The 56,142-nt window shown below is 69.3% G+C and carries 54 protein-coding genes, 3 tRNA genes and 1 riboswitch (2 of these 58 only partly in view); of the genes, 20 read left to right on the top strand and 37 right to left on the bottom strand.

Annotated elements, in window-relative coordinates:
* The 3 genes from EVU97_RS10810 to EVU97_RS10800 form a co-directional block, all read right to left on the bottom strand.
* Positions 1-1,274 carry the beginning of a glycogen/starch/alpha-glucan phosphorylase gene (locus tag EVU97_RS10810; RefSeq protein WP_129665734.1) on the bottom strand. 1,285 nt of this gene lie to the left of the window's left edge, so only the first 1,274 of its 2,559 coding nucleotides appear in the window; it begins with the start codon at positions 1,272-1,274; its stop codon lies beyond the left edge, outside the window.
* Positions 1,275-1,495: 221 nt separating this feature from the next.
* Entirely contained in the window at positions 1,496-1,861 is a 366-nt protein-coding gene (locus EVU97_RS10805; RefSeq protein WP_047312250.1) for a GntR family transcriptional regulator, read from the bottom strand.
* A complete protein-coding gene (locus EVU97_RS10800; RefSeq protein ID WP_129665732.1) occupies positions 1,858-2,712 on the bottom strand; it encodes a hypothetical protein in 855 nt (284 codons plus the stop codon). Before EVU97_RS10800 ends, EVU97_RS10805 begins: the two co-directional genes overlap by 4 nt.
* Positions 2,713-2,902: 190 nt before the next feature.
* Between EVU97_RS10800 and EVU97_RS10795 the strand changes: the two genes are divergently transcribed.
* Complete coding sequence (locus EVU97_RS10795; RefSeq protein ID WP_129665730.1) at positions 2,903-3,160, top strand: hypothetical protein; 258 nt, start codon at positions 2,903-2,905, stop codon at positions 3,158-3,160.
* Positions 3,161-3,375: 215 nt separating this feature from the next.
* On the opposite strand, the gene EVU97_RS10790 is transcribed toward EVU97_RS10795, so the two are convergent.
* Positions 3,376-3,454: transfer RNA gene (locus EVU97_RS10790), tRNA-Gln, on the bottom strand.
* Positions 3,455-3,567: 113 nt separating this feature from the next.
* Between EVU97_RS10790 and EVU97_RS10785 the strand changes: the two genes are divergently transcribed.
* The 3 genes from EVU97_RS10785 to EVU97_RS10775 all read left to right on the top strand — a co-directional run bounded on the left by EVU97_RS10785 (position 3,568) and on the right by EVU97_RS10775 (position 5,289).
* The gene (locus tag EVU97_RS10785; RefSeq protein WP_129665728.1) at positions 3,568-4,284 is read left to right on the top strand and encodes a TetR/AcrR family transcriptional regulator; all 717 of its coding nucleotides are present in this window, start codon (positions 3,568-3,570) and stop codon (positions 4,282-4,284) included.
* 76 nt (positions 4,285-4,360) lie between these two features.
* Positions 4,361-4,882, top strand: a complete 522-nt coding sequence (locus EVU97_RS10780) for a MarR family winged helix-turn-helix transcriptional regulator (RefSeq protein ID WP_047312254.1) — start codon at positions 4,361-4,363, stop codon at positions 4,880-4,882.
* A 2-nt stretch (positions 4,883-4,884) separates the two neighbouring features.
* Complete coding sequence (locus EVU97_RS10775) at positions 4,885-5,289, top strand: MmcQ/YjbR family DNA-binding protein (protein ID WP_129665726.1); 405 nt, start codon at positions 4,885-4,887, stop codon at positions 5,287-5,289.
* Between the two features lie 10 nt (positions 5,290-5,299).
* Here the strand turns inward: EVU97_RS10775 and EVU97_RS10770 are convergent, their stop codons facing one another.
* The 8 genes from EVU97_RS10770 to metG form a co-directional block, all read right to left on the bottom strand.
* Positions 5,300-6,229 carry a TIGR01777 family oxidoreductase gene (locus tag EVU97_RS10770; protein ID WP_129665724.1) on the bottom strand — a complete coding sequence of 310 codons (930 nt, stop codon included), beginning with the start codon at positions 6,227-6,229 and terminating at the stop codon, positions 5,300-5,302.
* Entirely contained in the window at positions 6,226-6,891 is a 666-nt protein-coding gene (locus EVU97_RS10765; protein WP_129665722.1) for a TetR/AcrR family transcriptional regulator, read from the bottom strand. The genes EVU97_RS10770 and EVU97_RS10765 overlap by 4 nt, the downstream gene beginning before the upstream one ends.
* Before the next feature lie 109 nt (positions 6,892-7,000).
* A complete protein-coding gene (locus EVU97_RS10760; RefSeq protein WP_129665720.1) occupies positions 7,001-8,824 on the bottom strand; it encodes an ABC-F family ATP-binding cassette domain-containing protein in 1,824 nt (607 codons plus the stop codon).
* Positions 8,825-8,875: 51 nt separating this feature from the next.
* Positions 8,876-9,802 carry a 4-(cytidine 5'-diphospho)-2-C-methyl-D-erythritol kinase gene (locus tag EVU97_RS10755; RefSeq protein ID WP_129665718.1) on the bottom strand — a complete coding sequence of 309 codons (927 nt, stop codon included), beginning with the start codon at positions 9,800-9,802 and terminating at the stop codon, positions 8,876-8,878.
* A 9-nt stretch (positions 9,803-9,811) separates the two neighbouring features.
* The gene (gene rsmA, locus EVU97_RS10750) at positions 9,812-10,720 is read right to left on the bottom strand and encodes a 16S rRNA (adenine(1518)-N(6)/adenine(1519)-N(6))-dimethyltransferase RsmA (protein WP_129665716.1); all 909 of its coding nucleotides are present in this window, start codon (positions 10,718-10,720) and stop codon (positions 9,812-9,814) included.
* Between the two features lie 77 nt (positions 10,721-10,797).
* Positions 10,798-11,688 (bottom strand): resuscitation-promoting factor, encoded by an 891-nt coding sequence (locus EVU97_RS15390; protein WP_129665714.1) that lies wholly within the window; start codon positions 11,686-11,688, stop codon positions 10,798-10,800.
* Between the two features lie 325 nt (positions 11,689-12,013).
* Complete coding sequence (locus EVU97_RS10740; RefSeq protein ID WP_129665712.1) at positions 12,014-12,865, bottom strand: TatD family hydrolase; 852 nt, start codon at positions 12,863-12,865, stop codon at positions 12,014-12,016.
* A 31-nt stretch (positions 12,866-12,896) separates the two neighbouring features.
* Entirely contained in the window at positions 12,897-14,822 is a 1,926-nt protein-coding gene (gene metG, locus EVU97_RS10735; RefSeq protein WP_129665710.1) for a methionine--tRNA ligase, read from the bottom strand.
* A gap of 171 nt (positions 14,823-14,993) precedes the next feature.
* Between metG and EVU97_RS10730 the strand changes: the two genes are divergently transcribed.
* On the top strand, positions 14,994-15,602 hold the full coding sequence (locus EVU97_RS10730) for a DUF4126 domain-containing protein (protein WP_129665708.1): 609 nt from the start codon (positions 14,994-14,996) through the stop codon (positions 15,600-15,602).
* Between the two features lie 2 nt (positions 15,603-15,604).
* Complete coding sequence (locus tag EVU97_RS10725; RefSeq protein ID WP_129665706.1) at positions 15,605-16,009, top strand: hypothetical protein; 405 nt, start codon at positions 15,605-15,607, stop codon at positions 16,007-16,009.
* Here EVU97_RS10725 and rsmI read toward each other — a convergent pair whose 3' ends face one another.
* Positions 16,010-16,846 carry a 16S rRNA (cytidine(1402)-2'-O)-methyltransferase gene (rsmI, locus tag EVU97_RS10720; RefSeq protein ID WP_129665774.1) on the bottom strand — a complete coding sequence of 279 codons (837 nt, stop codon included), beginning with the start codon at positions 16,844-16,846 and terminating at the stop codon, positions 16,010-16,012.
* A 121-nt stretch (positions 16,847-16,967) separates the two neighbouring features.
* Between rsmI and EVU97_RS10715 the strand changes: the two genes are divergently transcribed.
* The 3 genes from EVU97_RS10715 (at position 16,968) to EVU97_RS10705 (ending at position 20,437) form a co-directional block, all read left to right on the top strand.
* On the top strand, positions 16,968-18,659 hold the full coding sequence (locus EVU97_RS10715; protein WP_129665704.1) for a dolichyl-phosphate-mannose--protein mannosyltransferase: 1,692 nt from the start codon (positions 16,968-16,970) through the stop codon (positions 18,657-18,659).
* Positions 18,660-18,771: 112 nt separating this feature from the next.
* Positions 18,772-20,229, top strand: coding sequence for an amino acid permease (locus tag EVU97_RS10710; RefSeq protein ID WP_129665702.1), 1,458 nt, complete (start codon positions 18,772-18,774; stop codon positions 20,227-20,229).
* 135 nt (positions 20,230-20,364) lie between these two features.
* Positions 20,365-20,437, top strand: a tRNA-Ala gene (locus EVU97_RS10705).
* A 388-nt stretch (positions 20,438-20,825) separates the two neighbouring features.
* On the opposite strand, the gene EVU97_RS10700 is transcribed toward EVU97_RS10705, so the two are convergent.
* The 7 genes from EVU97_RS10700 to galU form a co-directional block, all read right to left on the bottom strand.
* The gene (locus EVU97_RS10700; RefSeq protein WP_129665701.1) at positions 20,826-21,302 is read right to left on the bottom strand and encodes a hypothetical protein; all 477 of its coding nucleotides are present in this window, start codon (positions 21,300-21,302) and stop codon (positions 20,826-20,828) included.
* A 233-nt stretch (positions 21,303-21,535) separates the two neighbouring features.
* The gene (locus EVU97_RS10695) at positions 21,536-22,486 is read right to left on the bottom strand and encodes a hypothetical protein (protein ID WP_129665699.1); all 951 of its coding nucleotides are present in this window, start codon (positions 22,484-22,486) and stop codon (positions 21,536-21,538) included.
* An 84-nt stretch (positions 22,487-22,570) separates the two neighbouring features.
* Positions 22,571-23,152, bottom strand: a complete 582-nt coding sequence (locus EVU97_RS10690) for a GNAT family N-acetyltransferase (RefSeq protein WP_240730207.1) — start codon at positions 23,150-23,152, stop codon at positions 22,571-22,573.
* A 17-nt stretch (positions 23,153-23,169) separates the two neighbouring features.
* Positions 23,170-23,664: a molybdenum cofactor biosynthesis protein B gene (locus tag EVU97_RS10685; RefSeq protein WP_129665695.1), complete on the bottom strand. Its 495-nt coding sequence runs from the start codon at positions 23,662-23,664 to the stop codon at positions 23,170-23,172.
* Positions 23,657-24,124 (bottom strand): cyclic pyranopterin monophosphate synthase MoaC, encoded by a 468-nt coding sequence (gene moaC / locus EVU97_RS10680; RefSeq protein WP_129665692.1) that lies wholly within the window; start codon positions 24,122-24,124, stop codon positions 23,657-23,659. Before moaC ends, EVU97_RS10685 begins: the two co-directional genes overlap by 8 nt.
* A gap of 1 nt (position 24,125) precedes the next feature.
* Positions 24,126-25,334 (bottom strand): gephyrin-like molybdotransferase Glp, encoded by a 1,209-nt coding sequence (gene glp, locus EVU97_RS10675; RefSeq protein ID WP_129665690.1) that lies wholly within the window; start codon positions 25,332-25,334, stop codon positions 24,126-24,128.
* A 103-nt stretch (positions 25,335-25,437) separates the two neighbouring features.
* Positions 25,438-26,385: a UTP--glucose-1-phosphate uridylyltransferase GalU gene (gene galU / locus EVU97_RS10670; RefSeq protein WP_129665688.1), complete on the bottom strand. Its 948-nt coding sequence runs from the start codon at positions 26,383-26,385 to the stop codon at positions 25,438-25,440.
* A 19-nt stretch (positions 26,386-26,404) separates the two neighbouring features.
* On the opposite strand from galU, the gene EVU97_RS10665 reads away from it, so the two are divergent.
* From EVU97_RS10665 to EVU97_RS10650, 4 genes are all read left to right on the top strand, one after another.
* Positions 26,405-26,992, top strand: coding sequence for a 5-formyltetrahydrofolate cyclo-ligase (locus EVU97_RS10665; protein ID WP_165357942.1), 588 nt, complete (start codon positions 26,405-26,407; stop codon positions 26,990-26,992).
* A 44-nt stretch (positions 26,993-27,036) separates the two neighbouring features.
* Positions 27,037-28,596 (top strand): potassium/proton antiporter, encoded by a 1,560-nt coding sequence (locus EVU97_RS10660; RefSeq protein ID WP_129665684.1) that lies wholly within the window; start codon positions 27,037-27,039, stop codon positions 28,594-28,596.
* 92 nt (positions 28,597-28,688) lie between these two features.
* A complete protein-coding gene (locus tag EVU97_RS10655) occupies positions 28,689-28,907 on the top strand; it encodes an FmdB family zinc ribbon protein (protein WP_129665682.1) in 219 nt (72 codons plus the stop codon).
* Between the two features lie 712 nt (positions 28,908-29,619).
* Positions 29,620-29,979, top strand: coding sequence for an MscL family protein (locus tag EVU97_RS10650; protein WP_047312278.1), 360 nt, complete (start codon positions 29,620-29,622; stop codon positions 29,977-29,979).
* Positions 29,980-30,109: 130 nt separating this feature from the next.
* Here the strand turns inward: EVU97_RS10650 and EVU97_RS10645 are convergent, their stop codons facing one another.
* The 11 genes from EVU97_RS10645 to EVU97_RS10595 form a co-directional block, all read right to left on the bottom strand.
* The gene (locus tag EVU97_RS10645; protein WP_118914367.1) at positions 30,110-30,298 is read right to left on the bottom strand and encodes a hypothetical protein; all 189 of its coding nucleotides are present in this window, start codon (positions 30,296-30,298) and stop codon (positions 30,110-30,112) included.
* 122 nt (positions 30,299-30,420) lie between these two features.
* Positions 30,421-34,347: an AAA domain-containing protein gene (locus EVU97_RS10640; RefSeq protein ID WP_129665680.1), complete on the bottom strand. Its 3,927-nt coding sequence runs from the start codon at positions 34,345-34,347 to the stop codon at positions 30,421-30,423.
* Between the two features lie 62 nt (positions 34,348-34,409).
* Positions 34,410-35,441 (bottom strand): glycosyltransferase family 4 protein, encoded by a 1,032-nt coding sequence (locus EVU97_RS10635; protein ID WP_165357941.1) that lies wholly within the window; start codon positions 35,439-35,441, stop codon positions 34,410-34,412.
* Positions 35,438-36,217, bottom strand: coding sequence for a polysaccharide deacetylase family protein (locus EVU97_RS10630; RefSeq protein WP_129665677.1), 780 nt, complete (start codon positions 36,215-36,217; stop codon positions 35,438-35,440). The genes EVU97_RS10635 and EVU97_RS10630 overlap by 4 nt, the downstream gene beginning before the upstream one ends.
* Positions 36,214-36,846 carry a hypothetical protein gene (locus EVU97_RS10625; RefSeq protein WP_129665675.1) on the bottom strand — a complete coding sequence of 211 codons (633 nt, stop codon included), beginning with the start codon at positions 36,844-36,846 and terminating at the stop codon, positions 36,214-36,216. Before EVU97_RS10625 ends, EVU97_RS10630 begins: the two co-directional genes overlap by 4 nt.
* On the bottom strand, positions 36,843-38,108 hold the full coding sequence (locus EVU97_RS10620; RefSeq protein ID WP_129665673.1) for an O-antigen ligase: 1,266 nt from the start codon (positions 38,106-38,108) through the stop codon (positions 36,843-36,845). The genes EVU97_RS10625 and EVU97_RS10620 overlap by 4 nt, the downstream gene beginning before the upstream one ends.
* The gene (locus EVU97_RS10615) at positions 38,105-39,550 is read right to left on the bottom strand and encodes an oligosaccharide flippase family protein (protein ID WP_129665671.1); all 1,446 of its coding nucleotides are present in this window, start codon (positions 39,548-39,550) and stop codon (positions 38,105-38,107) included. Before EVU97_RS10615 ends, EVU97_RS10620 begins: the two co-directional genes overlap by 4 nt.
* Positions 39,547-41,673, bottom strand: coding sequence for a glycosyltransferase (locus EVU97_RS10610; RefSeq protein ID WP_129665669.1), 2,127 nt, complete (start codon positions 41,671-41,673; stop codon positions 39,547-39,549). The genes EVU97_RS10615 and EVU97_RS10610 overlap by 4 nt, the downstream gene beginning before the upstream one ends.
* The gene (locus EVU97_RS10605) at positions 41,648-43,051 is read right to left on the bottom strand and encodes a sugar transferase (protein ID WP_165357940.1); all 1,404 of its coding nucleotides are present in this window, start codon (positions 43,049-43,051) and stop codon (positions 41,648-41,650) included. The genes EVU97_RS10610 and EVU97_RS10605 overlap by 26 nt, the downstream gene beginning before the upstream one ends.
* A 248-nt stretch (positions 43,052-43,299) precedes the next feature.
* Positions 43,300-44,478, bottom strand: coding sequence for a GNAT family N-acetyltransferase (locus EVU97_RS10600; protein ID WP_129665665.1), 1,179 nt, complete (start codon positions 44,476-44,478; stop codon positions 43,300-43,302).
* Entirely contained in the window at positions 44,475-45,446 is a 972-nt protein-coding gene (locus EVU97_RS10595) for a hypothetical protein (RefSeq protein WP_129665663.1), read from the bottom strand. The genes EVU97_RS10600 and EVU97_RS10595 overlap by 4 nt, the downstream gene beginning before the upstream one ends.
* A gap of 503 nt (positions 45,447-45,949) precedes the next feature.
* On the opposite strand from EVU97_RS10595, the gene EVU97_RS10590 reads away from it, so the two are divergent.
* Positions 45,950-46,585 (top strand): hypothetical protein, encoded by a 636-nt coding sequence (locus tag EVU97_RS10590; protein ID WP_129665661.1) that lies wholly within the window; start codon positions 45,950-45,952, stop codon positions 46,583-46,585.
* Between the two features lie 15 nt (positions 46,586-46,600).
* Here the strand turns inward: EVU97_RS10590 and EVU97_RS10585 are convergent, their stop codons facing one another.
* Positions 46,601-47,236 (bottom strand): endonuclease, encoded by a 636-nt coding sequence (locus EVU97_RS10585; RefSeq protein WP_129665659.1) that lies wholly within the window; start codon positions 47,234-47,236, stop codon positions 46,601-46,603.
* 102 nt (positions 47,237-47,338) lie between these two features.
* Between EVU97_RS10585 and EVU97_RS10580 the strand changes: the two genes are divergently transcribed.
* Entirely contained in the window at positions 47,339-47,905 is a 567-nt protein-coding gene (locus tag EVU97_RS10580) for a sugar O-acetyltransferase (RefSeq protein ID WP_129665657.1), read from the top strand.
* A gap of 22 nt (positions 47,906-47,927) precedes the next feature.
* Here EVU97_RS10580 and EVU97_RS10575 read toward each other — a convergent pair whose 3' ends face one another.
* Together EVU97_RS10575 and EVU97_RS10570 are read right to left on the bottom strand one after the other, a co-directional pair.
* Complete coding sequence (locus EVU97_RS10575; protein ID WP_129665655.1) at positions 47,928-48,905, bottom strand: zinc-binding dehydrogenase; 978 nt, start codon at positions 48,903-48,905, stop codon at positions 47,928-47,930.
* A gap of 93 nt (positions 48,906-48,998) precedes the next feature.
* Positions 48,999-49,071: transfer RNA gene (locus EVU97_RS10570), tRNA-Arg, on the bottom strand.
* Between the two features lie 257 nt (positions 49,072-49,328).
* On the opposite strand from EVU97_RS10570, the gene EVU97_RS10565 reads away from it, so the two are divergent.
* Complete coding sequence (locus EVU97_RS10565; RefSeq protein WP_129665653.1) at positions 49,329-49,838, top strand: FBP domain-containing protein; 510 nt, start codon at positions 49,329-49,331, stop codon at positions 49,836-49,838.
* A gap of 271 nt (positions 49,839-50,109) precedes the next feature.
* Entirely contained in the window at positions 50,110-51,315 is a 1,206-nt protein-coding gene (locus tag EVU97_RS10560; RefSeq protein WP_129665651.1) for an MFS transporter, read from the top strand.
* Here EVU97_RS10560 and EVU97_RS10555 read toward each other — a convergent pair.
* Complete coding sequence (locus EVU97_RS10555) at positions 51,299-51,874, bottom strand: hypothetical protein (protein ID WP_129665649.1); 576 nt, start codon at positions 51,872-51,874, stop codon at positions 51,299-51,301. The two genes, EVU97_RS10560 and EVU97_RS10555, sit on opposite strands and share 17 nt — an antisense overlap.
* A 309-nt stretch (positions 51,875-52,183) precedes the next feature.
* On the opposite strand from EVU97_RS10555, the gene EVU97_RS10550 reads away from it, so the two are divergent.
* Complete coding sequence (locus EVU97_RS10550) at positions 52,184-52,948, top strand: hypothetical protein (RefSeq protein ID WP_129665647.1); 765 nt, start codon at positions 52,184-52,186, stop codon at positions 52,946-52,948.
* Positions 52,949-53,022: 74 nt separating this feature from the next.
* On the opposite strand, the gene EVU97_RS15235 is transcribed toward EVU97_RS10550, so the two are convergent.
* Positions 53,023-54,036 (bottom strand): C40 family peptidase, encoded by a 1,014-nt coding sequence (locus EVU97_RS15235; protein ID WP_129665645.1) that lies wholly within the window; start codon positions 54,034-54,036, stop codon positions 53,023-53,025.
* Between the two features lie 3 nt (positions 54,037-54,039).
* Positions 54,040-54,211, bottom strand: a riboswitch (cyclic di-AMP (ydaO/yuaA leader).
* 216 nt (positions 54,212-54,427) lie between these two features.
* Positions 54,428-55,129, bottom strand: a complete 702-nt coding sequence (locus EVU97_RS10540) for a metal-dependent transcriptional regulator (RefSeq protein WP_129665643.1) — start codon at positions 55,127-55,129, stop codon at positions 54,428-54,430.
* 107 nt (positions 55,130-55,236) lie between these two features.
* On the opposite strand from EVU97_RS10540, the gene EVU97_RS10535 reads away from it, so the two are divergent.
* Positions 55,237-55,890 carry a DUF3105 domain-containing protein gene (locus tag EVU97_RS10535; RefSeq protein WP_047312294.1) on the top strand — a complete coding sequence of 218 codons (654 nt, stop codon included), beginning with the start codon at positions 55,237-55,239 and terminating at the stop codon, positions 55,888-55,890.
* Positions 55,891-55,904: 14 nt separating this feature from the next.
* Positions 55,905-56,142, top strand: the beginning of a protein-coding gene (locus tag EVU97_RS10530; RefSeq protein ID WP_129665641.1) for a DUF305 domain-containing protein. It continues 521 nt past the right edge of the window; the window shows 238 of its 759 coding nt (coding positions 1-238); it begins with the start codon at positions 55,905-55,907; the stop codon falls past the right edge of the window.

Here is a 56,142-nt window from a genome sequence, read left to right as displayed (position 1 = left end):
TAGATGATCTCCATGTGACGCGGCAGCAGGCGCGTCATGAGCTCCACGGGCCACACCTCGAGGGCCTCGGGCAGCAGGGTGTGGCAGGTGTAGGCGAAGCACTTGCTCGTGACCTCCCACGCTGCGGCCCACTCCATGTCGTGCTCGTCCATGAGCAGACGCATCATCTCCGGAATGGCGATGACGGGGTGGGTGTCGTTGAGCTGGAAGATGATGCGCTCGTCGAGCCTCGCGAGGTCGAAGTCCTCCTCGAGCGTGCGGTCGATGAAGTCCTTGAGCGAGCACGCGACGAAGAAGTACTGCTGCTGCAGGCGCAGTTCGCGACCCTGCGGCGTCGAGTCCTCCGGGTAGAGCACCTTCGAGATGTTCTCGGCGAAGGTCTGGGCGCGCACGGCCTCGGCGTAGTCGCCGGAGTTGAAGATCTTGAGGTCGAACTCCTGCGTGGCGCGGGCGCTCCACAGACGCAGTGTATTGACGACGCCGTTCTGGTAGCCGGGAACCATGTAGTGGTACGGGATGCCCTGCACGTTCCAGGCCGGCAGCCAGCGGCGGCGGGTGCGGCCATCGCCGTCGATGTACTGCTCGGTGGTGCCGCCGAAGTTGACCTGGACGGCGCGGTCGGGGTGCGGGAACTCCCAGGGGGCGCCGAGGGAGAGCCACGCGTCGGGCACCTCGACCTGGCGCCCCTCTTCGAAGGTCTGACGGAAGATGCCGTACTCGTAGCGGATGCCGTAGCCGATGCTCGGCACGTCCATCGACGCGAGCGAGTCGATGAAGCAGGCGGCGAGGCGGCCGAGACCACCGTTGCCGAGGCCGGGCTCGATCTCCTGGGCACGCAGGAGGTTGAAGTCGAGGCCGAGCGAGGTCATGGCCTGCTCGGCGATGTCTCCGAGGTCGGTGGCGAGCAGCGAGTTACCCATCTGGCGGCCCAGCAGGTACTCGGCCGAGAGGTAGCCGACCATCTTCGTCGGGTTCTGACGACGACGCTCCGCGGTGCGCAGCCAGTCGGCCATGAGGTAGCCGCGGATGGTGCGGGCCAGCGCGAGGTACTGGTCGGTGGTCGTCGAGCGCTTGAGCGCGACGCCGGCCTCGAAGTTGAGTTCGTCGAGGAACGTCTTGGCAAAGCCGTCGACCGTGCGCTCGGGGCCGACAACGGGCTCGGTGGCCCGGGGGCTCGTGGGCTCGAACGCCGAGCCCTTGACGGAGCTGTCGAGGCGCGGGGTCTCGTCGGCGAGCCAGCCTGCGCTGGGACGATCGGACGGGTCGTGGGACATGAACTCTCCGGGGGAAATCGAGGTCGGTCGGGCCCGCTCGTGCGGCACTTCCGATCCTAGGTCGTGGCTGCTGGGTGCCCGATCCACGCGTGACGGTGGCCGTGATGTCTCGCCGAAATCGATTCTCCGGCAGCACTCCCCCCGCGGACAGCTACTCGTCCATATCGCGGGCGGACAGCAGCAGCCGCGGCATCGCCGCAACCGGGACGCCGGCCAGGCGATCAACTTCTCCTCAGAGCCCTCTCGAGGGAAGCGCGCACGTCGTCGGAGTCGGCGCCCAGCGTCCTCGCGCGAGCGACGAAGCCTTCGGCGAGGGAGTCGAGTTCGCTCGTGTCACTCGGACGTTGTCGAGCCTTCACTCGAGTTCCTGCGGCGCGGCGTGTTTCGACGTAGCCCGCGGCCTCGAGTTCCTTGAACGCCCGCGAGACCGTGCCGGGGGCCACCTGCAGATCGCCCGCGAGTTGTCGCACTGTCGGCAGCCTCTCGCCCTGCCCGAGTTCGCCCGTGTCGATGAGGAGGGCCAGCTGCCGCCGGATCTGTTCGTAGGGCGGGGTGGGGTCGGCAGCGTCGACGCGCAGTGCAGTCATCGCGTGGCCGCCCGAGCGAGCTGGGTGCGCACGCCCACGAGGCAGGCGACGAGCGCGATCAGGAGCCCTGCGACGCCGCACCAGTGCGCCACGGGGACCCAGGTCGGCGCACCAGGCTGGGTCGTTCGGGTGCCGCCCGTCACGAGGAGCGCGACGCCGGCAAGGCTGGGACCGAGCGCCAGGAGGGCAATGCACTGGAGCGAGCGAGCACTGCGGTGACGCAGAGCGTTGTCGCTGACGGCTTCTGCGTGATCGGCGTTGAGTTGCGGACGCGCAGCGGCCGCGCGGAGTCCTACGAGCAGGCCGACGCACAGGACGAGCAGGCTGACTCCGAGCGGCACCCCGTAGTAAGCCCCCGGCCATGGGCTGCGGCCTTCGCCCCCGAGGGCCGTCGCCCATTCGACGGCGCGGCCATCGCGGCCCATGTCGTCCGCCGACGCGGTGAGGCCGGCGAGCACGAGCAGTCCGACCAGCGCACCGAGCGTGACGAGCATTGTTGTGGCTGCCGCACGCGAGACGAAGTCGGACGGGTTTCGGCGTGCCAGGGACGCCGAACGCTCGACCGCTCCTTCGCGCGGCGCGCTCATTTCGCCGACCGCCATGACGACGGTGGCCACCGCGCCCGCGAGGGCGGGAGCGACGACAAGGCCACGCCCCAGCGAACCGCCGAAGGTCACGCTCCCGGCGAAGGCCGCGACCCCGCAGACTAGAGCGACGAGGCGAGTGGCGCGAAGATGCCGCCCTGCGCTTCGTTCGATGGATGTGCCCGAGTCGTCACCGCGCCGCGCAGAAAGGGCGACAACCACAATGCCGACGACGAGCATGACCGCGCCGATGAACAGAATGGGCATCCCGGACTCCTTGTTTCAAGTGATTGATACAAGGAGTGTGCGACCCGGCAACCATTTGTGTCAATGGCTTGGAACAAGGGTGTGAGACAACGACCCGCCACCTGAAGCTCACGAGCCCTAGGGGCGTCGCACATGCGTCACCAGAACGAGGGAAACCCGCGGCTCCATCCGCGTCATGGGCCAAGCCAAGATGACAATCGCAGTCGGTATCGTCCTGGCCATCATCAACATGCGCATCATCCGCAGCCGCTACGGCTTCGGCCTGGCCGACACCGACATCCCCGAAGTGCCGGTCGCCGAACCCTCACGGCGTAAGGACACCGCCCGCTACAAGCGGCGCTCCAAACCACGCACGACGAACGCGCCACCTGCCAAGCGCGGCGACCACACAGCCCTACCGGCCTCGATGCAACCGCCGACCATCAGCAGGACAACCACACAGCAGTAACCAACAGCGCGAGACACCTCGCGCCCCCGGCCATGCCCCGCTCACACCAGAGCGGGGCATTTCGCATGCTCGGGGCCGGCCCGAACGCTTCGCAAGGTACTGATCCGGGCGTCAGCGAGGCCGATCGGGCGCAGATTCGGATCAAATGGGCTCTCGGAACGCCGAGCACCGAGTTTCACAAACTCGATGCAGGGTGTTGCACAAACAACCCCGGGCTCCCCGGGTTGGAATCGAACCAACGTCGCTAATCCTGATTCAAAGTCAGGCGGCCCCTGCCAGCAGAGCAACCGGGGAACGTCCGCGAACGGACCGCCCCAGAGTAGTTCACCGCCCGCACCTGCGGCACATCGGCGCACGGCCCGACCCGCGAGCGCCGAACTCGCCTGCGAGCAGGGCACAATGAGGGAATGACGACGTCACGGCCGAAGATCCGCATGACCGGCACCGAGCGTCGGGAGCAACTCATCGGCGTCGGGCGACGCGTCTTCGCCGAGCGCGGCGTCGCCGACGCCACCGTCGAGGAGATCGCGGCCGCGGCCGGCGTCACGAAGCCCGTCGTCTACGAGCACTTCGGCGGCAAGGAAGGCCTCTACGCCGTCGTCGTCGACCGCGAGACCCGCGCCCTGCTCGAAAGCATCGCCGACGCCATCACCGAGGACATGAGTCCGCGTGAGTTCTTCGAACGCGCCACCGTCGCCGAACTGCACTACATCAGCACGCGCCCCGACGGCTTCCGCGTGCTCATTCGCGACGCCCCGTCCTGGCACTCCACCGGCCCCCTGTCGAGCCTCATGTCCGACCTCGCCACGCAGATCGAGACCTACCTCGCGCGCGTCATGCGCCGCCGCGAGATCGACGAGCGCTTCGCCCCCATCTACGCGCAGATGTTCGTCGGCATGGTCGCCCTCACCGGCGACTGGTGGCTCGAACACGGCCACGAGTTCACCGCCGAAGAAATCGCCGCGCACATGGTCAACCTCGGCTGGAACGGCCTCACCGGCCTCGAAGCCTCCCCGCGCCTCGAGACCACGGCCATCGACGCCACTGCACCGCCGCGCGGCAACTCGTCGCTCGTCACGCGTCTCGACGACGCTGCGGACGGCGTCCCGCCGGCCGACGCCTGAACCGGCGCGAGCTCGGCCGGCACCGGGCCAAAGTCTCTCGACGTCAAGTTTCTTGATGCGTCGGTAGACTGCACGCATGACAGGCCACCGCGAACCCCAGCCCGAGACGCGCGGCGACGAGGTCGACGCGATCGTCACAGCCTGGAACACGGTGCGCCCCGATCTCGATGTCACCCCGCTCGACGTCCTCTCGCGCATCAGCCGCATCGCACGTCGCCTCGACCAGGCCCGCTCCTCGGTCTTCACCGAGCACAAGCTCGAAGGCTGGGAGTTCGACGTCATGTCCGCGCTGCGCCGCGCCGGTGAGCCCTTCCAGCTCTCCCCCGGCGCCCTCGTCCAGCAGACCCTCGTCACCTCGGGCACGATGACGAACCGCGTCGACCGCCTCGAGAAGCGCGGCTACGTCGCCCGCGAGCCCTCCCCCAGCGACCGCCGCGGCGTGCTCGTGCGCCTCACACCCGACGGCCTCACCGTCGTCGACGCCGCCTTCGACGCCCTACTCGCCCACGAGCGGCGCCTCCTGTCCGGCATGGACGAACGGGGCCGCGCCGACCTCGCCGACTCCCTGCGCGCCCTTCTCGCCGCCGTCGAGACCTGACGATGACCGCCGACTCCGCGCACCTCCTCGCCCGCGTCCGCGACATCTGCCTCTCGTTCCCCGGCGCCCAGGAGAAGACCTCCCACGGATCGCCCGTTTTCTACACGACGAAGACGTTCTGCTGGTGGGCCGGCCACGTCCACCGCGACGACCGCGCCCGCGGCGTCCCTGACGACGCCCTCGCGCAGGCCATCACGTTCCTGCCCAGCCCCGACGAGCGCGACGCCCTCCTCGCCGACGGCCGCTTCCTCGTCCCCGCCTACCTCGGCACCCGCGGCTGGCTGGCCTACGACCTCAGCGGTCGCCTCGGCGGCCCGGTCGACTGGAGCGAGGTGCACGAGCTGATCGATTCCTCCCACCGCGCGACGGCCGGCAAGCGGCTCATCGCCCAGCTCGACGCCCGCTGACGCGAAGACTTCACCCGAGCTGCACCCGCAACAGCCCCCTTGGCGTTTCCTTCGCGATGTCGGCGAGCGCCTCATCAAGGCCTGGGAACGCGAACTCGTACCCCGTCGCGGTGAGAACGCCGGGCTCCACCCACCGGCTCTTGAGCACGAGTTCGGGCTCCGTGCGGATGACGCGCCCGCCGAACTCGAGCGACCACCGCGGCAGCGGCACTCCACGATCGGGAAGTCGACCGGCGAAGTGACGACGCACGGCCGCCGTCAGCGTCCGGTTCCTCACCGGATGCGGCGAGGCCAGATTCACCGGCCCGGCGATCCGGTCGTCGGCCATGATGTGCCGTACCGCGCCATACACGTCGTCGAGATGGATCCAGCTGAACACCTGGTCGCCGTCACCCTGCGGACCGCTGAACCCGAGCCGCGCGAGGTTGATGAGCGGGCTGAGGGCACCGCCGTCCGCGCCGAGCACGATCGACGTTCGCAGCGCCACCTTGCGCACGGACGTCGGGGCGTCAAAGAGTTCACGCTCCCAGGCGCGGGCCACCGACACCGAGAATCCCGTGCCGAGCTCGCCGTCGACCTCGTCCTGCGGCCGGTCACGGGCGTCGCGGTAGATCGTGCCCGTGCTGGCGTTCAGCCAGACGCTCGGCGGGTTCGGGCAACGCGCCAGCGCCTCACCGAGGCTGCGCGTCGTCTCCGTGCGCGAGGAGAAGATCTCGTCGGCCGTCTTCTTCGTGTACCGGCAGCTGACGGAGCGACCGGCCAGGTTGAGCAGCGCGTCGGCGCCGTCGAGCACGGGCGCGAGGTCGTCGTCCCACTGCGCGTCGTTCTGCGCGCCGCGCCCGACCGTCCGGACCTCGAACCCGTCATGCCGGAACGCCTCCTGCAGCCGTCGGCCCATGAAGCCCGAGGCCCCCGCCATGACAATCACGCCTGAGTTCATTTCTGCTCCTTCGACAGCCGGGCGATGAGATCGGTGAGGTCGCCCGTCACGCCACGGGCGAAGGGCAAGCGCGCGAGTGACAGCAGCTTGCCCACGATGGGCGGCGCGCCCTCGACGAGGGTCTGCGTCCGCTGCAGACCGGGCGAGTCGTCGACGGCCCAATGGAGCACCACGCCGAGGTACGCCGTCCACAGCAGCACCGGCAACTGCTCGCCGAGCCGCCCCCTCGGCACCTCCGAGGAGATGGCGAGCACGTGGCGCACGAGGGCGATGGCCTCGTCACGCGGCGACGCGGACTCGGCCGAGAACGGACTGACGCCGGCGCCCGGACGCAACGCGACGTGCAGCATCGTCGAACCGAAGTCGTAGTACGGCGCGTTGACCTCGATGCCCGCCTCCCACAGCACCCGCAGGTTCTGCGCCAGCGGCGCCCCCTCGCGCAGGCGCGGCTCCGCGAGGCGGCGGTGCTCGACCTGGATGCGCCGGTACAACTCCTGGACGAAGGCGTCCTTGCCGTCGAAGTAGTAGTACGCGTTGCCCTGCGAGACACCCGCCTCGGTGGCGATGAGGCGCATTGTCGTCTTCTCGTAACCCCGTTCACGGAACAGGCGCAGCGCTGTTTCGACGAGCACCTCCCGTGTGGCTTCCGACTTCGTCGTCATGGGAGGAACACTACGCCTTTTTGAACGTGTTCAAAACTAGTGTGGCCAGATACGCGAACGCCCGGTCGGACCGTGGGGTCCGACCGGGCGTCGTCTTCGTGCGCCGTCGTCAGCTGAGGAGTTCGGCCGCCTCGAGCCACTCGAGCTCGAGGCCCTCCTTCTCGTCGAGCACGGCCTGCAACTTCACGTTGATCTCGGCGGCCCTGCCGTAGTCGCTCGCCGCGGCGGCGAGTTCGTCGTGCAGCTTCGCCTCGCGGTCGGCCACCTTCGCGAGCTGACGCTCGATGCGCGCCACCGTCTTGCGCGCCTCGCGCTCTTCGGCGGCCGAGACCTGGCGCGCCGGAGCGGCGTCGCCCTCAGCGAGCGATGTTGCGTCGACGCCCTTGGCCGCGGCGCCCTGACGCTCGAACGCCGCCTGCGCCTCGAGGTGGTGCTTGCGCAGTTCGAGGTACTGCTCGACGCCACCGACGAGGTCAAGAATCTTGCCGTCGCCGAGCAGCGCGACCTGACGGTCACACATGCGCTCGAGGAGGTACCGGTCGTGCGAGACGACGAGCAGGGTGCCCGCCCAGCCGTCGAGCACGTCCTCCATCGACGTCAGCGTCTCGATGTCGAGATCGTTCGTCGGCTCGTCGAGCAGCAGGACGTTCGGCTCGGCCATGAGCAGGCGCAGAAACTGCAGACGCCGACGCTCACCACCCGACAGCTCGGAGACGCGCGACTGCTGACGCCCGCCCGAAAACCCGAGCCGCTTCGCCAGCTGCGAGGCGGAGGTCTCCTTGCCGTCGAGCACGATGTAGCTCGCGACGTCGGTGATGGCCTCGATGACGCGCCAGCCCTCCACCGTGTCGAGTTCGCGCACCTCCTGCGTCAGGTACGCGATTTTGACGGTCTTGCCCTCCTTGCGCTTGCCCGCCGACAGCTCCTGCTGCCCGGCGATCGCGCGCAGCAGCGTCGACTTGCCCGCACCGTTCACCCCGACGATGCCCGTGCGCTCACCCGGAGCGAGGCGCCACGTCTGCTTGGCGAGCAGCTCCCGCCCGCCGACGGTGATCGACGCGTCGATGAGGTCGACGACGTCCTTGCCCAGGCGCGTCGTCGCGAAGCGCACGAGTTCGACGTCGTTGCGCGGGTCCGGCTCGTTCTTGATGAGCTCGTTCGCGGCGTCGATGCGGAACTTCGGCTTGCTCGTGCGCGCCGGCGCCCCGCGCTGCAGCCAGGCGAGCTCCTTGCGCAGGAGGTTCTGCCGACGCTCCTCCGTGACGGCGGCGATGCGCGCTCGCTCGGCCTTCGCCAGGACGAAGGCTGCGTACCCGCCCTCGTACTGCTCGACGCGGCCGTCGATGACTTCCCACGTGTTCGTGCTCGTCGCGTCGAGGAACCACCGGTCGTGGGTGATCGTGACGAGCGCCGTACCGGGCCGGTTGCGGCGCGTCGACAGGAACGTGGCGAGCCACTGGACGCCCTCGACGTCGAGGTGGTTGGTGGGCTCGTCGAGCAGAAGGAGGTCGGGGTCGTCGACGAGGAGGCGCGCGAGCGCGATGCGGCGGCGCTCACCACCCGACTTCGGGCCGACGACGTCGGAGAGCTCCATGCCCGGGATGAGCCCGTTGATGACGTCGCGGATGCGCGCGTCACCGGCCCACTCGTGCTCCGCGCGGTCGCCCACGACGGCGTCGAGGACGGTCGATTCCGGTGGAATCGTGTCGGTCTGCGTCAGCATGCCGAGCGTCAGGCCGTTCGTGCGGGTGAGGCGGCCGCCGTCGACGGCGTGCACGCCCGCGAGCACCTTGAGCAGCGTCGACTTGCCCCCACCGTTGCGGCCCACGATGCCGATGCGGTCGCCGCCGGAGATGCCCAGCGACACGTCGTCGAGCAACTGCTGGGTGCCGAGGGCGAGTGAGATCTTCTCAGCGGAGACGAGGTTGACCATGGCCGCGATTCTCCCCCACCGCGGCGGGCCGCCCAAACCTGAGGGCCTGCGTCAGTCGACGACGAGCACCTGGGCGCCGTGGGGCGTCGAACTGGCGTGGACGAAGTCGTCCGCCAGGCCACCGGCTTCCAGCACGCGCCGCAGGGCGACGGCGTCCTGCCGATCCTTGAGCAGGAACGCGACCGTGGGGCCCGAACCGGACACGAGCGCGCACAGCGCCCCCATCTCGAGGCCCATCTCCATGAGCGGGCGCAGTGACGGCATGAGCGACAGGGCGGCCGACTCGAGGTCGTTGTGCATGGCGAGCGCGACGCCGTGCACGTCACCCGAACGCAGGCTCGCGAGCAAACCGTCGGACGGCTGCGGCTCGGGCACGTCCTCACCCTCGCGCAGCCGGTCGCACTCGGCGTACACGGACGGGGTCGAGAGCCCCTCGTGCGTGAGCGCGAACAGCCACTCGAAGGTACCGGTGGCGAGCACCGGGACGATCTGCTCGCCGCGGCCCGTACCGAGCGCGGTGCCCCCGGTGAGGGCGAACGGCACGTCGGATCCGAGCTCGGCGGCGATCTCCTCGAGCTCGTGTCGGCGCAGGTCGAGCCCCCACAGGGTGTCGCACGCGACGAGGGTGGCGGCCGCGTCGGCCGAACCGCCGGCCATGCCGCCCGCCACCGGGATGGCCTTGACGATACGGATCGCGCACCGCTCCTCGACGTCGAAGCGCTCGGCGAGCAGCGCCGCCGCGCGGTAGGCGAGGTTGGTCTCGTCGGTGGGCACCTTGTCCTCACCCACGCCCGTGACGCTGACGGAGAACTCGGCGTCCGGCGTCACCGTCACCTCGTCGAAGATGTCGACGGCGTGGAACGTGGTGGCGAGGTCGTGGAAACCGTCGTCGCGCAACGGACCGACCCGCAGCTCGAGATTCACCTTGGCGGGAACCCGAACGACGACCCGGGTGGCACGTGCGATCTCAGCGGTCATGCCCCCACCCTATGCACGCGGCGTGTCGCCCATGGCCTCTCGCGCTGCGGCGATGGCCGCGAACTCCTCGATGCCGAGGCGTTCACCGCGGGTACGCGGGTCGATGCCGGCCGCGACGAGCGCTGCCTCGGCCTTGTCGGCACCGCCGGCCCACCCCGCCAGCGCCGCCCGCAGCGTCTTGCGACGCTGCGCGAATGCCGCGTCGATGCAGGCGAAGACGCTCTCGCGCGACGCGCTCGTCGTCGGCGGATCGCGGCGCGCCATCGCGACGAGACCGGAGTCGACGTTGGGAGCGGGCCAGAAGACGTTGCGTCCGACACGGTCGGCGAGGCGAACGTCGGCGTACCAAGCCGCCTTGACGCTCGGGACACCGTAGACCTTGCTGCCTGGCTCGGCCGCGAGGCGCTGCGCCACCTCCAGCTGCACCATGACGAGCACGCGCTCGAGGGAGGCGAAGAACTCGAGGAAGTTGAGAACCACCGGCACCGACACGTTGTACGGCAGGTTCGCGACGAGCGCCGTCGGCTCGTGGGGCAACGACGTGACCGTGAGCGCGTCGGCCTGGACGAGGGTGAGCTTGTCGGCATCGGCCGGCGCGATCGTCTCGACGGTGGCGGGTAGCTGCGCCGCGAGGTTCGGATCCACCTCGATGGCCGTGACGCCGGCGACCTGCGGCAGCAACGCGAGCGTCAAGGACCCGAGCCCCGGGCCGACCTCGACGACGTGGTCGCCCGGCCCCACCCCGGCGAGGCGCACGATCTTGCGCACCGTGTTCGGGTCGATGACGAAGTTCTGCCCCCACGTCTTCGTCGGGCGAACCCCGAGACGCTCGGCGAGCGCCCGAATGTCAGCGGCCGACAGCAACCCCCGCGTCTCGCCGGGCTCGGTACGTGCAGCCTGCGCGGCGTCGTCAACCATGCGCCCACCCTATCGGGCATGCGAGAAGCGGCCGCCTCCCGAAGGAGACGACCGCTTCGTCACGAACGACCTGTTGGTCAGCGCTTGTGGCAGACCGGCCAAGCGCCCGGGCCCTGCACGGCGAGGACCTTGTCGGCGATCGCCATCTGCTGCGCCGGGGTGGCGAGGTCGGCGCGCGGCGCGTACGCCGTACCGCCGAAGCCGGCCCACGTCTGCTGCGTGAACTGCAGACCACCGTAGAAGCCGTTACCGGTGTTGATGCTCCAGTTGTTGCCCGATTCGCACGAGGCGATGCGGTTCCAGTAGCCGGAGCGCGAGCTGCCGCCGGGAGCCGCGGACTGCTGCTTCTTCGGTGCGGACTGCTGCTTCTTCGGTGCGGACTGCTGCGTCACAGCCTGACGGGCCTGCGAGCGCGAGACCTGCTTCTGAGCCTGCGGCTGGGCGGTCTGGGCCTGACCCGTGCCGATCGTGATGACGCGGCGCACGGCGCTCTTGGTCACCTTGGAGTCGATCGACTTCGAGGAGACGACACGCTCGCCCTTCTTGGCGGAGCGGTACGTGACGGTGGCGGCGCCGTCGCGGCCGGCCTGCGTCACCTTGGACGTGCCCTTGGGCATGTCCTTGCTGTAGACGTAAACCGTCTTGTTCGGGACGGCCTCGACCTGGGTCCAGTTCACGTACGTGAGAGCCGGGGCGGCCTGGCGGGCCTGCGAGCGCGAAGCGCGCTTCGAGTCGTTCTTGGTGGCCTGCGTCTGCTTGGACGTGGCGCTCTCCGACGGCTTCGCCGAGGACGTGCTCGGGGACGGCGTGGAGGAGGAGGAGGAGCTCGACGAGCTCGAGCTGATCGTGGGAACGTCGGACGCCGTGTTCGAGTCGGACGTGCCGCAGGCAGCGAGCGTCGAGGCGGCCGCAACAGCAGCGACGGCGGCGAGCGAGCGGGACGTGGTGCGGCTGGTGAGGTTGGTCATCATGCTCCGATGTCGTAGGTCCCGGCACTGGGGGCACGCGCACGCTGCGGTAACAGCGGGAAGGCTGACGTTCCTGATGAGAACGTGGCCGAAGCCCCCTTCGAGGGGCGGCGCGTCCGGTGATCCAGACTCGGGCGAACCAGATACACCTTGCCGAAAGCACGGGCACGGATCAAACCAAGGTAACGAAAATGTAACGCGAGGCAGGCGGGGCTACCCTGAAACACGCGCTATCGCAGGCGAAAAGCCGTGCGTGTGGCGTTCGTCACATCATCGGCTCCTATCGGTGCCTCGAGCGACTCGGACCTGCCGGGGTACGAGGCGTTCACCACGGTCCGTAGACGCGCTCCGAGTTCTCGCTCAGGGCCGCGCAGAGCGTCGAGACGTCGACGTTCTTGACCTCGGCCAGGGCGCGCACCGTGAGGGGCACGAGCGCGGGGGCGTTCGTCGCGCCGCGGTGCGGCGACGGCGTCAGATACGGAGCGTCCGTCTCGACGAGCAGGTTCTCGAGCGGCACCTGGGCCAGGGCGTCGCGCAGATCACGCGCGTTCTTGAACGTGACGACGCCCGCCACCGAGACGTAGTACCCGCGCTCGACGCACTCGCGCGCCATCTCGACGTCACCGCTGAAGCAGTGCAGCACCGTGACGTCCGGCGCGCCGTCCTCGGCGAGGATGCGCATGACGTCGTCGTGCGCGTCACGGTCGTGGATCTGCAGTGCCTTGCCGAGCTTCTTCGCGAGGGCGATGTGCCAGCGGAAACCGCTCTGCTGCACGGCGATGCCGTCGGGGCCGGTGCGGAAGTAGTCGAGGCCCGTCTCCCCCACCGCGCGCACCCGGGAGTGCTGGGCGATGCGCTCGATCTCGAGGTACGCCGCGTCCAACTCGCTCGCCTCGGCGAGCTTCGGCACCTCGTTGGGGTGCAGCGCGACCGCGCCGAGAAGCTCGGGGTGCTCGTCGATGACGCGTTCGGTGAAGCGCGCTCCGTCGAGATCGCACCCGACCTGCACCATGCGGTCGACGCCGACCGCCACCGCTTCGTCGATCGTGCGGCGAACGTCGGGCGTCGGCGCCCCGTCACGGCTGATGTCGAGGTGCGTGTGGTTGTCGACGACGGCCAGCGGCAACGGTTGAGGCGCCTCCGGCTTGTCGCGGTACGTGCGGTTCTCGTCGTTCATCGCCCCTCCTCGCGGGGTGTTCGCCCTCGGCTCAGGCCGAGGCGTTCATCCGCTCGAGTTCCTCGTCGACGACCGACGGGTCGAACTTCTTGAACGCGGGCTTCGGCTTGGCGACCGGCGTGCCCGGCGTGATGTCGCGCGGCTGCCAGCACGGCGTGTTCGAGTACTCGCCCGTGATGATGCGGTACGGGCGGCCGTCGTCGAGGTCGGTGACCTCCTTCGCCACCGGCATCGGCATGAACTCGCCCTCGCCGCCCATGACCTCGTGCACGAGGTTGGCCGAGAACGGCACGAACGGCGCCATCATCGTGTTGAGGTCGACGACACACTGAGCCAGCGTGTGCAGCACCGTCGCGAGACGTTCGCGCTGATCGTCGCCCTTGAGCTTGAACGGCTCCGTCACGGTGACGTAGCGGTTGGCCTCACCGACGAGGCGCATCGTCTCCGTGAGCGCCGCCTTGAGTCGGTTGCGCTCGATGAGCGATCCGACGGTGGCGAAGCCGCCGCGCACCTGCTCGAGCACGGCGCGATCGACGTCCTCGAGCTCGCCCGGGGACGGGATCTCACCGAAGTTCTTGTGGATCATGTTCGCCGTGCGGTTGACGAGGTTGCCCCAGCCCGCGACGAGCTCGGAGTTGTTGCGCTGCACGAACTCTGCCCACGTGAAGTCGGCGTCCTGCGCCTCCGGCCCGGCCGCACAGATGAAGTAGCGCAGCGGATCCGGGCCGTAACGCTCCACGACGTCCTTGACGTAGATGACGTGCCCGCGGCTCGTGGAGAACTGCTTGCCCTCCATCGTCATGAACTCGGAACTCACGACCTCGCTGGGCAACTCCAGGCGACCGAACTCGCTCACCGAACCGCCCTTCGAGCCCTCACCGTTCGCACCGAGAAGCTCCGCGGGCCAGATCTGACTGTGGAAGGTGATGTTGTCCTTCCCCATGAAGTACTTCGAGATGATCGCTCCTTCGTCGCGATCATCGCGAAGTACTTCTGATGTCTTCTGGGCGCCGCTCCTCGCTGCGCTCGTCGCGTCACCGGTGCTCGCTTCGCTCGCGGCCGCGGTCTGGTCGACGAGCTGGCGCGCCACGTCGGCGTTCCACCACTCGCGCCACTTGTCGGGCTCGCCGAGGCGGCGCGCCCACTCGATGGACGCCGACAGGTAGCCGACGACGGCGTCGAACCACACGTAGAGGCGCTTCGTCGGCAGGTCGCGCCAGCCGTCGAGCGGCACCGGGATGCCCCAGTCGATGTCGCGCGTCATGGCGCGCGGACGGATCTCCTTGAGGATGTTCTGGCTGAACTTGATGACGTTCGGGCGCCACGAGCCCGCCGCCTCACGGCCGTCGAGCCACGCCGCGAGGGCGTCGGCGAGGGCCGGAAGGTCGAGGAAGAAGTGTTGCGTCTCGATGAACTCCGGCGTCTCGCCGTTGATCTTCGACTTCGGGTCGATGAGATCGGTGGGGTCGAGCTGGTTACCGCAGTTGTCGCACTGATCGCCGCGCGCCTCGGGGTACTTGCAGATCGGGCAGGTGCCCTCGATGTAGCGGTCGGGCAGCGTGCGGCCGGTCGACGGGCTGATGGCGCCGCTCGTCGTCTGCTCGACCATGTAGCCGTTCTCGTACAGGGCGAGGAACAGCTTCTGCACGACGTCGTAATGGTTGGCCGTCGTCGTGCGGGTGAACAGGTCGTACGACAGGCCGAGGCCGACGAGGTCGTCGACGATGATGCTCGCGTTCTCGTCCGCGAACTCCTGCGGGGTCTTGCCCGCCTTCTCCGCCATGATGACGATCGGGGTGCCGTGCTCGTCCGTACCCGACACCATGAGGACGTCGTGGCCGGCCATCCGCATGTAGCGGCTGTAGACATCGGAGGGCACACCGAAACCGGCGACGTGCCCGATGTGACGGGGGCCGTTGGCATACGGCCAGGCAACAGCGGAAAGCACCTTGGTCATGCGGGCCAGTCTAGGAGGCGCCGACAAATCAGCCCCGTGGCGTTCACGACAGGCCGATTCTGTAGTCGTTGCGCGTCATAGGTGACGCGCAACGACTACAGAATCGGGGAATAGGGGTGCGTGTGCCACAGTTGTCGCAATGTTTTGACGCTTTGACGACAAGGAACGCCCATGTTCGCTGCACTGACCGGTGCGGGACTCTCCGCTGCGGCAGGCCTCAACGCCTACATCCCGTTCCTCCTCGTGGCGCTCCTCGCGCGCTTCACGGACGTCGTCAACCTGCCGGCCGGGTTCGAGTGGGTCGAGAGCACGTGGGCCATCGTTATCGGGGCGGTCCTTCTCATCGGCGAGGTGGTCGTCGACAAGATCCCGGCCCTCGACTCCGTCAATGACGCCCTCGGCACCGTCGTGCGTCCCGCGTCCGGCGCGGTCGTGTTCGCCGCCACCGCCGCGGCCGCCGACCTCGACAGCTCCGCCTGGATGACCGATCACCCGTGGGTCGGCCTCATCGGCGGCGCCATCGTCGCCGGCATCTTCCACACCGGCAAGGCTGCGGCCCGACCCGTCGCGAACGCCGGAACGGCGGGCTTCGCCGCCCCTGTCCTGTCCACCGCCGAGGACGCCGCCGCCGTCACCCTGAGCCTCGCCGCCGTCTTCGCGCCGGTGCTGGCTCTCGTCCTGCTGCTCCTCGTCGCGTGGATGCTCTGGCGCGCGTGGCGCAGCGTCGTGCGCATGCGTGAGCGACGAGCCGATCGGCGCCGCGCCGCCGGGGTGGTCTGACGATGGCCTTCCCCCGACTCGACCGCGACCCGGACATCGAAGGTCGCATCCGACGCCGTCGGCGTATCCGCAACGTCCTCATCGGAGCCGTCCTGGCGGTCACCGTCATTGCCGGCGTGCAGACGTGGCGCAACGTCACCCACGAGAAGTCGACGGCGCACGTGGCGACGAAAACGGTCACCGTCATCTCCGCCGAGCGCAAGGGCGACGACGTTCACGTCCGCGCCCGCCTCGACGCGCCGTCACCTGCGGGCACCTCGCACGAACTCGAGGGCGTCGTGCCGGCGTCGACGTGGAACCTGACGAAGGTGCTATGGGCGTGCTACCCGCCGAGCGACCCCGACCGCGGTGAACTGCGCACTCCGCTCGACCCCGACTGCACGAACTTCGTCACAAACCTCGACTGATCAGCGAGCCGCGATGCTCGCGTCGTAGAGCGCCTTCTTCGACAGGCCCGTGGCCTCCGCGACCTGGGCACACGCGTCCTTGAGGCGCACGCCGCCACTCGCGAGGTCGAGCACGGTGGCGACGCCGTCCTCGAGCGAAACCTCCTTCACAGCACCGCCCTCGACGACGACGGTGATCTCACCCCGCGCCCCCTCGACGGCCCATTCGGCGAGTTCCGCGAGAGCGCCGCGGCGCACCTCCTCGTAGGTCTTCGTCAGCTCACGACAGACGGCGGCGCGACGCTCGCCGCCGAACGCCTCCGCCATCGCCTCTAGCGTCGCGGCCAACCGGTGCGGCGCCTCGAAGAAGACCATCGTGCGCTGCTCGTCCGCGAGGCCCGCCAGCATGCGCGAACGCTCCCCCGCCTTGCGCGGCGGGAACCCCTCGAAGCAGAACCGGTCGACGGGCAGGCCCGACACCGCGAGCGCCATGAGCACGGCCGACGGCCCGGGCACACACGTCACCGCGAGGTCGCGCTCGACACACGCCGCGACGAGGCGATACCCCGGGTCGGAGACGCTCGGCATACCGGCGTCCGTGACGAGCAGGACGCGCTCGCCCGCGGCGATGCGCTCGACGATCTCCGGCGTGCGGCGGGCCTCGTTGTGCTCGTGGTAACTCAGCATCGTGCCGCTCGGCGTGACGCCGAGGGCGTCGCACAGGCGCTTCGTGCGGCGCGTGTCCTCGGCCAGGACGACCGGCGCATCGGTGAGTTCCTGCGCGAGGCGCGGCGCGGCGTCTGCGGGGTCACCGATCGGGGTGGCGGCCAAGACGAGGGCGCCCTCGGACGACGAGATCTGCTTCACCGGCCCATCGTGTCACGGCTCGTGCACGCGCTCCGGTCGCACCGATTAGGCTCGGGGCGCAAGGTTCCACGCCCGGCGCACGCCGCCGGACGACCTCTGAGGACGGCCCACGGTGAATGCGAGCACGAGCGTCGAGCCCGACGACGAATCGGCGACTGCCGAGCCCGCCACCGACGTTTCGCGCGAAGAACTCGATCTGCGCCGCCGTCTGCTCGGCGAACCGCTCACCGCGAAGGCGAAGCTGTGGGGCTGGATCGGCCCCCTGATCGTCACCGTTCTGGCCGGGTTCCTACGCCTGTGGGATCTCGGGCGACCGCACCAGCTCGTGTTCGACGAGACGTATTACGTCAAGCAGGGCTGGTCCATGATGCTCTACGGGCACGAGCGCAAGGTGCCCGAGAACATGCCCGAGCCCGACGCGTTCTTCACGCACAACCAGGTCGCCACCGTCTACGGGCCGGAGCCGGACTTCATCGTCCACCCGCCGTTCGGCAAGTGGGTCATCGGCGCCGGTGAGCACCTGTTCGGCATCACATCGTCGTTCGGGTGGCGCATCTCCGTCGCGCTCGCCGGCACGCTTGCGGTGCTCCTCGTCGGGCGTGCCGCCTGGCACCTGTTCCGTTCCGCCACCCTCGCGACGATCGCCGCGATCCTCACCGCGTTCGAGGGCATGGAGTTCGTCATGTCGCGCACGTCGGTGCTCGACGGGCTCGTCAGCTTCTGGGCGCTCGCCGCGTTCGTCGCGATCCTCGCCGACCGCGACCGCACCCGTCGCCTTCTCGCCCACAAGGTCGCCACGCTCAAGAACGACGGCACGTGGGACGGCGACGACAAGATCGGCCAGCGGCTGCGCCTCGGCGGGCCGTCGCTCGGTCTGCGTCCGTGGCGTTGGGTCGCCGCCGTCTGCCTGGGCCTCGGCATGGCGACGAAGTGGTCGGACGGCTTCTACCTCGTCGCCCTCGGGCTCGTGAGCGTCTTCTGGGATCTGGGCGCCCGCCGCGCCATCGGGGCGCGCCGCTGGTTCTCGAGCACGATCGTCAAGGACGGCTTCACCGGCGCGCTCATCATGGTGCCCGTGGCCTGCCTGACGTACCTGGTCACCTGGGCCGGCTGGCTGCGCTCCACCGACGGTTGGGGTCGTCACTGGGCCGAACAGAACCCCGCGACGAAGGACACCGGCTTCTCGCCCGACTCGAGCCTCTTCGGGTGGATGCCGGACGCCCTGCGGAGCCTGTGGCAGTACCACATCCAGATGTACGACTCGGCGAAGAGCATCACCTCGCCGCACACCTACCAGTCGAACCCGTGGACCTGGATGGCGCAGACGCGCCCCACGTCGTTCTTCTACGAGAGCCCGGCCAGGGGCGTCGAGGGGTGCGGCGTCAACGAGTGCTCGAAGGCCATCACGTCGCTCGGCAACGTGAGCATCTGGTGGGCCGGTATCGGCGCCATCCTCGTGTGCCTGTTCATGTGGGCGTTGCGCCGCGACTGGCGCCCCGGCGTCCTGCTCGCCCTCATCGCGGCCGGCTGGCTGCCCTGGTTCGGCTACCAGGAGCGCACGATCTTCACGTTCTACGCCGTCGTTTTCGCGCCCTACGTCATCCTCGCGGTGACGTACTGTCTCGGCCTCATCCTCGGCCCGGCGCACGCCTCGCTCAAGCGTCGACGTATCGGCGCGGGGGTGGTCGGCGCGTACGTCGTGCTGGCCGTCGGCGTCTTCATCTTCTTATGGCCGATCTACACGGCCCAGGTCATCCCGCACAGTCACTGGAGCTGGCGGATGTGGCTACCGTCCTGGATCTGACGGGCCCTCGGCGTCGGGGCCCGAGCCCGTCAGGTCACGATCCCGGCACGATCGCCGAAACTTCGATTGTGCATATTGCCGTGGGGCAGGTGCCGGGTGCAGAGTGCGACGCATGAACGCACCCCAGCCTGACTCCGACGGCCCGTCGGCCCTGAGCAGCGGCCTCAAGCCGCGGCACGTCACGATGATCTCGATTGCGGGCGTCATCGGCGCCGGGCTCTTCGTCGGTTCGGCCGCAGCCATCAAGCTCGCCGGCCCGTCCGTTCTCATCTCCTACGCGCTCGCCGGGACGCTCGTCGTCCTCGTCATGCGCATGCTCGGCGAGATGGCGACGGCGAACCCCGACTCGGGTTCCTTCTCCGTCTACGCCGACCGCGCGCTGGGGCGCTGGGCCGGGTTCTCGATCGGCTGGCTGTACTGGTGGTTCTGGGTGCTCGTCATCCCGGTCGAGGCCACGGCCGGCGCGAAGATCCTCTCCGGCTGGATCGACTGGCCCCAGTGGGTGTTCGCGTTCATCATCACGGCGTTGCTCACGGTGACGAACCTGTTCTCCGTCGCGAACTACGGCGAGTTCGAGTTCTGGTTCGCGCTCGTCAAGGTGCTCGCCATCGTCGGGTTCATCGGCCTCGGTGTGTTTGCGATCCTCGGCCTGCTCCCCGGTTCACACACATCCGGCTTGAGCGGCTTCACCGACTACGGCTTCTTCGCCGACGGCTGGAGCGGCGTGCTCGCGGCCATGCTCACAACGATGTTCACCTTCATGGGCACGGAGATCGTGACGATCGCCGCGGCGGAGTCGAACAACCCCGTCGAGGGCATCCGCAAGGCCGTGAACTCCGTCATCTGGCGTATTTCGCTGTTCTACCTGGGCTCGATCTTCGTCGTCATCGCGCTGACGAAGTGGAACAGCGCTTCGCTGCAGGAGAACGGTTCCTACCAGGAGGCGCTCAACAACATGGGGTTGAGCAAGTTGGCGACGGTGCTCGCGTTCGTCATCCTGACGGCGGTTGCGTCGTGTCTGAACTCGGCGCTCTACACGGCCAGCCGCATGGCCTACAGCCTCGGTCAGCGCGGCGACGCACCGAAGGCCTTCGCCTCGACGAACAAGCGCGGCGTGCCGCAGGTGGCCATCCTGGCGTCCGTGGCGGTGGGCTTCCTCGCGGTGTTCGGCAACTATCTGCTGCCCGAGAAGATCTTCACGTACCTGCTGTCGACGTCTGGCGCGATCGCACTGTTCGTCTACATCGTCATCGCCGTGACGCAGCTGCGCGCACGTGCGGCGATGGACAAGGCGGGCGCGCGCCCGGCCGTCCGCATGTGGGCGTTCCCGGTGTTGACGTACCTGACGATCGCGTTCATCGTGTTCACGCTGGGCGCGATGGCGCTGCGCGAGGACCAGCAGCTCAACCTGTTCCTCACGCTCGGCCTCGCGGCCGTCGTCATCGGGGTCGGTGTGGCGAAGCACGGCTTCCGTGGGGGCAGCGAGGACGAGATCATCAGGGCCGTCGAGTCGGCCGATACTGCCGATGTGGCCGACGACGTCGCGCCGTCCGGGCCGCCGAGGGTCTGACGCTCGGGGTTGCTCGTGCGGGCGTGCCCGCTCTTCGTTCGCGGAGGGCGGGCCCCGTTGTGTGCGCGAGGTTTCGGCTCGCCGACACCGGTTGGCCGAGTGTTCACCTCGGTGGTAACGTGTCACTCGCTTCAAGGGGCTATGGCGCAGTTGGTAGCGCGTCTCGTTCGCAATGAGAAGGTCTGGGGTTCGAATCCCCATAGCTCCACTTGTACGCCGAAGGGGCCGGACACGCTTTTCGTCCGGCCCCTTCGGCGTACCCATCGACATGGCGATTCGAGGAGCCGCCGCAGCGGAGCGAGGTCGGCGGAGTCCCCATAGCTCCACCAACGTCAGAACGGCCAGGACACGCTTCTCGTCCTGGCCGTCCTGGCCGTCCTGGCCGTTCTGACGTTTATCGAACTCTGTGATTCGAGGAGGAGGGCGAGCGCCAGCGAGCCCGACGGAGTCCCCATAGCTCGCGGAGGGGAACCCACCCCAGTGGCCGCCTCCCGCAAGAAGGGCCGAAATTTCCCCGTCTTGCGCGCAACCCGGCCCCTTGGACACCACAAGGGAAGGATCCTTCCCGCCCTGTGCAGGAGCTGCGAGGGCGAGCGTCAGGCACCCGGTCGACATCTCCGAGACACCCGCGTCATCTTCGCGTGGACGCCGCCCCGCGCTGGCCGCGCACGATGCTCCTCACGGCGAACGTCACGAGGATCAGCCAGGCGAGTAGCGCCAGCGGGATGAAGCAGGTGGCCGTACGCACTCGGCCGGTCCCAGCTGTATTGGCCGGAGCCGAGGCGGTACACCTCGACTTCCTCCCCCATCCGCCTGTCACCCTCGATGAACCCCAGCCGGCGATCATCGAAATAGATCGCCAGCCGCGGAGACTTTACTGCCCCGCCGCCCGAGAACCGGTCCGTGACCACGCCGTGCACCTTCACCGGCTCGGTGGCGCGGTCTTGCACGGCCTGACGCCAGGCCATCGCTCCGATGCCGCAGAACGCCACGGTGGCGACGGCGAGCAACCCGATGAGGAACACTGCGGCCGATCGCTTCATCGGTCGGTCGGTCGTCGTGCGCGATGACATGGCCGAAATCGTGCGAATCCTGGAGGCGGACACCCGACTCAGGCACCCCTCGTCTGCAGAACTCACAACCTTGGGCCTTGTTCGCCGAGCATGGCCGTCGGCAGGCCTACAAGGCCCAACCTTGGGAGTTTTCCGCCGCCACAGGGCGACCCACGCAGCAGCCAGCCCGCGACGGACGAAGGCGCCCACCGCTTCACAGCGATGGGCGCCTTCGTCAGGACGTTGCGGCGGGGTCAGCCGGCGCGGTAGACCTCGGGCAGTTCGTCGTAGTCCTCGTCGAGGGCCATGCCATCGAAGGGAATCTCGTCGACGGGTGCGTTCTCGTAGCGGGCGGCGAGCGGGCGGGTGTCGGTCTCGTCGACCGTGGCCGCAGGAGCGACCTCCTCGCGCTCGGCCTTGGCCTTCATCGTGTACGTCGGGCGTGGGACGTCGACCGGCGCCCACTGGCGGGCGTCGAACACCTCGGCCTCGGCCTTCGCGACGGCGTCCGTGTGCGTCTCGGTCTCGACGACCTCGACAGCTTCCTCACGCTCGACCGGCGTCTGCGCAACGAGCGGCGAACGCTTCGTCGAGGTGGCAGCCGGAGCGGCAGCCTTCGCGGTCGGCGCCACGGTGGCGGACTTCGTCGGACCCTCGGCGGACGCCTTGGGCGCGCGCACCGGACGAGCGGCCGGCTTGGCCGCGCGAGCCTGACGTGCCGCGATGGCGCTGCGGCGCAGCCACACGACGACGCCACCGACAGCAGCGAGACCGAGCAGCGGCGTCCACGCCGGCACGACACCGAACGGCGCGAGCACGACCGTGAGCACGAGAAGTGCCAGAGCGGCGAGGAGCGCGCCGGCCTTCACCTCCGGGGAAGAGAGGGAAAGACCACCGACGCGCTCCGTCGCCTTCGACGTGGAAGCGGCAGCAGGAGCGACCGATTCGGTGCCAGCAGCGTCAGCAGCGGGCTTGGCACCCTTGACCGAGACCTGGGGGCGAAGCAGCGTCGGCTTCGCCTCCTCGTCGCGACGAGTCGCTTGCGCCTTCACCGGCGTTCGACGTTCGAGCATCCTCATCGCCTCCGAGAATCGGTCGACGGTGCGGGCGGTTGCGAGGTCTTCGCGGCGCCGCACCCAGTGCTGGAGCATGTAGGCAGCCCACACGGCAAAGATGACGAAGAAAATCAGGCTGCTGGATCTCACGTCACAAAGGCTATGGGTCGAACACATCACAACGAGTGAGACACGCCGGGCGTGTCGCGCCTCGTTCCTGACGGGTTTCGGGTATCAGCCCGAAAGTCGCCCCACGAGACCGCCCGCACCGACCTCGTCGGCCGTCACCGCGAAGGTGCGGTGATCACGCCACTCCCCCGCGATGTGGAGGAAAGAACGGCGCACGCCCTCGTCGCGGAGGCCGAGTTTCTCCACCACCCGAAGCGAATTCACGTTCTCGGGGCGCACGTTGATCTCGATGCGGTGCAGCCGCTCGACACCGAAGCAGTGGTCGATCGCCATGGCCACTGCGGCCGGCGTGATGCCCCGGCCCGCGTACCGCTCGGCAATCCAGTACCCGATGGTGCCGCCTTGCTGGGCGCCGCGCACGATGCTGAACACGTGCACCTGCCCCGCCAGGCGCCCGTCGACGGTGAGGACCCACGGCAGCAGGCGTCCCGCGCGCCCTTCGACGTCCTGGAAGGCGATGGCCTTGCGGTAAGTCAACGCCTCCTGCGGATAGGGGTTCGTCGAATCCCACGGCCCCGTCCACGCGCTGCTCTCGCGGCGCAACGCGCTCCACTCCTCGCGGTCACGACGAGGATGCAGGGGCCGCAACTCGATGCGCGAACCGCTCCAGGCGCCACCGATCGTCACAGGCCACGGACGTCGGCTCAATGCGCACCGCCGTGCAACTGGTCGAGAACGTGGTCGAGGACGCCGTCGAGCACGGCGAGACCGTCCTTCACGCCGCCCTTCGACCCAGGCAGATTGACGACGAGCGCCCGGCCCGTCGCGTTGGCCGACGCGGCAACGCCGGCGAGACCGCGCGACAGCACCGCCGTCGGGATGCCCGCCGCAACACCGCGAGCGCGCACCGCCTCGGCGAGACCGGGAAGGTCGGCCAACAGGTGGGGGCGCGTCTGCTCCGGGGTGGCGTCGCTCGGCGCGACGCCGGTGCCACCCGTGGTGATGACGACGTCGGCGCCCACGCCGAGGGCCGCGCCGATCGCGGTGCCCACCGCGTCGCCGTCGGGAACGACCTGGGAGGCGACCTCGAATCCCCGGTCCTCGAACCAGTTCACGATGGCCGGCCCCGTCTCGTCCTCGTACTGCCCAGCCGCGGCGCGCGTGGAGCACGTCACGACGACAGCGCGGGCGTCACTCATGCCAGTCACCGCTTCGGCCGCCCGACTTCGCGACGACCCGCACGTCCGTGATGCGCGCGTGCTTGTCGACCGCCTTGACCATGTCGATGAGCGCGAGCGCCGCGACGCTGACGCACGTGAGCGCCTCCATCTCGATGCCGGTGCGGTCCGCGGTGACCACGGTGGCGCGGATGTCGACGCCGTCGTCGGCCACGTCCAGATCGACCTCGACGCCGTGCACGGCGATGGGGTGCGCGAGCGGGATGAGCTCCGGGGTGCGCTTGGCCGCCTGAAGGCCCGCGATGCGGGCGACGGCGATGGCGTCACCCTTGGGCACTGCGCCGTCCCGCAGAGCGGCAATGGCGTCGGGGTGCAGGAGCACCCGCCCGGCGGCCGAGGCAGAGCGCTGCGTCACGGCCTTGCCCGCCACGTTGACCATGTGCGCGCTGCCGTCGGCCCGCACGTGCGTGAGATCGCTCATGTCACTCCTTCGTCAGCAGCATCTGGATGTCGAGCTCGTCGTCCGCCTGAACCACGTCGACGTCGGCCGGTACGAGGGCGAGCGCGTTCGCCTCGGCCAGTTCGCCGAGGTGATGCGAGCCCTGGCGTGAGTTCGGGTGGATGACGAGGCGCCCCGAATCGTCACGACGCACCGCGACCCGCGCGAACTGCGCACGCCCGGGCGGCGACGTCCACCCGCGCTCGACCACGGCGCGCTCGCACTCGCGGGGAGGGCGCCCACCCATGGCGTCGAGCGTCGGAAGGACGAAGACGTGGAAGGAGACCAGCGTGCTCATCGGGTTGCCGGGCAGGGTGAAGACGGGCACGCGGCGCTCGCCGAGCAGCCCGAACCCCTGCGGCTTGCCCGGCTGCATCGCAACCTTGTCGAACGTGACGTCGCCGGCGTCGATGAGTGCCTCCTTGACGACGTCGAACGCGCCGGCGCTCACGCCGCCTGTCGTGATGACGACGTCGGCGCTCTCCACGGCCCGCTCGAGCAGTTGCGAGACAGCCCGGGCATCGTCGGGCAGGTGAACCTGTTCGAGGAGTTGCGCCCCCGCGGCCTCGACGAGCGCGGCGAGCATCGGGCCGTTGGAGTCGTGGATCTGGCCGTGGGCGAGTTCGCTTCCGGCCGCCCGCAGTTCGTCACCGGTGGAGACGACGACAACGCGCGGCCGCGCGACGACATCGACCTGCGTGACGCCGCTCGATGCGAGCACCGCCACGTGGTGCGGCGCCACGTGCGTACCCCGCGGCAGGAGCAGGTCGCCCACCCGTACGTCCTCGCCGGCATGACGGATGTGGTTGCCCGGCGTGGCCGCCGCCTCGAACCGCACACGCTCCACGCCACCGTCGGTCAGCTCCACGGGCACGACGGCGTCCGCTCCCTCGGGCATGGGTGCGCCCGTCATGATGCGCCAGGTCGAGCCGGGCTCACAGCTCAGGGAGCGAGTGTCTCCGGCAGCGATGTCACCGACGACGGGCAGCTCACAGGGCTCGTTCACGTCGGCGGAGTGCACGGCGTAGCCGTCCATCGCCGAGTTGGTGAACGCCGGGAGCTCGACGGCACTCCTCACGTCCGCAGCGAGCACGCGTCCGAGCAGCGATCCGCCGGACACAGCGAGACGCTCCACCCGCGGCGCAGGCGCCGCCGCCAGGATGCGCGCGAGATGGTCGTCGTGGGAGATCACCCCGACATTGTGCCGCTCATCACCGACAACCGGCCACACGAAGAGATCCGCCCCGGCGGCGTCCCTCGCGGGGGGCGCTGCCGGGGCGGCTCGAAGCAGGGGGTCAGGCGCGCTTCTCGTTGCCCTTGCCCTCGTCCGTGGTGACCCACTCCTGCAGCCACGACCGGAAGTCGTCACCGAAGTCGTGGTGACGAACGCCGAGTCGCACGACGGCCTTGAGGTAGTCGAGACGGTCACCCGTGTCGTAGCGGTTGCCCTTGAACACGACGCCGACCACGCCCGCGCCGTCACCCGTGGCGTTCGCACGCTCCTGCAGAGCGTCGGTGAGCTGGATCTCGCCGCCGCGGCCCGGCTCGGTGCGCTCGAGCACCTCGAAGATCGACGGGTCGAGCACGTACCGGCCGATGATGGCCAGGTTGCTCGGTGCCTCCTCGGGCGAGGGCTTCTCCACGAGGCCCTTGACGCGCACGACGCCCGAGGTCTCACCGTCGATCTGCTCCACCTCGGCACAGCCGTAGAGGTTGATCTGTTCGGCCGGAACCTCCATGAGGGCCACGACGGAACCGCCGTGCTTGAGCTGCGCCTCGATCATCTCCTCGAGGAGGTGATCACCCTCGTCGATGAGGTCGTCACCGAGCAACACGGCGAACGGCTCGTCACCCACGTGGTTCTTGCCGATGAGCACGGCATGGCCCAACCCCTTCGGCTCGCCCTGACGGACGAAGTGCACGTCGCCCAGATCGTTGGACTTGCGCACGCGCTTGAGGCGCTTCTCGTCGCCCTTGCGCTCGAGGGCCTGCTCGAGCTCCCAGTGGCGGTCGAAGTGATCTTCCAGGGAGGCCTTGGAACGGCCGGTGATCGTCACGATGTCGGGCACGCCCGCACGGACGGCTTCTTCCACCACGTACTGGATGGCCGGCTTGTCGACCACCGGCAGCATCTCCTTCGGGATGGCCTTCGTGGCGGGCAGGAAGCGGGTACCGAGGCCGGCGGCCGGGATGACGGCCTTGCGCGCACGGCGTCGGATGGCGGGCGTCGTCGATTCAGTCATGTCTCCTAGGCTACTCGTCATGGGTGACAACGACGCTTCCACGAAACCGGAGGTGAACGCGGCGTCACGGGAGGCTAAACGTGCCGTCCGGCGCACGTTGCGCGCCGCGCGACGGGCCCGCCGTGACATGGGTGAGACGTCCGAGCGTGAGGCCGACGGGCGGCGATTGCTCCGTCTCGCGGAACCGGCGTTGCGCACCGCGTCGTGCGTCGCCACCTTCGAGCCGCTCGACACCGAGTCGAATCTCGAACCGCTCAACGCGCGCCTGTTGGAGAACGGCCGAGTCATCGTCCCCATCACCCTCGAGGACCTCGATCTGTCGTGGCGCGACCTCGCAACCGGTGAGGATCTCGGCAAGGACGCCATCGCGCTCGCCGACGTCGTCGTGGCACCCGCCCTTGCCGTCGGAGCGCGCGGGGAGCGGCTCGGGCAAGGAGGCGGCTGCTACGACCGAGCGCTCCCCCGGCGCCGTGAGGGAACGCCCGTCATCGCCGTCGTCTTTCCGGACGAGTTCGGCGTCGACTTCCCCACGCAGGCCCACGACGAGCGCGTCGACGCCGTGCTCACCGTGAACGGGCTCACGTGGTTGCGCGAGCCCCTGAGATAATGCCGAGCGACGACGAACGGTGAGCGGGTAGGAGGGGGCGGCGCATGATCGCATCAGCGGCCGGCACGGGCTTCGGTACCGACGACCTTCCCTTCGTTCTTCTCGTCGGCTCCCTCGTTCTCCTCGTCGCGGTCGCCGCGGTGCGCCTGGCCAACCGCTCCGGGCTGCCGACCCTGCTGATCTACCTCGCGATCGGCGTCGTGCTCGGCGAGGGCGGCTTCGGCATCGACTTCTCCAACGACAACCTCACTCAGGTTCTCGGCTACGCCGCACTCGTGCTCATTCTCATCGAGGGCGGCCTGACGACGGAATGGCGCAGCATCCGCTCGTCCGTGGCCCCGGCACTGCTCCTGTCGACGCTCGGCGTCCTCGTGTCCGTCGGCGTGGTCGGCGCACTCACCCACTGGTTGCTCGACCTGGGGTGGTCGACCTCGCTCCTGCTCGGCGCCATCGTCAGCTCCACAGACGCCGCGGCCGTCTTCTCCGTGCTGCGCAAGGTCCCTCTCCCGCACCGCCTCACCGGCGTGCTCGAAGCCGAGTCGGGCTTCAACGACGCCCCCGTCGTCCTCCTCGTGGTGGCGCTGGCCAGCGAGGTCGTACCCGGCGGCGAGCACCTCACCATTCTCGAACTCGCCGGAACGGCTGTCTTCGAACTTGCTGGCGGCGCGCTCGTCGGCCTGCTCGTCGGCTGGGTGCTGGGCTCACTCTCGCAACGCATCGCGCCGGGCTCGTCCGGCCTGTTCGCCATCGGCGTCGTCGCGGGTGGCGTCTTCGCGTACGCCGCAGCCGCGACGGTCCACACGAGCGGCTTCATCGCCACTTATCTCGCCGCGCTCGTTCTGGGGAACATGAACATCCCACACCGTCAGGCGGTGCGCGGGTTCGGTCAGGCCCTCGGGTGGCTCGCACAGATCGGTCTGTTCGTTCTCCTCGGGCTGCTCGCATCGCCGTCACGCCTCGCCGACCAGCTCGTGCCGGCGATCGTCGTCGGATTCGTCCTCCTCCTCATCGCGCGCCCGGCGTCTGTTCTCGTGTCGATGACGCCGTTCGGTTTCTCGTGGCGCGAGCAGGTCTTCCTGTCCTGGGCCGGACTGCGCGGCGCGGTACCCGTCGTTCTCGCGACCGTGCCCCTGACGCTCGGCGCGTCCGACACGCGATGGATCTTCGACCTCGTCTTCGTGCTCGTCATCGTCTTCACCCTGCTGCAGGCCCCGACCCTGCCCTTCGTCGCCAAACGCCTCGGCATCGACGAGCAGGCCCACACCGTCGAGCTGGAGGTCGAGAACACGCCCCTGACGGACCTCGGTGCCGACATGCTCCAGGTCAAGGTGGGCCCGACCTCACGCCTCATCGGCGTGCGCGTGTACGAACTGCGCCTGCCGGTCGGAGCCAACGTCACCCTCGTCGTCAACGGTGACGAGGGATACGTCCCGAACGAGCGCAGCGTCCTGCGCGCCGGCGACCAACTCCTCGTCGTGACGAAGGAGTCGGTGCGTGGTCTCGCCGCCCAGCGCATTCGTGAAGTGAGCGCGGGTGGCCGCCTGGCCGGTTGGCGTACCGACACCGGCCCGGACACCGAGCATGCCGGGACCGGTCACTCCTGAGCTTCGCGGGGCGAGAGCGGCCACCCCCGCCCCTGCCCTACGATGACGCTCGAAAGAACGAGCGCCCGCCGTTCGCCCTGTTGGAGGAGACCATGCCCACCTATGTCTACGCCTGCAAGAACTGTGGCCACCGCTTCGAGGAGCGGCAGTCCTTCTCCGACCCGGCGTTGACGACGTGCCCGGTGTGCTCGGGCGACCTGCGCAAGGTGTTCGACGGCGTCGGCGTGACGTTCAAGGGCAGCGGTTTCTACCGCACGGACAGCCGTTCCGGCTCGGGCGAGGGCAGTTCGTCGAGTTCGTCCAGCGACTGACTTCTCCCCAACCCTGACGGCCGGTAAGCCTCTTCCACAGGGCACGGGGCGTCCCGCGTGACGCGCAACTGCCACGCGCCTAGCGTCGACATATGCCCAGCCTGCGCGATCTCGACGTCGTCCACCGCCTCAATGCGCCCACCCGAGCCGCCGCCACGAGGCGACGTCGACTCCGCAAACTCGGCGCCTGCGTCTGCCTCGCCGCTGCCGCCCTCGTGGCCACCGGCGGTGGAACCCACGACGTCCCTGCCTCCTCATCCCCCTCGTCCGGCGCGTCGACAACCGACAACTCCGAACGCCCTGAGCTGCGCGGCCGACAGTTCGTGACGATCGACGCGGACGCCGCACTAGCGGACCGACTGACTCGCACCTCACGCGTCGACGTCTGGGCACCCGACGGCACGCGCCTCACCTCGGCGGCGCCAGTCGTACCACCATTCGAGACAAAGTCCCGCAGCGCGGACGTGTCGAATCGAGTCGATCGAGCACCTGTTCTCGTGGCCCTCACGCCGCCCGACGTGATGAAAATTGCGCGTCATACCAATGATGGACACTCGTCCTGGTCAGATCTGTTCGTCACGGTCAGTCCTTGACCCGCCCGGTTATCACGTATTCCGACACGCTGAGGGATTCCCGCGTTTCTTTGTGTCTCACCCGGATGGGTACGCTCACCTCGCACCTTTTCACTGGTACTGAGTAGTAAGGAGAAGCCATGAAGGGCTTCAAGGACTTCATCATGCGCGGCAACCTCATCGAGCTTGCCGTCGCGTTCATCATGGCGGGCGCCTTCGCAAAGGTCGTCGAGGCCTTCGTCAACGTCGTCATGAGCCTCATCGGCAAGCTCGGCGGCACGCCGGACTTCAACAACTGGAAGCCGGGCGACGTTCCGGTGGGCGCGTTCCTCACGGTTCTCGTCGCTTTCCTCATCCTCGCTTTCGTCGTGTACTTCTTCATGGTCAAGCCGTACGAGGCTGCCAAGGCCCGCTTCGAGAAGCCGGCCGACGTCGAGGACACGGAGATCTCCGTCCTCGCCGAGATCCGCGACGAGCTGCGCGCGCAGCGTCGCGTCTGAACTTCACGCTCATCCCGAGGTCACTGACCCTCTGACGCGAAAGGGCGTCGACACCATCACGGTGTCGACGCCCTTTCTCGTGACCGCGCGTTCGGATCGTTTCGCGACTCGTTCGCGACGCCCGGGCCACTCAGTCCCAGTGCGGTGGACGCTGCTCGAGGAACCACCGATCCCGCTCGTTCAGGCGCGGCTTCTCGGCTGCCCCCTTCGCCTCGGATTCGTCCGTGCTCACGGGCGAAGGCGGCGTCTGGGTCTCGGGTTCCCGGCGAGCGAGCCACTCGGCCCAATCCGCCTCCGGCGTGGCGGAGGCGGCGGGCATGACCGATCCGGTCTGGGCAGCCGTGGCGCGACGAGGACCGCGACGCGGTGGCCGCCCACTCCCCTGCCGCTCGCCTCCCGCAGCCTTCGGGCGGTCAGCGCCGTCGGGCCCTGACACGTCGGTCACTGCGGCACGCTTTCACCTGCGACGTCGACCTGCGCCGCGAGACGGTGAACCAACTCGACGATGCGGGCGGTGTCGCGCGCCGGGTCACGGAAGAGGTCGACGGTCCACACCCTGTCGTGCGCCCAGCCGAGACGCTGCAGCGCGTCGGGACGGAGCCGGTCGCGTTCGCGCACGCTGTTCATCGCCGCGTAGTGCTCGCCGTCGCTCTCGACGGCGAGCAGCATCTGCCCCGGCTCGCGCGGATGCTCGATCGCGAGGTCGACGCGCATGCGCGAATGGCCGTAGCCGGTGTGCACCGTGAGCCCCTCGGCGCGAAGGCGCCGCGCCAAGTCCTCGACGACGAACGGCACGGGCACGATCTCCGCGTCGGCCCCGACCCGGCGCAACGCGACGGATCCGGACGTTGCAGCACGGCGACGCTTGCCGCCGACCACGGTGACCCCGTCGACGTCCTCGGCACGAGGTTCGAGGCGTTCGTCGCACTCGGCGACGTAGAGCAGGAAATCGCGGAGCAGCGTCGCCCCGCGCGAGCGCAGAGTCGTGGGTTCCAGGTCCTCGCCGGCGAACGTGCTCACGACATCCATGCGGCGACGGGCGCGCGAGATGGCCACGTTGAGGCGTCGTTCGCCACCCACGTGGTTGAGCGCCCCGAAGCGGCGCACGAGGCTGCCACTCGTCGGGGCAATACCCAGGGTGAGGACCACCGCGTCGCGCTCGTCACCCTGGACGCGTTCGAGGTTCTTGACGAAGAACGGCTCGTCGACGTGCGCCTCGAGGTAGGCCGCGAGCGCCTCGTCGGTGCGGGCTGCCGCCGCCACGGCGCGCTCGACGCGGCGTGCGTGCGTGAGACCGAGCGCGATGACGCCGAGGCTTTCCTCGGGCCGCTGACGGGCGTGCTGTGAGACGAGATCGACGACGGCCGCGACCTCCGGTGCGTTCTCGTCGACCGAGGCTGCCTGAGCTGCGGCGACCGGGAGGTCGTCGGAGGCCACGGCGTGCGCGCCGACGACGTGCAAGCGTAGGACGTTCTCGGTACGTGCCCGCGGGAACGTCACGAGTTCACCGTCGTAGACCGCGTCGTTGGAGAACGCGATGAGGCGCTCGTCGAGCGAGCGGTAGTGCCAACGCAGGTGGCGCACCGGCAGGAGTGCGGAGAGCACGTCGAGCACAGACTCCCCCGTGTGTGCCGTGTCCTCACCCGCGGCCGTGCGCTGGAAGAAGCTCGTCGGCGCAAGCTGCTGGGTGTCTCCGGCGACGACGACCTGTGCACCACGGCTGATGGCGGAGATCGCCTCGGCCGGCGGGATCTGGCTCGCCTCGTCGAAGATGACGACGTCGAACCACTGCCCCGGCGGGAGAGTCTGCGCAACGACGAGGGGGCTCATGGCCCAGCAGGGAGCGAGCGCCGTCATGAGGTCGGGGGCGCCGGCGAACGCGTGGCGCAGCGCGTCGGCGCTGCCTGCGTGATGACCGAAGACGAGGGCCGATTCCATCGCCTCGACCTGCTCGGGGAAGTGTTCCGCGACGGCGTCGATGCGTCGGTAGGCGCGGGCGCGCACACGCTCGGGGGCTGCGGCAAGGTGCTGGCGATCGGCGTCGGCGAACTTCACCGCAGACGCACGCAGTTCGTTGCCGCGGTGCTGCTCGTAGGCCGGATCGTGACGGCGCACACGACCGAGAACGCTCGTCCACCACACGAACTCCCACTCGGGGCCGACCGCGTCAGGGCCGAGACCGCGAGCGGCGAAGTCGTCGATGACGGCGCCGAGACCCTGGGCGCGCAGGCGCTCGAGATCGCCTCCGACGGTCGGCACGATCTCGAGTCGATCGACATTGGCGGCAAGATCGGCAACTCGCTCCGCGAGCTCGTCGAAGTGTGTGGTGAGCAGTTCGGTGGCGCCCGCCGTGCCCTCGAGCCGCACACCGAGCCAGTCGAGCTCCTCAGTGAGGCGGGCGTGGGCGCTGCGGGCCTCCTCCGTACCGATGGGAACGTTGGGGCGCCCGGCACCGCCGAGTTCCTTCCAGCGGGTCTGCTGCACACACGCCCGCTCAAGCGCGGCGTGCAGATCGGCCGGGGGCCGTCCCGGCCGCAGCGTGGCACGGGCCTGCTTGAGTACACGGCGTCGTTCGAGGACGCCGGGAGCCTCGCCCGTTTCCTTGCGCTGGGCGCGGGTGGCGCTCGCCGTGACGGCGATGTCGAGCGGAACACCGAAGATTTCGGGGGTGAAGACGTCGAGCGTCTTGTTCACCTGTTCCATGAGATCCAGGACCTCGGCCGCACGCGTGGCCGATTCCGGCAGCGGGAGGCCCGCCTTCGTGAAGAGTTCGTCGAGTTGGGATCGGTGAGCGGCGAGATCGCCGTCGTTCCCGTTCTCGCCGGCGAGGCGGGTGACGAGTGCCTTCGCGCGCTCCATGTGGTCACGCCCGCGCACGCGCGAGCCGAACCAGGGGTCGGGCTGCCCGTCGTCACGCCAGGCGTTGCGGCGCGCGAGGTCGCTCAGCAGGCGGCCCACCTCGTCACGGCCCTGTTCGTCGAGGCGCCGCAACGGCTCGCCCTCGAGGCGCACGCGCGAACGCGGCGCCACCGGCAGGGCGTTGAGTTCGGCGATGCGATCCTGCGCGTCGTTGGCGCTGACGCCGAACGGGTCACGCACGCGGTGCAGCGCGCGCACGTGCTCGAGCAGGGTGAAGCGGTGCTCCTCGAGCGTCTCGATGACGGCCTCGTCAGGAGCGTCCTGGCCCGGGCCGGTGTCGTGACTCGAACGAAGGGCATCACCGACGTGCGGTGCCCCCGAGGCAGGCGCTGTGACGAGGCGGCGCGCGAGAGCGTCGACGAGGTCGGCTGCGGTGCCGGAGCCCGCATGGGCGTCGAGCATGAGGTCACGCAGCCCGAGACCCTCGAGCCGGCCGATGACCGCGTCGATCGCGGCGCGCTTCTCCGCAACGAAGAGAGCGCTGCGGCCGTGTGCGGTGAGCGTGGCGACGAGGTTGGCGATCGTCTGGCTCTTGCCCGTACCGGGCGGGCCCATGAGCACGAGGTGCTGGCCGCCCATGACGGCGTCGATCGCCGCCTGCTGCTGCGCGTCGGCATCGAGGACGAGGAACTCCTCGCGCGGGTCGGCGTCGAGGCCGGGTTCGGGCATCTGCGCGCCGACGTCGAACGTGGCCTGCTCGTCACCCGCCATGGCAGCGATGACGGGGTGTTGGTGCAACCACGCCGACTGGTCGGAGACGTCGCGGACCATAGAGAGCTTGGCGTAGCTGAACGTCGAGACGACGAGACGTTCGTCGACACGGAAGCCGGGGATGCTCGCGCCGGCCCGGCGCATCATGTCGTAGGTCGGAGCAGGGTCGAAGCCGTGGGGGCCGGACGCGAGCGACGTCAGGTAGTCCTGGTCGATGTTGATGCCGCGCGAGGCGAAATAGGTCGACAGCGCCGAGTTGAGTTCGACGGTGCGCGACACCTCGAGCACGAGGTCGTCACCGTCGCGACCACCGAAGTGGATGTCGCACTGGCGCAGGAGGATCGGGGCGGCGGGGACGGCGTCACCGCTGAGCTGCCAGGTCGCACGCCCGAGGGCGAGGAAGCAACTGATGATGCCCCGCTCCTCGAGCAGCTCACGCGAGAGATCGCGCACGGCGATGGCCCGCTCGTACGCGGCACGGTAGGCGCTGGGTTCGCGCACGATCTCGGACAAGAGCACGTTGCGGCCGGAGAGCAACTTCGCGACGCCGGCCGGGTGCGCCGTCGTGAGGTCGAGCTCGACCGTGTCGTCGGTGCGCTGCCACAGAAGCGAGTTGCGTCCGCCGAGGTCGACGAGGTGACGCTGCCAAAGGGCGGCAGCGTCACGCACGGCCTGGGCGCGCTCGGTGTCGAGCACGCTCGCGTGGGCCTCGGGAGCGCTGCGGTCGTCGTTCGTCACCCCGGAAGGCTATCGAGACGAAGGGGCTGTTTCGCCTCGCCTCGCCGTGACGGGGTGCGACTTCACCCGTAGAGCTGGGCCAGGGCCGCCTGTTGGGCGTCCGGCGACATGGTGGTCAGCAGCTGTGCTCCCGCACGACGGTTGGCCTCCCGCTGTTCACGCGAGGTGAGCAGGGCCAGGGCACGACCGGCGGCTGCCGTCGGTGAGTCGACGGCCCACAGCGGTGTTCCCTCGAACGCGGGGATGTCACGCACGAGCGTCGGCGTACCGAGCGCGAGCGCGTCGAGAACGCTGAGCGGGAACCCCTCGTACCGCGCCGTGTGGAGATAGACGCCCGCCGCACCCACCAAGCGCCGCACCTCGTCGGCGTCGACCCAACCGGTCACCGTCACGTCGGCGGCCATGAGGCGCTCGGTCAAGCCCTTGTCGTCGTCGCTGCCGAGCCACACCGCCCGCACGTCCGGACGCTCTCGACGCACGAGCTCGACGGCGGCGACGAACCACTCCGGATCCTTCTGCCGGCTGACCCGGCCACTCATGACAATCGTCGGATGGGCCATCTCGCCACCGCCCCGCGGGGCCTCCGAGCTCTCCGGTGATTCTTCACGAACCGGCAGCGTCGGCACGTTCGGCACGACGACGACCTGCGCCCTCGGCGTCAGCCGTCGGGCGAGCCGTGCCTCCTGCGGTGAGAGAACGACGACGGCATCGCTCCTCAGCCCCAGCAGGCTCTCGGCGGCTGCCACAGCGAAACGCGCCGGCCGTGACGCACTCGTGTCGGAGAGCTTGTACCCGTGCGGCTGGTAGACGACGCGGGCAGACAACGGCAGCGCCCGCGCGTAGACGCCGGCCCAACTCGAATGTGCGTGAACAACATCGGCACCGAGCGCGCCGGCAACCTCACGCACCGCCCGAATGCGCGCCGAGGTTCCGTCCGGCAGCTCGCGGCAGGAGGCGAACGTGGACTCGCCCGGCTCGTCGAGGCCGGTGTACAGCAGGTGGTGTTCGTGCTCCGGCGCGAGTTGCGCGATCGTGCGGATGGCGCGCGAAACTCCGGTGCTGAAGCATTCGGTGACGTGAAGGATCCGGGTCACGGCTGCCTCGGGGCGTAGCCGACGACGTGGTGCGTCGCTCGTCGCACCACGGGAACGCGCCCCAGCGAACGACGGACGAACGGGTACAGCCGCCGCAGCTTGAGGTCGAAGGTGAACGGGGTGTCGGTGGCGTTGATGTCGACCCGTGGCAGGGCGAAACGTCCGTATCCCTCGTAGGTCGCGAAGGCGCACTCGAAGCCGGCTTCGCGCACAGCAGCTCGCGCCGCCGCGTCGTGATCGCCGTAGGGGTAGGCGAACGTGCGCGGGGTGTGGCCGAACAGCGCCTCCATCTCCTCACGCGCGACGCTCGTCGCAGCACGGAGCCGCTCGGCGCTCATCCCCCGCATGGACGCGTGCAGGTCGCTGTGGCAACCGATCTCGATCCCGTACTCGCGCAGTGCTTGCACGCCGTCGCGATCGAGGCGGGCCGAGGCGGCCGGTTCACTGCGGTCGGGCTGCGCGCCGAGCAACCCGGGTGAGACGTAACAGATGGCCGGGACACGCGCGGCGGCAAGCAACGGCGCCGCCTCGTCGAGCACGGAGGCGTAGCCGTCGTCGAAGGTGACGAGGCAGCTGTTCGAGGGCACGCTGCGCTCACCGGCCAGCGCGGCGAGGTACTGCGCCTCGGTCAGCGGACGGAACCCGTGACGCTCGGTGAGGCGTGCGATCTGGTGGGAGATCGCTTCCTTCGTCACGAAGATGTTCGCAGGATCCAGCGAGCGCGGCACCTGGGCCACGCCGTGGTACATGAGCACGAGCGGCGTGGGGCCCGTCATGGCCGCCCCCTCGCTGCACCGGCGAGCGCGGCCGCTGCAAGGACGGCCGCCTCCCCCGCCCCGGCCACGAGCAGGCGGTTCGGCTTCTTCTCGGCATAGGTCGGATCAGCCCGTTCGAGGACCACCGCGCGCGCCGTGCCGTCACGTCCGATGCGCTTGACGGCGTCATCGGCGAGCGCGTTGGCCAGAGCCGAGGACTCACGCGCGCTCACGCCCTGCGCGACGATGCGGATCGTCGTCGAGTCGGGGTCGAGGTTGGCCGTGGCCTTCGCGTCACGCGACACGGGGATGGAGCGACCGATGCTCTCGACGTGTCCGGGCGCACCGCTCGCCACCGCTTCTTGCTGGGCCACCTGCTTGAGGCTGTCGGCGCTGGCCGCGATGTCGGCCTGGTTCCCGCCCTCGGATGCGGCGCGCAGCCCGACGACGGATGTCGCGTCGTAGCGACCCGGTAGGAGCAGCGCCGTCAGAGCGACGACCAGAGTGCCGAGGACGACGATGGCGAGCGGCAGGCGCCACCGTCCGATGCCCGTGCGGGACGCGCCATCAGTGTCCGTGGAGGTCGGTGACGAACCTGAGCCGCGGGTTTCCGCAGCGGGCAGGTCCGTCGGGTCGCGATGGTCGGTCATGGGTTTCCTTTCGTCGAGGAACGGCGCGAGCGCGTCACGCCGACCGGGAGAAGCCCGACAAGAAGCCAGGTGGTGGCGGTGAGTGCCGGTGCGCGCCAAGGGAAGTCGATGACGCCGTGCACGAAGGCGCCGGCGAGCGCGGCTGCGGCGGCCACCTCGACCACCGGCGCACCACGCGCGTTCATGCGCGCGAGTACGCGCACGCCGACGACGAGCAGCACGCTGAGGGTCGCGAGTGCGAGAAGTCCGCCTTCGGCCAGCGCAGTGAGCACGATGCTGTGCGCGTGCAGCGGCGCGACGTTCGTCATGCCGAAGGTTGCGTCGCCGGCGGTTTCCGGTAGGCCACCGACGCCGACCCCGGTGAACGGACGACCGTCGACGAGCTCGCCGGCATACGCCCAGATCGCCGGGCGCTCGTCCGACGCACTGCGCGTCGGCGAGGTGAGGGAGTCGAACCGCGCGCTGACGGCGCTGACGAACGATCCCCCCGCTGCGGCTGCGAGCGCCCCCACGAGGACGAGCGCGAGCCCGAACGTCAGGAGTCCGCGGCGGGCGGCGGGACGCACGAGCGCCACCAGGGTGAGCGTGACGAGCGTTCCGATCCAAGCACCGCGCGAGAGGCTGAAGACGAGTGCCGCGACGACGCCGGCGAGGCCGACGACGCTCGTGACTCGCCACGTCCGGGCACGAATGCGGCCGTCACGCGGGGCCCAGGCGGCGAACGTCGTGAGGAGGACGAACGGCAAGGCCATCTGCATGAGCGAACCGAGTTCGTTGGGCTGCGCGAGCGGCCCCTGGAGGCGGCCGTTGATGACGCCGCCGCCCTCGTGGCTCGAGAGCGCGCCGAGATCTGCGAGCGACCCGAATGCCACGACGGCGGCGGACGCGCTCACAGCGACGAGCATCCAGGCCCGGCGACGCGCGTCGAGTTGGGCGACACCGAGCGCGCAGATCCACCCCATCCAGCTCATGGCCACAAGACGCCAGGACCACGGCAGGTCGGGGGCGAACGGCAGCGTGAGCGTTTGGCCGATCGGCACGAGTGCGCACGCGCGCAGGGTCATGGGCATGTGCACGTGACGCTCGAAGAGCACCACGACTCCGGCGAAAACGCAGACGAGAGCCATGAGGGGCGCCACGGCCCGCTCCGACCAGGGTGCGACGGCGAGGGTCGTCGCGACGGCCGCGGCAAGCAGGCTGCGCAGGCGGGTTGCGGTGCGGTGTTCGCGTGCCTCGCGCCGGGTTCGTAGCTGGGCGCTCATGCCGGCCTCGCGAGAGAGCGGAGGAAACCGAGCGTGGGGCGATCCCACACCGACGTCAGGACGCCCCACACGAGGACGTAGACGCCCACGCCGAACGCCATCGCGACGAGCGGCGCCATGGGGACGAGCATGACCGCGGCCGCCACGAACGCGGCGAGCGCGACGACTGCGAGGGGCCGACTCGCGCTACGCACCGGCATGACACGGCGCAGCGCCGTCACCGTCACGCCTGCCTGGACGACGTAGGACAGGCTCGTCGTCACGGCGGCGGCCACGGCGCCGAACGCGGGAATGAGCGCGAGGTTGAGCCCGACGTTGGTCGCGAGGGCTGCGGTGCTGGCCCACAGCACAGCGGGATCGGGACGCAGGGCGAGTAGCGCGGTGGCACCGACCTGTGCCAGTCCGAATGCGAGGGGCGCGAGGCACAGACCCCACAGCACGTGGGCCGAGGCGAACTCGGCGCCGAACAGCAGGTGCATGAGGTCTTCGCCGCGCACCACGAGGAGCGCGGTGTAAGGCACGTAGACCGCTGCGACCAGCACGATGCAGGCGCGCACGATGCCCGCGCGCGACGCAATCGGGGCCGAGGTGTCGGCGAGGCTCGGCTGCACGACGCGGCACAGCGACCAGCTGACGAAGAGCACTGTCTCGAGCAGCCGGTAGGCCGCAGTGTAGTGGCCGACGGCGACCTCACCGGCCAGGACGGCCAGCAACACGACGTCGAGGCGGAAGAGCGTCATGGAGACGAGGTCATTGATCCCGGTGACCCGCACGGCGCGGAGGAAGTCGCCGAGGTGGTGACGCGTGACGAGAGCCGCCCGCGGCCGGACGTCGGCCACGACACGGCTCACCCCCGCCATGACGACGAGACTCCCGAGGGACGCGGCGCAGTAGGCCCACGCGACCGCGACCACCCCGTGTCCCTCGGCCAGGACCCAGGCGACGAGGCCCAGCGCCAGCAGCCGTTGCACGACAAGCACCGCGGCGGGCACGACCTGGACGGCACGCACGTTCGCAGCCGTACGGAAGGCCTCGACGAGCGTGTCGCTACATCCCGCGACCACAAGCACGGCGATGACCTCGCGGGAGGCGGCCGGTTCGTCGAGCGTCATGAGGACGATCGCAGACACGGTGACGACGGTGATCGCGAGCGCCATCCGCAGTGTCAGCAGGGCCGACAGGCGGGCGTCGAGCGACTCCGGTTCCGCGCCGACGAGTTGCACGAGGCGCTGGTCGAAGCCGAGCGTCACGACCGACGCGAGCAACAGTCCGAGGCCCAGGCCGAGGCTGAAGAGGCCGAAGTCGGCCGCGCCCAGCTGCCGGGCCATCAGCCCGAGCATGCCGAGGGTGCCGAGCTTGCCGACGACTTCGCCGACGCTCAGGGTGAGCGCTCCGACGGTGAGGCGCCGCGCCGAGCTGCGCGTCGCGGGTGCACGATTCACGAGTGAGCGCCCCGCTTTGCCTGGCGCGTCATGCCTTCGAGTGCTCCGGCCACCTTCGCGACATCGCGAGCCGCGGTCGCGAAGGGCACGAGCGCTGCGGCGCGAACGCCGCGCGGACGCCGCAGCGCGCGCCGCACCGGCACGCCGAGATAGCCCACCGCACCGACGGCGAGTGCCGTTCGGGCAAGGGGCCCTCTGGTCACGAGAACGGCGCCACCCCCGTAGGCGAGCAGACGCAGGCCGTCACGCACGACGAGCCGGGTGTTGCCCGAGTCGGCCGAGCCCTGCCCGTACCGGTAGTACATGCGCAGGGTGGAGCGCACGCTCGGTCGTTGCTCCCATTCGACGGCGGCATCGGCGACGAGCAGCGCCGGGTGGCGGGCCGCGATCCGCATGCCGAACGTGACGTCCTCACCCGTCGGGAGGTTCTCGGGGAAACCGCCGACCTCGGCCCAGGCGGCTCGCCTGAAGGCGACGGAACGCCCCGTGGGCATCTCGGGGCGGAACGCGCGGCCGAACGCTCGCGCGTAGAGGCGCTGACCGGCGCTCGGGTGGTGCAGTTCAGCGACGTCCGGGTAGCCGCAGGCGGCGAACGCGTCATCGACGGCATTCCTCGCCGTCGCGGTGTAGACACCCGTGAAGAGGTGCGCCTCAGGGTGCTCACTCGCTGCGCTGCGGAAGGCCTCGAGCCACGTCGGCGCCGGTGTGCACCCTACATCGGTACACGCGATGAGCTCGTGGGCGGCGGCGGCGATCCCGGCATTCCTGCCCTCGGAGATTCCGGCGCCCTCGGCCCGCAACACGTGTACCCGTGAATCACGGCGGCCGGCCGCCTGCGCCACCTCGAACGTGCCGTCGCGTGAGCCGCCGTCCACGACGACGAGTTCGTCGTCAGGACCGAGCAGCGGCACCACGTCGTCGAGGAGGCGCGCGAGAGCCTCGGCCTCGTCGAGCACCGTCGTGACGACCGACATCGGCTCGGCGCCTCGCACGCCCGCCCCCGGTCGGCGGGCGGTCCCCGCGAGGAGGCGGGTGAAGCGGTCGGCGGCTTCGTCGGGTTCGAGAACGGTGGTCGCGAGCACACCGGGGCCTGCGGCGAGCAGTTCACGGCGGCGCTCGGGTCGCACGCAGTCACGCAGGGCGGCAACGACGGCGTCGACGTCCTCGGAGCCGACGAGAATGCCTGCAGCGCCGAGCTGTTCGGCGACAGGTGACGCCGCCACGACCGGCACTCCCGCGCGCACCGCCTCGTACGCCGTCAACCCGAACGCCTCGCGGCTGAGGTGGGCTCCCGCGTCGGTGCGCGTGAGCATCAGCGCAGCATCGAAGGCACCGAGGAGGGACCAGGCGTCGTCACGGGCAGGGTGAAGCACGAACCGTTCCCCCACGCCGAGTTGTTCCGCGAGTGCGGTGAGTCGCTCGGCCTCCTGCGGGTAGGCGTGATCGACGACGCCGAAGACGTGAAGCTTCCACGTCGGCAGGCACGCGAGGGCACGGATGGCGACATCGACCCCCTTGTAGGGCGCGAGTCGCGTGGCCATGACGGCACGCCTGATGCCGCTGGAGCCCTCGTCGAACCCGAGGGTCCGCCGCGCGGCCGCCCGCGTCAGTGGCGCACCGGGAAGCGGCCCCTGGATGGCAACCGCACGGGTGTCACCTGCGAGCCGGGCCCCCTCGGAGCCCAGCAGCCGAGCGTCCGCCAGCGTGTTCACGATGCGCGAGAGGCGCGGGAAACTGTCGTCGTGGCGCACCCAGGCGACGCGCGCTCCGGCGCCGGCGGCCGCGGTCAGGGTGAGCAGCGCGGCCTTCACGCCGTGCGCGACGACGACGTCGGGACGGGAGGTGCGCAGGTATTCACGCAGGTCGACGACGCTCGCCGCAGCACCGCGGAAGCGGCGCCCCGAGCGAAGGTCGAGCGTGCGCGCCGACCGTTCCTGCCAGCGGCGCAGGGCGTCGCTGCCATGCGGTGCGAGAACCGTGACATCCGCCGTCGCCTCTTCCCGGACGAGCCGCTCCTGCCACACCTCGGCGCCGCCGCGGGTGCGCGTCGGCAACACGATGCCGACCCGCAGGGGGCGTGGGAAACGCGCGTCGTCGTCAACTGCCGTGGCGTCCGAAAACACTGCCCACCGTCCTCACGATGATCTTGAGGTCCTGCCACATCGACCAGTTGTCGATGTAGAGGTTGTCGAAGTGCGCCCGCTCGGCGATGTCGGTGTCGCCGCGCAGGCCCTGCACCGCCGCGTAGCCGGTGAGCCCGGCCGGCGCGCGGTGCCTGTCCTCGTAGTCGGGGTAGATCTGCGAGTAGCGCTCCACGAAGTAGGGGCGCTCGGGACGCGGGCCGACGAAGCTCATGTCGCCGCGCAGAATGTTGAACAGTTGCGGCAGTTCGTCGAGCGACGTGGCGCGGATGAAACGGCCGACGGCACCGATGCGTTGATCGCCTGCGATGCTCCAGCGGGTCTGCGAGTCCCCCTCGCGCGCCGGGTGCATGGACCGGAACTTGAGCATGGTGAACGTTGCTCCGCCCTTGCCGATGCGCTCCTGGCGGAAGATGACTCCGCGTCCGAGCTCGATACGCACCGCGAGCGCCACGGCCAGCAGTACCGGCGAGAGAAGAACGAGCGCGACGAGCGCCAGAACGATGTCGAGAACCCGCTTGCTGACGACGTCCACCCACCGCATCTGGGCCGGGGCGACAGGGATGATCGGGATACCGCGGATGTGGTCGGCCCACGGCCCGCCCCAGCGACGCATGCTGTACCCGTTCGGCACGGTGTACACCTCGACGTCGGGCGGCGCATCGCGGCGCAGCAGGTGTGCGAGCTGCCACTCCTGCAGTTCGGGAAAGGCGCAGACGACGATGTTGACGCCGAACGTCTCGACGACCTCGCCGAAGTCGGCGTAGTCGCCGATGACGGGAGCGGTGATCGTCTGCTCGACGAGCGCACCGCCGTCCGGCTCGGCGCCGAGGAATCCCACGAGCGCCGCGCCTTGACCGCTTGTGGTGATGCGGCGGGCCAACTCGCGGGCTCCGGCGCCCGTACCGACGATGAGGACCCGGGTGCCGCCACGTTGGGCGTGACGGGGCGCGCGGCGGCGACGTAGGCGGTACACGAGCGTGCGTCCGGCGATGACGACCGTCACGGTCAGCACGAGCCCCGCGAACAACTCGCCGCACGTCGGGGCGTCGTCGACGAGAAGCGCGAAGGCACCGAGGCCGAAACCGACGAGGATTCCGAGCACGAGATACGGCAGTTCGTCGAGCACCGATTGACTGAATCGGCGTCGGTACAACCCGGCCCAGCGGTAGGTGGTGACCATCCCGAATGCGAGACCCAGTACGGCCAACGGGTTGACCGGGGTCGCGAACCCCATGCCTGCGGGGACGGCGAGGTCGATGGCCAGCAATCCACTGACGTCCCGGGCCCGGCGCGTGCGCGCCCGGCGGTCACGGGCCGCACGGGCGTCCTCGGCTGCAGCGCCGGCGCCGCGCGACATCGAGGGTCGACGCCTCGGTTCGACGCGGTCGTGTCGGCCTGCGGCACGACGCGCGGCCCGCCGCGACGCAGGTGGGCGACCGGCCGAAAGCGCACTCCGCCCGTGGCACGCCCGTCGCGAGGCGCACTCCTCCGCGGCCGCGACGGAGTCGCACACGTGGGCGACGCACCGTGTGGTCGTCTCCTCGGGTGCTCGGGTGGACATGCTTTCCTGCTTTCCTACGGCGCTTCGGCCGGTCGTCCTCGGGGTCAGGGATGCGTGAAGGGGTGAGCGCGCCAGCGGCGCACGACCCCCGCGACAAGCGGTGATCGATCACGCACTGATCGGGCGCACGCTCGAAGACGTGCGTCGGCGACGTGCCGGCCGCGGTCCGCGTACTCAAGGGCAGGGTTCGACCACGCACGCACGCACAGGCGTTCCTCCACCTCGTTGCGCAGGCCGCGCTTGAAGTCGTTGATGCCACGTCCGAAGTCGACGACCCGGACGGCGTCGTCGACGTACCACGTGGCGAGCATGTGGCCGAAGAGCACGAGCCCCGGTGAGCGGCGCTCATGGCCCGGTCGCATCCTGCTGTCGACGAGGATGCGCTTGCCGTCGTCACACCCGACGACGACATAGGTGACGAGCGTGCCGTCGAGAGTGAGGAGCCACACCTCGGCATTGCCCTCGGCGGCAAGATCGAGAACGCGCTGCACGTGACGCTGCCCTGCCGCATCGGCGAACGCGTCGCGCCGGGCGAGCTGACGCTCGCGAGCTGCGCGCACCTCGAGCGTCCTGGGCAGAGCTGCGCGGATCTCGCCGGCGTTCCGCAACCGGTGTACCCGCCAGGCAGAGCCGGACTCATCGAGCCTCCGGCATGCGGTGCGGTGCTTGGCACGGGTTTTCTTCGACGCCCACCGGCCGGGCCGACGCTCGTCGGGCCAGCGGAGCAGTGGGATCGGGTCACCGGCCTGCGCCCGCAGCCGCGGTAGGCATCGCACGAGGTAGGCGAGGGTCGGATCGTTCGGCGAGACCTGGTCGAGGTGCAGGCGCCACACGCGGTGCCGGCGCACGAAGGTGGCGACACCGAGTGCCAGCGTGGCAGCGACCTCGGGCTCCACGAGGTGGAAACTCTGACGGTCGAGCTTTCCCTCACCCGCCAGGCGGATGTCGACCGGTCGCCACGGGCTGGCTGGTCGGCGCTCGAGGAGCGCAAAACCGAGTGGCCGGGTGAACGATTCTTCCCCTTGGCGACCGACGACGATGACCACGAGGTCCGCGTGCCGAGCACGCGCCTGCTTCGCGAGTTCGTCGATCGGCAGGTGGGTGACGGGAGCTTCGCTCCTGAGAACGGCGTCGACGTCGTCGCTCAGGGATGTGTAACCGAGTTCGTCATGGTCGAGACGGTGGGCCGTGTAATGGCCTCGGACGGCGAGAAGTGTGCTCATGCGAGGCTCTTCACCCCGCCTTCCGCCTCAGGATCGACGACGAAGGAGACGGCACGCTCGTTGCGAGCCCGCTGCTTGGGTGCCACCTTCGCGAGGGCGGAGCCGGCCACGAGAGTCACCGGATCCAGCCACTTGCCGGGGGGCGGGGTGAGCCCGAAGGTTCGCCGAAGGTGGAAGTCGGCCCGTTGGCGACGCTCGGTGCGCGTGGAGGCAGTGGTCCGGTGCTCGACGGAGAGCGAGACACTCGGCTCGCCGGGCGCGTTCACGACACGGTGCGGGCTGTTCTGCGGCCACCACGCAACCTCGCCCGGCTGCAGGTCGATCACCTCGGCGGACGCATCCCACGCAGGGTCGTACGGCAGTTGCTCGTCCGCATACCCGGCCGCGATTGAATCCAGTTGGCGCACAGAAACATACGGCTCGCGACAGGGATAGACGAATACCTTTTTTTCACCGCGGATATGCCACAGAGCGTTCGGCTGGTTGTCGGCGTGATAGAAAACCTGCGCGGACGGAGAAGACACGAGGAGGGTCGCCTTGAGCGTGCTCCAGGCGTCACCGACAGTGGACGAAACTTCTCCGTAGAGTTCGTCGACAATTGCTCCGAGCTCTGGCACATGATGGCCCGCCCCGACGATATTCAGCCAGAGGCGACCTTGGTCGACTATGTCGAGCAGTTGGAGACCCGTGAGATCTGCCACGTCACCACGACGCCACGTCGCGCCGTCACAGGGGTCGTCACCCATGGTGTAGGCATGGACCGCTGAACGCGGCATCGCATCGATGATGCGGGCGATACCCTTTCGTGCGAAGAGGTCGAGGCCGTCGAGGTCATGGCGGGCAACGTGGGTGCGCTCCCCCCAGGCACGTGCCTCGCCCTCGCCCCAGTTGATCAGTGAAGGTGCCATCGTCGGCCCACCCTTTCGGCAAGGATCATGTCTGTCTCGCTCCACGCGATTCGTCAGCACGAGGTGAAATCCAAGGCACCCGAGAAACCGGACGACCGTCCAATACTCTGCGGCGACAAATGGGGCAGACATTTACGCCCTTGCCCAGATATGTGGAGCTTTTTGACCATAGGAGCCGCCTTTTCCAGTATTTAAATCAAATCCGTAAACAACCACTGCCTAGCCTGCCTGGCGGTGTTTCCGCATGAAGGGGTGGAAGGAGGGGGGACATTGTGGCGCCCAGCCATGGAGAAACCGCAACTCCGTTCTCGACTACGTTGCGATCGGCCATTTCGGCCCGACGAATCACGCTCTCGGCCTTGTCACATCAGTTGAGCGCCAACGGCACTCCTGTCAGTGTGTCGGCGCTCAGCCATTGGTCTTCGGGCAGGCGACAGCCTGAGCAGGCCAGAAGTATCGAGGCCCTCACGGTTCTCGAAGACCTGCTGGGCCTGGGGTCGGGTGAGCTCACCGATCTCGTTGGGCCCCCGCGCCCGCGTGGGCGCAATCCCCGGGTGGTTCCGGTGTCGCAGGCAATGCCGGAGACCGGCCTCGTGGCCAAGGCCTTGGGCGAGCTGGGGTTCATGCAGCACGACGAACTGCCGTACGAGCAGACGGTCCACGAAAAGCTCTTCGTCGACGCCGTCGGCGTGGAGCGGACGCTTGAGTTTCGTCACATCGTGCGCGCTCTCTCCCCCGGCCCGATCCGACTGCCGTCGATCCATGTCGTCGACGAAGTTGACCCGGCCGCGTTCTCGACGTCGATCGAGGATCACTTCGAGGCGGTCGCGGGGTGCAAACTCGGACGGACGGTGCTGTGGCCGGAGCACGGGCTCATGGGCGCAGAACTGATCTTGGCCGAGGACGCACGTCGGGGTGACATCGCCGTCGTCGATCACCGCATCCAGTTGCCCCCGAGCGCGCTACGCGCGGTCGAGGCCACCTACAGCGTCCCGCGGCGTACGCGCGAGGTGCTCATCCAGGTTGAGTTCGCAGGCGAGCTGCCCGCCACTGCCGAGGAGTACGTCGACCTCGGCGAGGGCGAGATCGGCTATCGCCTCGACGTCCGCCCGAACCGACTGCTCCAACTCATGGTGCAGGACGTCGGGCCGGGCCTCGTCGGCATCCGCTGGACCTGGCCCGACGACGGCGTCAGCTGACGCCGTCCACCCGTCTTACGAGCGCTCGAGGATGCTCGGCTTGCGGGCGACGCGGACGAGCGCTGCAGCGAGATGGGCTGCGCGGCCGCTCGGGCAGAGCGCGAAGAGTTCGTCCGGCGTCGTCGGGAGGCCTGCAGCCTTCGCTCCGCGCACGACCAGTTTGTCCGCGTACGGCGCGACGCTCGGCCACACATCCTGAACTTCGCGAAGGAAGATGTCCGCTCCCGTGGGACCGATGCCGTCGAACGTCTGAAGGAGCTCTGCGATGCCTGCGGCGTCACCGTCCGCCTCGTCGCGCAACTCGCGTAGGTCTCCGTTCCACCGTTCGTCGAGCAGGACGACGTTGGCCTCGAGTCGTGTCGCCGTCGACTCGTCGTAACGGCGGTACCCGCCACGTCCGAGGGCGTTGACGCGCTGCTGCCAGGTACTCCTGCGCAGATTCGCGGGCGTGCGCCATTCGGCCTTCCACAGTTCGCGCGCGGTGGCCACGGCGATGTCGGAGCTGATCCGGGTCGAGAGCAGTTGGGCGAGAACGAGGAGCTGCCACAGACATGCCGGTTCGTCACGCAGTGTGATGTCGGCGTCGGCCGCGAAGGTCGTGCCGTGCGCCTCGAGGAGCTTCCGTATCGTCCCCTGCTGTGTAGAGCTCATAGCTCGACGTTATGCCCCTTCCCGGTGCGCGCAGCCGCCGGGCGACCCCTGCGCATGGACAGGGGCAACGTGCGATCGATGAGGCGCCCTAGCCTGGACGCCATGACGGAATCGACGAAGACCATGCGCGAGCGGATGCTCGCCGGCGAGCTGTACATCGCGGACGATCCGGTGCTCGGCGAGGAGTCGGCGCGCGCCCAGTCGCTGGCACACCGCTACAACACGATGGACCCGACGGACGCTGCCGGGCGCCGCGCCGTCATGGAGGAACTGCTCGGCGCGTTCGGCGAAGATTCCGAAGTGCGCCCGCCGTTCCATTGCGACTACGGCTACAACACGACGATCGGGGCGCGCACGTTCGCGAACTGGAACCTCACATCGCTCGACGTCGCCCGCGTCACGATCGCTGACGACGTGCAGATCGGCCCGAACGTCCAGTTGCTCACGGCGACGCATCCGCTCGACCCCGATCAGCGGCGTGACAAGTGGGAGGCCGCCGAGCCGATCACGCTGGAGAACAACGTGTGGCTCGGCGGCGGGGTCGTCGTCTGCCCGGGCGTGACGATCGGTGAGAACACCGTCGTCGGTGCGGGGGCTGTCGTGACGAAGGACCTGCCCGCGAACGTCGTCGCCGTCGGTTCGCCGGCACGCGTCATCAAGGAACTCTGAGCCGCTTCCCCTGACCGCCGCGTCAGTCGTCCTCGGCCACTCGCACGACGATCTTGCCGCGCACGTCGCCGCCGAGCAGCGTCTCGAAGCCGTCGCGGATGTTCTCGAGCGAGACGGTGGAGTCGATGAGCGGGCGGACGCCGGTGTTCTCCATGACCCGCACGAGCTGCTGGAGTTCGGTGAGCGTGCACATCGTGGAGCCGAGCACGCGCTTCTGCTGGTAGAAGATGCGGCCGAGATCGGCCGAGGGGTTCATGCCGGTGGTGGCGCCGCACGTGACGATGGCGCCGCCGGGTCGCAGTGACTTGACGGAGTGCGACCAGGTGGCTTCGCCGACGTTGTCGATGACGTAGTCGACCTGCTCGGGCAGGCGCGCGCCGTCGGCGATGCCGCGAGCGCCCCAGCTCTCGGCGAGGGCGAGTTTCTCGTCGGTGCGCGAGGTGGCGTACACGGTGGCGCCCATGGCGACGGCGAGTTTGATGGCGGCCGAGTTCACTCCCCCGGCGGAGCCCTGCACGAGCACGCTGTCGCCGGCGCGCAGCCTCGCCTGGGTGGCAAGCATCCGGTAGGCGGTGCCCCACGCGACGGGCAGGCAGGCGGCGTCCTCGAAGGAGATGCCGTCGGGCAGGGGGACGAGGTTTCGGGCGGGCACCGCGACGTACTCCGCGAAGGTGCCCTCGTACTGTTCGGAGAGCAGGGAGCGCTTGGGGTCGAGGGTCTCGTCGCCGCGTCCGCGGTCGAGGTCGCCGATGATCCCGTGGACGACGACGCGGTTGCCGTCCTCGTCGTAGCCCGCGGCGTCACAACCGAGGATGCGCGGCAGCAGCTCAGGCGGGTGGCCGACGCCGCGCAGGGTCCACACGTCGTGCATGTTGATGGAGCTCGTGACGACCTTGACGAGCGACCATCCCTGCGGGACGTCGGGCTTGGGCTTCTCACGCACTTCGAGGCCCGCGAGCGGGTCGTCGGCGTTCTGGGACACGGCAACAGCAGCGATCATGCCTTCGATCCTGGCATCACCAACGCCCGACGTGGGCCGAACCGGATGTCGAGGTTGGCCGGCCCCACACATTCTTGCCCGAGGGCCGATCGGTGCTCCCGGCAGGATTCGAACCTGCGACACCCGCTTTAGGAGAGCGGTGCTCTATCCCCTGAGCTACGGGAGCGTCGTCCTCGCATCGCGTCGACCAGGCGGTGACGCACTCGCGTGAACGTCGCGGCGCGCTCCGCCCGAGGGGTTGCACGCGCAGCGGTCAGCCTAACTGTTGTCGGGCGGGCTGCTGTAGTCGCGGGGCGCCGCGCCTGCGCGGCGCCCCCTTGTGCGGCCACTGACCCGTCACGTTCTGGCCCGAGCGGGCGCGACTGCTGCTCCCCGACTGAATTCGTTTGCGGCCCGCAGAAGCGCTCCGAGAGGATGGCACCCATGCGAGCCGTCACCGAAGCAGAGATCCGTGCGTCCTTCGTCAACGCCTCCAAGGGCGAGGCGAAGCGCGCCAACCTGCCCGACCTCGACGGCATCGAGTGGGAGGGTCGCGACTACTTCGGCTGGATCGACCCCAAGCGCGAGCAGCAGTCGTACGCCACCTTCGTCGTCGAGACCGAGGACGGCGACGCAGTGCGCACCCTCCTCCTGCGCCGCGCCACCCCACCCAAGGAGCGCCGCAAGCTGCTGTGCTCCTGGTGTCAGGACATCACCGCCACCGACAACGTCACCCTCTACGTCGCGCCGCGCGCCGGAGCGAGCGGCCGCGTCGGCAACACCGTCGGCACGTCCATCTGCACCGACTTCTCCTGCTCGAGGAACGCCCGACGCGTCCCCAACGCCATGGAGGTTCAGGACGAAGCCGAACGCGTGGCCTGGCAAGAACTGCGCGTCGCCCAACTGCGCGAGCGCTCCCGGCACTTTCTCGACCTCGTCAGCGAGACGGCGTAGTCGTCCGGTTCACCGGGTCGAGCAGGCTCGCGGTCACCCGGCACTCAGCGCGTCGTCACGCCGCCTTCGCACCTGAACCGGGCCCCGTCAGAACACAACGGGGCGCCGCGTCAGTTCGGCACCACACACGCCCGACCGCGCGAGGCCTGTACCCCTCACGACACCCCGTCCACGATGACGTCGCTCACTCCCCGAAACGCACCGCACCCCCGCGCCAAGCCGCGTGATTTCATGGGTACCTGCCAGTAGCCGAGCATCTGGAGGAAGCCCCATGACGAAGCCGTGGACCCGCCCCGCCCACGCCATGCTCGCCGTGGCCTGGGGTGGCAACGAGTTCACTCCCCTGCTCGTCATGTACAAGTCGCAGCACCACCTGCCGGCGGTCACCGTCGACATCCTGCTCTTCGCCTACGTGCTCGGCATCATCCCGTCGCTGCTCATCGGCGGCCCGCTCTCCGACCGGTACGGGCGAGCCAAGCTCCTCGCTCCGGCCCCCTGGATCGCGATGGCCGGCAGTGCCACCCTCGCGCTCGCGCACGGCCAGGTCGCGGCGCTTTTCGCCGGACGCGTCCTGTCCGGCATCGCGCTCGGCCTCGTCATGGCCGTCGGCACGTCCTGGGTCAAGGAACTCTCCTCCCGCCCCCACGACGACGTACCCGACGGCACCGGCGCCAAGCGCGCCGCCATGTCGCTCACCGCCGGATTCGGCATCGGTGCGGGCGTCGCCGGCTGCCTCGCTCAGTGGGCGCCCTACCCCGACGAACTCGCGTACGTCGTCAACATCCTCGTCACGCTGAGCGCAGCAATCCGCCTGCGCGGCACCCCGGAAACCATCGACCTGACGAACCGCAACACCGGGCGCCTGCGCGACGACCTGCGCATCCCCGCGCTCGGCCACCGACGCTTCCTCACCGTCGTCCTGCCGGTCGCGCCCTGGGTCTTCGGCGCGGCCGCCTGCGCCTACGCCGTCCTGCCCGCCCTCATGAGCTCCCGCGTGACGAACGCACCCATCGCCTTCTCCGCGCTCCTGTGCGTCGTCGGCCTCACCTGCGGCTTCTTCGTGCAATCCCTCGGGCGCAAGATCGACCGCCCCGGCTCCGCACGGGCCGTGACGGCGGCGCTCGTCGTTCTCGTCGCCGGAATGCTGCTCGGCGCGCTCGCCGCGTCAGAGCTGGCCATCGCCACCGCGATTCTCGGTAGCTTCGTCCTCGGCGCCGGCTACGGCCTCGCCATGGTGAGCGGCCTGCTCGAGGTGCAGCGCATCGCCGGCCCGCGCGACCTCGCCGGCCTCACCGCCGTCTTCTACTCCGTCACCTACCTCGGCTTCGCGGTGCCGGCCATCATGGCGTGGGTCGCGGAACAGGCGGGCATCCACTACTCCGTGATGTTCCTCTTCGGCGCCGCGATGGCCGCCGCGTGCCTCGCCGTCGTCGTCCTCTCCGACCGACGCGAACAGCGCCTCAGCGCACGAAGCTGAACAGCGCCACCGCCACGAGCGCGGCGAGTACCATGCCGCCGATCGACGACGCGAGGAACCGCTCCGACGTGCGCTCCGGCACGAGATCGGGCCGACGGTGTCCGCCCGCTCGACCCGTGAGCGCCGACAGAACAACAGGCTCACGCACCTCGACGCGCTGCCCGGCGTAGGCCTTCACCCGCCGCAGGTCCGCATCACCGAACATCGCGACACCAGCCACGAGAAGCGGCTTGTCCGCGTGATCGAGGACGACGAGAGCATCCTCGGCGGGCCATCCGCGGAACCGACGCGGCACGATCGCTCCGATCTCGCTCCAGGCGATGAACGAGCGATCCCGCCCACCCGCGAGGTACTGCACACCGTCGTCGTCCACGCGCAGACGAACCGCGCGCTCACTCTGGTACGAGAAACCGAAGTACATGAAGAAAAAGAGGACGACGACGACAACGTTGCCGAGGAACGGACGCATGACGAGCACCGGCGTGGCCAGTACGACGAAGAGGAGAAATTCGCACAGGTGGTGGCGCAGGTAGGCCACAGCAGCTGCGTTGATCGTCACGGCGTCAAGTCAATCAGACCTAACGCCCGCTCGCCGGTGCGGGGGCGATCGAGCCCCCAAGACCCCACCGACCCCGCTACCGCCAGCCTTCTGCCCCATGTGCGCTGCGGCGCAAATGTGACGGACCGCTCTGTTTTCGAGCGTTCACGAGGAAAGACGCACGAGGGGAGCATTTGGTTGCACTCGAGTTTGATCTGATTCGTCGACCCCAGCCGGGCAATCGAAGACCGATCGTCCTGCTGTTCGGCTCGGTTCGTGGAAGAATCGACGGGCACCACGCCGCTCGACGTCTTCCGAAGGTCGCTCCCGATGCTTGCACGCCCCTTCTCCTCCGCCCGCGCTCTCGCCGGCGCCGCCGGTCTCGGCGTCATCGCTGTCACCGGCGCGTCCGCCGCGTCCGCGCTCCCCATGGCGCCGGGAGGCAGCAGCGCCATCTTCCAGTCGCCGACCTGCGGCGCGAACGGAACGCTCGTCACGGTCACGTTGACCAACGGCAGCGAACTCGTCCAGACGTTCACCGCCTCAGCGGGAGGCTCCCCCGTCTCCCCGGCGGCCACCACCGTGGCTCCGTACGCGTCGACGACGGTGACGTTGTCCATCCCGTCGGGCGCCGGCGCCGTCTACATCAATGCCGGCGGAGTCGGCGTCGGCTCGCTCCCGCTCGGCCAGTGCGCTCCGGCGCCGGAGCCGTCGACGTCCACCCCGACCTACACGCCGACGCGAACGCACAGTGCTCCCGCACCGACCACGGACAACGTGCCCGCAACCGGCCTGCCGAGCGCGACGAGCGACGTTCCGGCACCGACGGAGCCGTCCACCACCCGCTCCAACGAGATGAGCCCGACGGCCACCTCCACGCCGAGCAGCAGCGCGTCCTCCTCGTCGTCGTCCTCCACGTCCTCCTCGAGCTCGAAGACGTCGTCACGGACGCCGAGCAGCAGCGCGTCGAGCCTCGCCGCGCCCGCGTTCGACGACTCCGACGGCCCGAGCAACCTCACGCTCGCCATCGGACTCGGCGTCTTCCTCCTCGGCGTCGGTGGCGCAGCGGCCATGTTCTTCCGAGAGTTCAAGTAAGCCCGGGTCCACCAACGCGCGAAGGCGCCGCAAGCCCGAGGGCTTGCGGCGCCTTTGTCGTGCGACCGGTTCGGTCAGAGGCGGCCGTAGGAGGATCCGCGAACCACCGGGTAGAGACCCGACGGCATGCCCGCCTGGCGGGCTTCGTACGACATGCCGTTACCGGCGTAGATGCCGATGTGGCCCGGCGAGTAGACGAGGTCACCCGGACGCGGGTTCGAGACCGGCGTCGTCATGGCCCGGATGGCACCGGACTGGTGCGGAAGGTTGACGCCGATCTGCTTGAACACGTAGGCGACGAAACCGGAGCAGTCGAGACCCGTGGCCGGCGTGCTGCCGCCCCACGTGTAACGGATGCCCGTGTAGCGCGACGCGATGGCGACGACACCGGAGCGCGACGGCGTGGCAGCCGAGGCCTTCTGGTTCGTCATGCGCGTCGCGGCCGTGTTGACCGTGTACTGACGCGTGCGCTGCGTGGTCGCCGTAGCGGCCGGACGCGTGCGCTGCGTGGTCGCCGTAGCGGCCGGACGCGTGCGCTGCGTGGTCGCCGTAGCGGCCGGACGCGTGCGCTGCGTGGTCGCCGTAGCGGCCGGACGCTGACGCTGCTGGCCGTAGGCGTTCTGCTGGTTCGGCGTGCGGTGCTGCGTGACGGTGCGGCGCACCTGCGTGCGGCTGAGCTGCTGACGCTCCTCGCGCTCCTTCGCGGCGGCGCGAGCCTCACGACGCTCCTGCGCAGCCTTGCGCTGAGCGGCGAGGGCCTGCGTGGCGCGCTCGTTGCGCTGCGTCAGGGCCTGACGGACCTGCGTGCGCGAGGCCTTCTTGACAGTGGACTTCTTGGTAGCCGCAGCCTTCTTGGCCTGCTTCACGACGAGCGACTTGGCGGGGGTGACCGTCTTGAGCTCGAGCGGCGTCGTGGCGGCCCGCACGGCCTCCTGACGCGGCGTCGTCGGAGCAGCGCCTGCGGACGAGCCCGTCGCGGCGAGGCCTGCGACGAGACCACCGGTGACAGTGACGGCCGCGGAGACGCGGGTCAGGCTACGGGGGTTCTTCGACTGGGCGTGACGACCGATGGTCTTCTGGGTGGACAATGTGCAACCTCTCGAGCGCCTACGAGGTGAGCTGTCGGGTTCGGGCCAGTTGCTCAGCCCGGTCACGCCGACCTGTGCGGTCTCGTGCGTGACTTCACCCCAAGTCCGTGGCTCATGGCCTCGGACGAAAAGTGGGTCCCCCGCCCCTGTCACTGCGATCTCGCGGATAAGACTCGTACGCCCCGACAGGGCTGGGCGCGAAGGGCGAACGAGTGTTCTCGAACCGAACCGCAACCGACCGTAACGGAAAGATCACGGGCATGTGGAGTTGGTGTTCGCCGCGTCACGGCGCGGCAAACGCGAACTCCACCCGTGGGGGCATGACGCCCCCCGCCACCGCCGAAATCCGCAAAACCGTTACAGGCCGATTATGTGACAAACATCACACGCGTCAGCCCTGACGAACCTCCACGAAAACGTGGGACGCGAGGTCGTGCGGAAGCGACACCGCGTCGTCCAGCCGGTCGAGCACCGCAGCGTGCACACGCTCACCCTCGGCGCGCACGATCAGGGCCACCTGCGGCGCGAGGCCGACGCTCGTCAGAACAGCGAGCGACTCGGCGTCCGCCTGGGCCGGCTCACCGATGCGCCGCACGATGACCTCGACGGGCTCCTGGCCGGCGACCTCGACCAGCGACTGCACGCCGTCACGGAAGCCGATCGCCTCCCCTTCCCATCCCAGCTCTGCGAGACCTGGAATGGGGTTGCCGTAGGGCGACAGGCCCTTGTCGGCGATGAGTTCGAGAATCTTGCGCTCCACGCGCTCACTCATGACGTGTTCCCAGCGGCATGCCTCGTCGTGCACGAACTCGAGTTCGAGCCCGATGACGTCGACGAGCAGGCGCTCGGCGAGGCGATGCTTGCGCATGACGCGGGTCGCCAGCGTGCGCCCCTTATCCGTCAGCTCAATCCGCCGACCGTCACCGACGTGCAGCAGGTCGTCACGCTCCATGCGCGCGACCGTCTGCGAGACGGTCGGGCCGGAGTGGCCGAGGCGCTCGGCGATACGTGCGCGCAGCGGAGGGATGCCCTCTTCCTCGAGGTCATAGATCGTGCGCAGATACATCTCGGTGGTATCGATGAGGTCACTCACGAGGACAAGAGTGCCACCTCCACGGCCTCCTGCGTAGCCGTGCGCAAAGGTTGTACGGCCATAATGAGCGCCGACCGCACAGCACGACCCCCACGAGGAGTACCCCCATGGCACGCAGCGATCGCGATACGGCGAGTGGACGCGAGCGCCTCGCCCAGATGCAGGCCGAGCAGCGCCGCTCGGAGAAGAAGAAGCGCATGGCCCTGATCGCGGGCGGAGTCGCCGCGGTCGTCGCGCTCGGTGGAGGTGTGGGTTTCCTCGCGACGCGCGACTCTGGCGACGGAGGCGACGGCGGCACCGCCAGCTCCGACATCAAGGGCATGAAGACGTGGAGCAACCTGGGCCGCGACCACGTGGAGGGCGACCCCACGTTCCCCATGACGCCGCCCGCAGGCGGTAACCACAACCAGGCCTGGGCCAACTGCGGCGTCTACGACAAGAAGATCCCGGACAAGTACGCCGTCCACAGCCTCGAACACGGCGCCGTGTGGATCACCACCGACAAGGCGAGCAGCGGTGACATCTCCAAGCTGAAGAAGCTGGCCGGCCAGGACTACATGCTCATGAGTCAGTACCCGGGTCAGGGCTCGAAGATCGTCCTGACGGCCTGGGGCCACCAGCTCAAGGTCGACAACGCTTCGGATCCGCGCATCAAGAAGTTCATCGACGCCTACCTGCAGGGCCCCCAGACGCCTGAGCCGGGCGCAGCCTGCAGCGGCGCGTACGACCCGAACACGGGCAAGCTCGCCGGCCAGATGTGACGCTCGGACCTTCCATGACGGACGAAAAGAAACCGCACGACGGTGGGGGCCCCGAGCGTCATCGAAGCCCGGAGCCCGCGTCGGACGACGAGCGTCGCGACGACCTCACCTGGGCACAGGTACGCCGCCCGGCGGCCATCTCGCTGGTCGCACTCGTGGCCCTCGTCCTCGCCGCACTCGTCGGCATGTGGTCGGCGCAGCCACGTCACCCGGGAGCCGACAGCGTCGACGCCGGGTTCGCGCGCGACATGT

The organism is Dermacoccus sp. 147Ba (assembly GCF_004151355.1).
Taxonomy (GTDB): domain Bacteria; phylum Actinomycetota; class Actinomycetes; order Actinomycetales; family Dermatophilaceae; genus Dermacoccus; species Dermacoccus abyssi.
The sequence above is the reverse complement of the archived record's forward strand: the minus strand, read 5'-3'. Positions and strand labels throughout refer to the sequence as shown.

Bases quoted from the DNA above. Each gene is read 5' to 3' on its own strand.
- EVU97_RS10805 (WP_047312250.1), bottom strand. From the start codon at position 1,861: ATGACTGCACTGCGCGTCGACGCTGCCGACCCCACCCCGCCCTACGAA.
- EVU97_RS10800 (WP_129665732.1), bottom strand. From the start codon at position 2,712: ATGCCCATTCTGTTCATCGGCGCGGTCATGCTCGTCGTCGGCATTGTG.
- EVU97_RS10795 (WP_129665730.1), top strand. From the start codon at position 2,903: ATGACAATCGCAGTCGGTATCGTCCTGGCCATCATCAACATGCGCATC.
- EVU97_RS10785 (WP_129665728.1), top strand. From the start codon at position 3,568: ATGACGACGTCACGGCCGAAGATCCGCATGACCGGCACCGAGCGTCGG.
- EVU97_RS10780 (WP_047312254.1), top strand. From the start codon at position 4,361: ATGACAGGCCACCGCGAACCCCAGCCCGAGACGCGCGGCGACGAGGTC.
- EVU97_RS10775 (WP_129665726.1), top strand. From the start codon at position 4,885: ATGACCGCCGACTCCGCGCACCTCCTCGCCCGCGTCCGCGACATCTGC.
- EVU97_RS10770 (WP_129665724.1), bottom strand. From the start codon at position 6,229: ATGAACTCAGGCGTGATTGTCATGGCGGGGGCCTCGGGCTTCATGGGC.
- EVU97_RS10765 (WP_129665722.1), bottom strand. From the start codon at position 6,891: ATGACGACGAAGTCGGAAGCCACACGGGAGGTGCTCGTCGAAACAGCG.
- EVU97_RS10760 (WP_129665720.1), bottom strand. From the start codon at position 8,824: ATGGTCAACCTCGTCTCCGCTGAGAAGATCTCACTCGCCCTCGGCACC.
- EVU97_RS10755 (WP_129665718.1), bottom strand. From the start codon at position 9,802: ATGACCGCTGAGATCGCACGTGCCACCCGGGTCGTCGTTCGGGTTCCC.
- rsmA (WP_129665716.1), bottom strand. From the start codon at position 10,720: ATGGTTGACGACGCCGCGCAGGCTGCACGTACCGAGCCCGGCGAGACG.
- EVU97_RS15390 (WP_129665714.1), bottom strand. From the start codon at position 11,688: ATGACCAACCTCACCAGCCGCACCACGTCCCGCTCGCTCGCCGCCGTC.
- EVU97_RS10740 (WP_129665712.1), bottom strand. From the start codon at position 12,865: ATGAACGACGAGAACCGCACGTACCGCGACAAGCCGGAGGCGCCTCAA.
- metG (WP_129665710.1), bottom strand. From the start codon at position 14,822: ATGACCAAGGTGCTTTCCGCTGTTGCCTGGCCGTATGCCAACGGCCCC.
- EVU97_RS10730 (WP_129665708.1), top strand. From the start codon at position 14,994: ATGTTCGCTGCACTGACCGGTGCGGGACTCTCCGCTGCGGCAGGCCTC.
- EVU97_RS10725 (WP_129665706.1), top strand. From the start codon at position 15,605: ATGGCCTTCCCCCGACTCGACCGCGACCCGGACATCGAAGGTCGCATC.
- EVU97_RS10710 (WP_129665702.1), top strand. From the start codon at position 18,772: ATGAACGCACCCCAGCCTGACTCCGACGGCCCGTCGGCCCTGAGCAGC.
- EVU97_RS10700 (WP_129665701.1), bottom strand. From the start codon at position 21,302: ATGTCATCGCGCACGACGACCGACCGACCGATGAAGCGATCGGCCGCA.
- EVU97_RS10685 (WP_129665695.1), bottom strand. From the start codon at position 23,664: ATGAGTGACGCCCGCGCTGTCGTCGTGACGTGCTCCACGCGCGCCGCG.
- moaC (WP_129665692.1), bottom strand. From the start codon at position 24,124: ATGAGCGATCTCACGCACGTGCGGGCCGACGGCAGCGCGCACATGGTC.
- galU (WP_129665688.1), bottom strand. From the start codon at position 26,385: ATGACTGAATCGACGACGCCCGCCATCCGACGCCGTGCGCGCAAGGCC.
- EVU97_RS10665 (WP_165357942.1), top strand. From the start codon at position 26,405: ATGGGTGACAACGACGCTTCCACGAAACCGGAGGTGAACGCGGCGTCA.
- EVU97_RS10660 (WP_129665684.1), top strand. From the start codon at position 27,037: ATGATCGCATCAGCGGCCGGCACGGGCTTCGGTACCGACGACCTTCCC.
- EVU97_RS10655 (WP_129665682.1), top strand. From the start codon at position 28,689: ATGCCCACCTATGTCTACGCCTGCAAGAACTGTGGCCACCGCTTCGAG.
- EVU97_RS10650 (WP_047312278.1), top strand. From the start codon at position 29,620: ATGAAGGGCTTCAAGGACTTCATCATGCGCGGCAACCTCATCGAGCTT.
- EVU97_RS10645 (WP_118914367.1), bottom strand. From the start codon at position 30,298: ATGCCCGCCGCCTCCGCCACGCCGGAGGCGGATTGGGCCGAGTGGCTC.
- EVU97_RS10630 (WP_129665677.1), bottom strand. From the start codon at position 36,217: ATGACGGGCCCCACGCCGCTCGTGCTCATGTACCACGGCGTGGCCCAG.
- EVU97_RS10625 (WP_129665675.1), bottom strand. From the start codon at position 36,846: ATGACCGACCATCGCGACCCGACGGACCTGCCCGCTGCGGAAACCCGC.
- EVU97_RS10620 (WP_129665673.1), bottom strand. From the start codon at position 38,108: ATGAGCGCCCAGCTACGAACCCGGCGCGAGGCACGCGAACACCGCACC.
- EVU97_RS10605 (WP_165357940.1), bottom strand. From the start codon at position 43,051: ATGTCGCGCGGCGCCGGCGCTGCAGCCGAGGACGCCCGTGCGGCCCGT.
- EVU97_RS10600 (WP_129665665.1), bottom strand. From the start codon at position 44,478: ATGAGCACACTTCTCGCCGTCCGAGGCCATTACACGGCCCACCGTCTC.
- EVU97_RS10585 (WP_129665659.1), bottom strand. From the start codon at position 47,236: ATGAGCTCTACACAGCAGGGGACGATACGGAAGCTCCTCGAGGCGCAC.
- EVU97_RS10580 (WP_129665657.1), top strand. From the start codon at position 47,339: ATGACGGAATCGACGAAGACCATGCGCGAGCGGATGCTCGCCGGCGAG.
- EVU97_RS10575 (WP_129665655.1), bottom strand. From the start codon at position 48,905: ATGATCGCTGCTGTTGCCGTGTCCCAGAACGCCGACGACCCGCTCGCG.
- EVU97_RS10565 (WP_129665653.1), top strand. From the start codon at position 49,329: ATGCGAGCCGTCACCGAAGCAGAGATCCGTGCGTCCTTCGTCAACGCC.
- EVU97_RS10560 (WP_129665651.1), top strand. From the start codon at position 50,110: ATGACGAAGCCGTGGACCCGCCCCGCCCACGCCATGCTCGCCGTGGCC.
- EVU97_RS10550 (WP_129665647.1), top strand. From the start codon at position 52,184: ATGCTTGCACGCCCCTTCTCCTCCGCCCGCGCTCTCGCCGGCGCCGCC.
- EVU97_RS10535 (WP_047312294.1), top strand. From the start codon at position 55,237: ATGGCACGCAGCGATCGCGATACGGCGAGTGGACGCGAGCGCCTCGCC.